The organism is Virgibacillus halotolerans (assembly GCF_016908515.1).
Lineage (GTDB): Bacteria > Bacillota > Bacilli > Bacillales > Amphibacillaceae > Virgibacillus_M > Virgibacillus_M halotolerans.
The window spans coordinates 173,015-230,685 of the sequence record NZ_JAFBEA010000003.1; the positions used below are offsets into that span (position 1 = coordinate 173,015).

Genomic DNA, 57,671 nt, shown 5'->3' on the forward strand with positions numbered 1-57,671 from the left:
TCTTGTATATTTGGATACTGGATCTTCACCGGCAGTCCCATAGGATTCAAAATAGCCATGTGCACCGGCTCCGCGCGCATGAACAATTCGTTCCGGAACTTTTTCGCGGTCAAAATGACTGATTTTCTCAATGAAATCATAGTTCTCGAGTGTTGCCGGTCCTCGATTTCCAACGGTTCGGATGTTCTGATTATTTGTAACGGGGTGACCTTGTCTCGTTGTTAATGTGTCCTCATTTTCGATATTTGTTTGATCTTTGTCCATTATTGATCCTCCAATTAAACATAGTGATTTCTATGTTTAAGTTGCCCGAAAAAGATAAAATAATGCCTGCTTTAATATTTCAGTGAATAAGTATTTAAAACAAAGGTTTTTTACATTTGAGTGTTGAATAAAGGAAGACAAGATACTTTAGGGGGGCGTTAATAGAAGTACAAAGATGATCCGCGAGAAAAAGATAGTTCCTACTATGTCTATGCATCACTGTTGTGAAATAAGAAATGGTTTATAGGAGGAAGGCATTTAGAAACCATCAAACGATTAGCTTAATGGTTCCGTTACTTTTTTTGGACGATTAGAAGCATTTAGTAACGCTACCCCACCAATAATTAATGCTAAACCAGCCAATGTAATAATACTAAATGGATCCTGCCATAAAAGTACACCAATTAATGCTGTTAAAGCGGTACCTATTCCTGCCCAAATACCGTAAGCTAAACTTAGCGGAACTGTTTTAAGGCATAATGATAAGCAATAGTATGCTAAGCCAAAACCGACGATGACACCAATAGAAGGGAACAAATTTGTAAATCCTTCTGACAGTTTAAGCATTGTTGTACCAAACACTTCACTTATAATGGATATTCCTAAAGCGATATAACCTTTCACGCGATTACCTCCAATTCCTTAAGGATTAATGAACAGCACTTCCCGAAAGTTGTAAAACAACAACACCAGCAATGATCAGGATGATACCCGCAAAATTTTTCAGGTTAAACTTTTCTTTATAGATGATAACACCAACTAATGCCGTTAAAGCAGTGCCTAAGCCTGCCCAAATAGCATAGGCCATGCCCAGTGGTATTGTTTTAAGCGATAAAGATAAACCATAAAAAGCGATCCCCATACCAATTACTACACCGATGGAAGGGAATAACCTTTTAAATCCGTTGGATACGTTCAGCATTGAATTACCAAATACTTCACCAACGATGGCTATTGCTAAAATCATGTATGGACTCAAGGTGTATTCCTCCTACTTCGTCATATTGATCAATTGCTGGATTACCTTTTCACGTGACTTTTCATCCAATGGTGCTATATTAAATAGTTCTGCGTAATAAAGGCCATCTATAGCTAAGCGAATAATAGCCACTGTTTCAGAATCTATACTATCTTTTTCCATTTTGCTTTGTATATGCTGATAACCATGGGACATACTTTCTGAGAGTTTTGGGTCTAATGTAGAAGCGGCCATTATCCCCACATTTAACGCAGCGTTATTTTCCAAATCCCATTTGACCGCTTCAATATATGCACGACTCCATTTACCTTTCTCTACAGGATCCTCCTTAGCATGCGCTTCGGTTAGTATAGTAAATTCTTCGAAAGTATACTGCGTTAATCCCATTAATAATGCCTCTTTATTTGGAAAGTGGTACAATAGACCACCTTTACTAATACCTGCTTGTTTTGCAACGGCATCTAGCGTTAGTTTATTAAAATTATTTTCGAGAATGAATACTGTTGCAGATTTTAAGATATGCTGCCGCTTGATTGCAGATTTTGATTTCATATGTTTCACTCCTAACAAAACCGTCTAGATGGTCTTTTAGTATACTATACCGTCCAGACGGTCTTTTTGTCAATCGAAGACGAATCACCTTTGGATTTAAACGGTTTTACGATTTCCTATTAAAAAAAGGTCAGGACAAGCCTTTATAGCTTGTCCTAACCTTTTTTCTAATTATCAGCGGAATCGTCTATTTGATAAGACCCAGCATCTTCTCCATAGTACCGGTTATAACGTTGCTTGAACTTTCCATATAAATATACGACAATGACTTTTATTATCGCATAACCAGGAATACCGAGAATGACACCAAGGATCCCGAATAAATTTCCGCCTATAAGTAGTGTAAACATAATGGTTAACGGATGGATCTTCATCGTGTGGCCCATGATATTTGGTGAAATAAAATGACCTTCAGAAAATTGTACAACTGCCCAGACAATAGCTAATTTTACGAGCATAAATGGTGAGTCTACTAAAGCAATAATAATCGCTGGCGAAATAGCAATGACTGGACCAAGGTAGGGAACAACGTTGGTTATGGCAGCTATTATTGCCAGTGTGATGGCATAATCCAGCCCGATAATCAGGTATCCAAGATATAAAAGAACACCGATACAAGTGGCAACGAAGATCTGGCCACGAATATAAGAACCTACTTGCACGTCCATGTTTTTCAGGATGTGCTCTGTGTCATTTCTAAATTTGGGTGGTACCAAGCCTAAGCAATAATCTTTGAATTTAGCACTATCTTTTAACAAGAAGAAAAGTACAAATGGAAAGGTGAATAGCGCAACAATGACATTGGTCAGCGTACTGGCAACACTCATGACACCTTCGTAAGCACCGCCTATATAATTGTTTATCGAATTTGGCAAATCACTCATGGTTGATGTAACCCATTTATATCCTTCGTCATAATAAGAGCTTAAAAAGGAATTATTCATCAACGCCTCTATCCTATCTCCCAATTGTTGCAAATAGATGGGAATTTCAACAATCAAATCATTGATCTGCTTTTCTATAGAAGGTGCGATCAGAAATACAAGACCAGTTATTAGTCCTCCGATACCCAGGATAATAATGACGATCCCCCATATCCGCTTAATATGCAACTTTTCCAGCAGATTGACAATTGGATTCATGATATAATAGACAATGAATCCAATGATTATTGGTGCTGAGATGGTGGAGAAGATCACAATAATCGGATGAAAAATAAAAGAAACCTTATTGAAAATAAAAATGGTGATACCAATAAAGATTAGTGCGGTTAAGACGAAGATTAGATCGCGACCGCCCAGAAACTTGATAAAACGGGTAGGTTGCTTCATAAGGTGCACTCCTTTACAAGTTATTCTTTAATGATCAAACCCAATAACCGGGAAAAGCCAATTGCCTGATCGGAAGAAACTTCGCATCCCTTCAAATCCATCCATGTAACGTTTAACTGCTCAAAAATACAGTTGCTTAAATCGATTCCTTTTAAAGGTGTATTCGCGAAGTTAGCTTCATTAATCGCGCACTTATCAAATTGTAATTTTTGAAAGGTGCATTCGTAAAAATCGCTATTTTCAAGTGAGCACTCGATGAATTTCACTTGCTTTAGTTTTGCGAATCCAAAAGCACTCAAATTGGCATGACAGCCATTAAATAAAACATTCCCAAGCGTTGCTTCAGAAAGATTAATCCCTAGCATTTTGCATTCTTGGAATTCTACCCTGTGAATGATGCCAGCGCCAAAGTCAGCATTGGATAAATCACAATGGTCAAAGATGACATCGGTTAATTCGATATTTGAAAAAGATACTTCTTCAAATATAACATTTTTAAAAGTAACTTGATCAAACACCAATCGATTTGCTGTTTCTGCAGAAATAAAGCAATCCTTTATCAATGCACCGCTATAATAGGGATCTTCTTCTGTAAGTTGAAACGCTAATTCAGGTAAATGGTGCGGCATTTTGGGTTGTTGGATTTTAAAATTTTTAGCCATTGTCTATTACACTCATTTCTTGTCAGATAAATTGGGAATATGATCCATTATCTCATTGATTGTGAAGAAAATACAAGTGATAATAGAGGAGAATGCCTAGGAGCTGTTTCGATTATCCAGAATGGACAGAAAAATCTATTTATACATAAATTAGTACCAGCTCATAATACATTGTGGTAAAATAATATAAACAGTAAGATGGAATCACTTTTGCTCTGGGCGGAAATATAAATTTTATATCAAAGGATTGGCAAATGCCAAGTGTTCTAATATAGGAGATGAATGTATGTATACTTTTTCAGCCAATGTTGTAAAAATCTTTTTAAACTTATTTGGTAGCATAAATAGATACCGAAAGGAAAATATACCACAATCAGGCGGGTTCGTTATCGCTTGCACGCACACAGGCTGGGTTGATATATTATGGCTCGGTGTTTCCGTGCTGCCGATGAAAATCCATTACATGGCAAAAAAAGAGTTATTTCAATCCCGCCCGCTTAAATGGTTGATGCAGAAGTTGAATGCATTCCCGGTGGATCGGGAGAATCCCGGACCAAGCACGATAAAAGTTCCAAGGAAATTACTGAAAGAGGGTAAAATAGTAGGTATTTTCCCAAGCGGAACGAGAACGAGTGAAGAAGTTCCATTGAAAAGGGGTGCCGTTACGATCGCCAGCAGTTCCAAAGCGCCAATTTTACCAGTTGCTTATGTGGGGCCAAATAATTTCAAAGATCTCCTCAAACGGGTGAAACCACGTATTATTTATGGTACACCACTTTATTTGCCGGAAGATCTTCCGAAAAAGGAAGCAATGGACGTCATGATGGAAGAGCTGAACAAGGCATTAAATGATTTACAGGCGGAATTGAAAAGTAAATAAAAAAACACCGTGTAGCATATGCTGCACGGTGTTTTTTTAAATTAAGACTGTTTTATAAAAGTTTGGTCTGCACCAAAGGTTCATCCTATTGAGAAGATTTAATTATTTAAATATATCAAACATTAGCTATCTACTTTTATGATGGTTGATTGGAGCGGAGGGCAGTCGACTCCAGCGGGAAAAGCAACAGCTGAAAATCCCGCAGGAAGCGGTTTTGCTTCCGAGGAAGTTGAAGCGTTGCCCGCGGAAAGCGACTGCCCACAGCGGAAATCAACATACCCTTACGTCGCAGGTTATAGACTTTGTGATGAAGTTACAAAACACAATATCAGCGTAGTGTGTTTCCAGAGCGATGATATGTTACGTCACAGTTTCTATCAACTGCAAGAATTAAAAAGCAACAAAACTCACTAAAAAAGTGAAAATTACGAGGTTACTTATTAGCAAGCAAATGGATAGGAACCGTTTGTAATGGAGCTGACTGATAAGCCTTAATTAGGCCTTCGTCGAAGATCCTTTCTTTCCGTACACTTTTCTGTTTGAGTTTAATGGTTAAATCATTTAATAAAGGGGATTCATTCATTTTGATTGTTTCCTCATTCAGCCAGCTGAGTTGCATTTTACTTTGACTAAAAACATGCAGTGCAGGAGAAAGAGAGATGCCATCACGAAAGAATGGATGCACATTACCCTTTGCAACGTTAGGTTCATTCAAACAAAGATACAATGACAAGTTGTCACAAAGCTGCAGTAGACCATAGTGAAAATCAAATGCCTGTTGGTCAAAATCTGGAAAAGCTGCAATGATCCGTTGCTGACGCTCTTTTTCCTGTTTAACAAATGCTTGTGATTCGTTCGCATTATCATGCAGTAGGAATCTTGTGTAATGCTCGCTGCATAACAATGCCGCATAAGCATCCTGTTGTTCCACCACATCAATGCCATGCTGGTAGAGTACGACCTTTGCTGGTGTCGGGAAATCAATAAAAGTATAGGGCGCTTGCTTTTCGTCGTTCCAAAAAGGTTGTGTGTCAAATGCCTTCCAGCCAAAATCATGCATGTAAATGGCGTACATGACGGACTTCCGAAACGCCTTTCCATTGAGAAAATCTTCACGAAAATTATTGATGATCTCTGCTGAAATATGTGCGTGATTATCCTGTTCGATCACGATAAATGTGTTGGAATGTTCTCTAACGATCATGATAGGTCACCCTTTCTTTTCTTTCAGCATATCATTGTTATCTGATAAATAAAAAAAGATGCCCATAAAATGGAGCATCTTCTAGTTAAACAAGCTTATTAAATTTTAGTCGCTTATTCAAAGCATACATAATCGGAATGCCAATTGCCATGATGGTAAACTCACCCACGGCAGTTGTTAGCCAAGTGAAAAGAAAAGGTAATTTAAAGGCTAAATTCAACTCATATGCAATGATGAACATATTAAATGTAAAGACCAGTGTGCCGGCGGTCATTAGTGCGATCGTATTTTTAATATATCGCGCCAGTAATATAATGATCAATAAAGAAATAACCGACTGTGCCACGCCAAAGATCAGATCAAGCATACCTAACGGCGAAAAAAGATTCGTGATTAGCACGCCAAGTATGATTCCGAAAAAGTACTTTTTGTTAAAGACAACCAGATGGTTAAACATTTCTGGAATCCGAAATTGGATATTTGAAAACATGAGCGGTTCACCAATCAGTGAAACAGTAATATACAATGCTGCTATCAGCGCATTGGTAACCAGTGTTTTTATATGCATTATCATTCTCTCCTTAGTTTTTTTGCGTGGGAGGCTTACGAACCACGTCTATCTGAAAGCCATAGACTAGTATAATACAAAACAGTTGGAATAGGAAGTTGCTTTAAAAAGTATAATAGGTTGGAATTTCAATATCGGTGACTACAGCGATATGATGAAAGGATGTGTATTGATAAATGTAGGTGTTACTGACCTTGTATATACGATTTTACAAAGTTAACAAGAGACCGTGTCGTGTGTTCCCTATGCAACAGGGTCCCTTTATTTAACTGGATAGGATCATACTATACTGCAAAAAGTCACAGATTTATCATAACTATTTCATTGAAAGTATAAGGAAAGATGCTATACTTGTGTTGTAATATGTTAAATATTGTTAGTGAATAACATAATGTCATAAAGAATATGTTAAAGGATTATAGTGAAGGAAGGGGGGAGATATAGGTGCTGCGTGCTGAAAGAGAGCGGGAGAGTGGGCTTTGTTCAATAAATGCGGAGACAAATAAGTATGAAATGAAAACGATACATAATAAATTAGCAGTCCAGGCTATGATGTTGCTACTTATTGGTTTATGTCTCTTATTCGTTTGGACGCCAGTTGCTGAAGCGCATTCGAGTTTACTGGAGTCTGTTCCGGGAAATGGGCAAGTGTTAGATTCCTCCCCGTCTTCGTTAATACTTCATTTTAATGAGCCTGTTGAGTACGATTTGGCAACAATTACGGTTTATGACTGGAATGGAAGTCCCATTTTAATCGAAAATCCAAAAGGGGAGCATGAGCGGTCCAAGGATTTGGAAGTGCCGATGCCTGAGTTGGATCAGGGTACATACACCGTCAAATGGGATATTGTTTCCTTAGATGGTCATCCAGTAAATGGATCTTACATATTCGCGGTAGGTGAGGCGACAGAGGGAGCAATTCAACCTGCTGATAAGGGGAAAGACAATCCTTCATTTCTTGTTATTGCTCGTACCATCGTAGAAGGATTATTACTGCTTGGGGCTGGTTTGTATTGGTTCTCTTGGTTTGCTGAGAGACGTGGTTTGCCTGGTATTAAAACTGTTTTTAGCAAAGGACGTAGTATCCTGGCTATTATTTTAATCGTGGGCACATTAGCAGAACTGGCTGCCTATGCGTTTACACTTCCGTCAGGATTAATACAGACGATAACCGGTGGCAGATGGGATTTATTATTTAACTTTCCGTTTGTTATCATGTTATTTGTTCAGTTATTTTTAGTCATTTTACTGTTTATTCCAGGAATGGTTCGTGGATGGTATTTGTTCATGTGGATGATGCTAGCTGCTGTTCCGTCCTTTGGCGGACATGTATGGAGCATGGAACACCCTTATATTGCACTGATTCCGAGGATCTTTCATCAACTGGCTATTGCTTTGTGGCTCGGGGCCTTATGCTATCTGATTCTGGTACTTATACATAATCGGAAACAGAAAAGGGATATGCCGACAACGGGATTTCGAGGCTTTTTTGTAACACATGTAGCGATAGCATCAGGTTTGGTTGTTGTTAGCGGGATTATCATGGTTTATCTCCAGACTGGATGGACTGCAGTCTTTACGGATTGGGGAAACTGGAGTACGATGCTGCTTGTTAAAGTTATTCTAACCGTGCTCATGCTAAGCATTGCTTTGTTCCAGACATTAAAATGGCGGAAGCAGCAGATCTTTTCAACGCCAAGGTTGATTCGAATAGAGTGGATCGCAGGACTGGTTATTATTTTATTTGGTGTTTGGATGAGCCAATCATCTTATCCACTACCGGTTAAGTCATACGTAGATATTCTCTCATCAGGCAATGTCCAAGCTGAGGTAGTAATTAACAATCTGCAGCAAGGTGAGCAACAAATGACAATGAAACTCCCGGACGAAGATGGTGATATGCCGGACCAAGTGACAATTGACTTGTCCATGCCCGAACATGGTATGGGAGCAAAGCCTGCTACAGCAGAACCAACGGATTCCGGCGATTACCAAGCTAAACTGAATTTCTCCATGTCGGGTAGCTGGGAGTTTGTGATTCATGCAGAATATCCTAATGGTGAATCAAAAGAGTGGAAAGATAGTATATTTGTTACTGGTACAGGAAATTGAAACAATAAAAATAAATGATAGAGGGAATTAAAGGAGGAACATACCATGTTCAATATGAGAATTGGAATGTCATTATTATTCGCTATTGGTTTGCTTTTTTCTGTCGCTACGGTTGCGGAGGCACATGTCACAGTGAATCCGTCAGAAAGTACGACAAATGCGTACGAAAAATATACGATTCGTATGCCAGTAGAGAAGGACGTCAACACGACAGGCTTAGAATTAGAAGTTCCAGATGGCGTCGATTTAGTTTCTGTGTTGCCAATGGAATCATGGGATTATGAGTTGGAAGAAGATGATGACGGACGTATTACTTCCGTTGTTTGGACCGCAAAGGATGGGGGCATTAAACCGAATGAATTTATCGAGATTTCCTTCATTGGAGCCAATCCATCTGAACCAACAGAAGTAAGCTGGAAGGCTTTGCAGACTTATGAAGATGACTCTGTTGTGGAATGGGTTGGAGCACCTGATTCTGATGAGCCGGCTTCTGTAACTGAGATTGTAGAGGGAGATACAGTTGCACCTCATGGACATGGGGCAGATCATGAAGATAGTGAGGCAGATGAGCCCACACAGAAAAGTGAAGATGACGCTGCATCTACATCATCGAATTGGATTCCAATCAGTATTGCAAGTTTAGCGTTGTTACTCGCATTAATTAGTCTATTACGTAAAAGGTCTTAAATATAAAAAAGGACTATGCTGCAAAAATTATGCAGCATGGTCCTTTTAAAATTATATTTCTTGATACCATTTTCCAGCCGCTTTTATTTCACCCAAGTTTAATTGATGCCCCATGTTTTCCCAGTGAAGTACCACATCAGCGCCTGCCTTTTCTAATAGGGCATGAAGGTCTTCTGACTCCTGTGCCGGACAAATTGGATCGTTGGTACCTGCAGCAATGAATATATTTTTTCCTATAAGATCAGGTAAGTCAATGCCTTTCCTAGGAACCATTGGGTGGTGTAGGATCGCTCCTTTTAATGCATTCTGATAATGGAACAAGAGGCTTGCAGCAATATTTGCACCGTTGGAATAGCCAATTGCTATCACGTTATCACGGTCAAAACTATATTTTTCAGCCGCCTCATCTAGAAATTCATTTAATTCCTTCGTGCGGAAGATGAGGTCTTCTTCATCAAATACACCTTCAGCTAGTCTTCTGAAGTAACGTGGCATACCGTTTTCTAGCACATTTCCGCGCACACTGAGTACATTTGCATCTGCGTCTATTTGTTCTGCAAGCGGTAAAAGGTCCTGCTCTGTCCCACCTGTGCCGTGTAGTAATAATAATGTTGGTTTGCTTGCGTCATTGCCTTTTTGAAAAATATGTTTCATGAATTTTTTCCCCTTCCTTATTTTGGTCGTTCGATTGAAAATGTGTTACCGATTTTTGCGTAATCGGATCCGGCTAGGCGGCTAACAGCTCCTAAAGTATGATGGTTTATTTTTCCATTCTCATATATTTGTTCATCGATATGGTAGTGAACAACTTTTCCAATTAGGAGGTCTGTTACGGTTTCTCCATCATTGTCTAATGTGATTGCCTGCTCTAATGTACATTCAAAGCGTACTTTGGCTTCTTTCACTCCAGGAACAGAAATACTTTCGCTATCGACAAGCGATAGGTTTGTGCGTTTGATTTCACTTTCCTCAGGTGGAAGGGATGCGGCTGTAGCGTTAACCTCTTCCACATTTTGCTCGTCAACGATGTGGACAACAAACTCCTTATTTTCGATGATGTTTTGTGCCGTATCTTTAGGAACGCCGTTGTTCCGTTGGATCGCGATGGAAACCATTGGTGGATTGGAGGATACCACATTGAAATAACTAAAAGGTGCAGCGTTAATTGTCCCATCTTTAGTAACACTCGTTACAAATGCAATTGGCCTTGGTACAATACTACCAATTAACAGTTTATAGTTTTCTCGTTCCGTATTGATTGTTGGATCAAAGGATAGCATTTTTGTTTCACCTCATTTATTCATCTAATTCTCTTACTTCGATAGGATTCAGTACATTTTCCAGCTGTTCGCGGTGTTTTTCATATTGCTCAGGCAATTTCAGGCTTTTGCCCATTGTTTCCTTTGATTCATCATGCGCAAATCCTGGTGGGTCTGTGGCAATTTCAAATAGAATTTCTCCATGCTCTCTAAAATAAATGGCATTAAAATAATTTCTATCCTTAACTGGCGTTACGCCATAACCCTTACTACCAACATATTGCTGCCAGTCCAATTGGTCCTCATCATCTGTTGCGCGAAACGCGATGTGATGGACAGTGCCAACGCCCATTTGTCCGCGTCCACTAGGTGTTGCTTTCACATCAACAATATTTCCGACATCTCCATAGGATTTAAAGCGGATCAAACCATTCTCCTCACTGATCTTTTCAAATCCCATTACTTCTTTAAGCAAATGGGCTGTTTTAGCGGGCTGGGATGATAATAAAATAGCGCCGCCAAATCCTTTAATAGCAACATCTGGTGTCACATTGCCGAACTCCCATGTGTTTTGTTCGCCTGTTTCTCTTTCAACTATTTCCAATTGTAAGCCATGTGGATCGTTGAAAGATAAATAGGTTTCGCCAAAGCGGTCCGTTTTATTAAAATCAATATGGAATTGCTTTAGTCTTTTTTCCCAAAATGATATGGCACCAACTGGAACAACATAAGTTGTCACGCCCACTTGGCCATCTCCAATTTTCCCTTGATATGCATCTGCCCAAGGAAAGAAAGTAATAATTGTTCCGGGTTTACCTCCCTCATTTCCAAAATAAAGATGGTAGGTACCTGGATCATCAAAGTTTACTGTTTGTTTAACCATTCTTAAGCCTAAAACACCTGCGTAAAAATCAACGTTTTCCTGTGGATGACCAACGATTGCTGTAATATGGTGAATACCGGCTGTTTGTTTCATTTTGTTTTTCTCCTTTTAAATTGATTTTGTTGTACCAACTTTTTTCAGGATGTCAATAAGGAATTCCTTTTCTTGGGTATTTATATTTGCGAATATATTTTCAATTACCTTTTGATGCTTGGGGAAGATCTCATCCATCAGCTGTGTTCCCTGATCTGTGATTTGAATATAGATAACCCTGCGGTCATCTTTACAATTACTTCGTTCCAACAAGCCTTTTGCTTCTAGTTTATCTATGACATAAGTGATGGATCCAATATTAATCAGTACGGCATTGGAAATTTCCCTTACAGTTTGCTTCCCTTTGTGGTATAAGGCTTCTAAAACCGTGAATTCGGAAGTCTTCATATCATAGCTACTGATATCCTTTTTCACTTGGTCTTCTACTGTTTTGGATGCTTTCATTAAAACGACAAAAGCTTTCAGAGAAAAATTTTCATTCATTGGATCGCCTCCTTTATATTCTGAATTAAGTTATTCTGAATTAAGACTATTATATAACGCGCTAAGGAAGAAGTCAAATTTGGGGACAGTCCCCCACTACGCTAAAGTGCTAAAGCGGTGGGGGACAGTCCCCGTTTATTCTAGTTCTCTTTTCTTGGCTATGAGCCGTTGAAATTCTAGGTCCAGTTCTGGGGAGGGTTCGATACTAAGCTGGCTTAGAACTGCTGTTATTTTTGTTTCCAGTAAGCGCAAATCATCCTCTAATGGATCCTGGCTTTGGGGTTCGTATTGTTTGTACGCTTCATACGTCCCATTAAATACTTGTATTTTATTTTTTTCGACCGTGAAGATCCGATTCGCTATCCTTTCTATAAAACGGCGATCGTGGGAGACAAGCAGAATTGTTCCTTCATAGTCTCTGAGCAGTTCCTCTAAAGCCTCCAGTGCATCGATGTCGAGAAAGTTTGTTGGTTCATCCAAAAGCAATGTATTAATATCGCTGACAAATAGCTTGGCAAAGGCTACTTTCACACGTTCGCCACCACTTAACACAGCCACTTTTTTGTGCACATCATCCTGAAAGAAGCGCAATCGTGCTAGAACTGTTCGGATGAGCGTTTCATCCTGGTTGGACGAGCTGCTTACATTTTCCAAAATGGTTTGATTAACATCAAGCACATCTAGATTTTGGCTAAAATAACCGATTTTGACCGCAGGGGAGACAGTTACGCCGGTTGATTCATCCATGATCATCCTTAATAGTGTTGTCTTTCCGCTGCCGTTGTTTCCAGTGATTGCTATTTTATCTCCGCTTTTGACCTCGATATTCATTGTATGCCAAAGGAGGCGGTCACCCGCTAATCCTGTAACATCATTTAATCGAAGTATGATGCGTCCTCTTAATGTCTCTTCGTTTGGTAAGGTCATCCTGACTGGTGACGGTTCTTTTATTTTCTCCACGTTATCTAATTTTTCCAGGCGCGTTTCAATCGCCTTTGCTGCTTGACGAAGTTTCTTTTGCTTATTCGCATAATAAGGCTTTGCACCTTTTGCATTTGCTTCCGATGCACCAACATTTTTCGGCTCCTTCGTGGCGCGTTGCGCTTTTTTCTCTTTTAATTCCAATGCATGTTTCAGCTGACTTTTCTTTTTTTCATACTGTTCATACGCATTTTCCTGTTGTCTGTGTTCCAGTTCTTTTTGTGCAGCATAATCAGAATAGTTACCTTTATATTCCAGTAATTCACCTTCATCCAATTCCCATATTTTTGTACATAGTGAATCAAGAAAAGCACGGTCATGGGAAACAATCACAAAGGCGCCTTGCCATCTTTGTAGTTGCTTTTCCAGTTTTTCTATATTGGCTGTATCCAGGTTTGTCGTCGGTTCATCGGCAAGTAATATATCCGACTTTTTTGCAAGAGACTGATTGATATAGTCTTGGGTTACCTCGCCACCGCTTTTTGTTGTGTTTGTATTTTTTAACTGTGGCAGTAATTCACAAGTAGCATCAGAAACGATACTGCCTTCGTCTGCGGTACGCTTTCCCACTAGTAACTCCAATAATGTAGTTTTCCCGCTTCCATTTCGACCAACTAACCCGATTCGATCACCATCTTGTATATCCAAGTGCTTGATATCCATTAATAAGCGATCTTTGACATACACCTGTAACTGACTTGCTTCTAATAAAGTCATACACTCATCCCCATTTCATGTCATGTTGGAAAGAGACACAAAAATGCCTCCTATTCCTTTTCAGAATAGGAGGCTCAAAGGGTATAGCAAAAAGAGAGACTTCTCCCCCTTTAGCCAAGCCTGTAAAACCAATCCTATTCTGAAAAATATCCGATAAAAAGGCACGCGAAAAACAGCTTTAATCTGTTTTAAAATGCACTTTCTTCGATTGTTTTCAAAAAATAGGATTAGTACTTCATTCGCTTGGCTCACCCTTCCGCTTTTTAGTTAGTGCTATTATAAGGCTGATCAATTAGTCTGTCAATGAATCGTGGGTGCAGTGAACATTTTTAAATTAGGCATTACTCGTTTTCATCGTGTCCTTGATCCATACGATGACACTCGTCGCTGTTAAAAATAGGATTGAAAATATTAATAAAGTTACGCTAGGTGATAACAATGATGAACCACCAAATATGATGCTGTAGATTCCTTCACTATAATAGGAGCCTGGCAAATAATCACTTATCCATTTATAAAAACCTGGGAGTACGGTAATTGGAATAATGACACCACTGGATACTGCTTGTGTGAGCGTCAGGATTGCGTTGATTCCTTGTCCAGCTAGTCCAAAGAGATAAATAAACGTTTGTGCTAATAAAGTAAATGTCCAAAAAGTAAGACTTAAAAATAACCAAAATGAAGATAAAGACAACGTGATTTCAATATCAAATGCGCGAATGATGATCCAGGCGGCTATTGGAAAAATGATCGTAGCTACCACATTCAAGCATTGATGTTGCATAAAAGAGAACCAGCTATTATTTCTCCGTTGAAAAACGGGAGCGTGGATCATAACCATCAGCATCGCACTAATAAATGTTGATATAAACAGCGCTAAAGGAAGTACGGAACTAATCATCCCATCGACATCGTGAACTTTTTTAATCTTTCCATCCAATACATGCACATCCAGCTCCTCGAAAATAGTGCTAATCATCTCATTCAATTGTTCGTCGGAGTGCTTAGTGAGTTTGTTTGTAATCGTATCCTGTACATTTTGTTTTTTTACTTCATAAAGTTGATTGTTCATCGTTGTTGTAATTTGGTCTGCAACTTGATTCATGGAAGATTTTACAGTTGGTGGCACCGCTTGATTAATAACGAAGTCGATTTCAGGTGTAGATGATTGCATATCGCTAGTGAATGAAGCAGGTATGCTAATTAACATCTGATAAGTACCTGCATCCATTTCCTCTATTGCTTGATGTTTGTTCGATGCATCTACCGTCTTAAAAGGTAGATTTTCCTTTAGCTGTTTGGCAATTTGTGGGCCCATCTGATCATCTTCATTCACAACAGCAATCGAAAGTTCCTCAACATTGCTTTCCATACCTTTGATTGCTGGAATAAAAATAAAAAGAATCACAAGTTGCACAAAGATTGGTGCGATTATACCGATCCAGATTTTTTTGTTGTTAAATATGTGAGACATGATGTTTCCTCCCTTACCATATATATTTGCTTAAACAACACAATGTTGCTTATACTATTGAGTATAGAAGGCACCACGATCCGGCACAACCGATGATGAATGCTTATTTGTTGCATAGAAAACACCTTTAACGAAATTGTATGGTTAAGTAGAGGAAAAACAACAATAGAGGGGGAATTGTTTTTATGGAGAAACGATTAGATCCACGTATAAAAAGAACGCGTAGTCTTTTAAAAACGGCTTTGTTGAATTTAATTGATGAAAAGGGATTCGACGCGATTACCGTAAGAGATTTAACCGACCGTGCAGAAATCAATCGTGCTACATTTTATCAACATTATTTGGATAAATTTGATTTGCTGGATAAAAGTATAGAGAATGAACTTCAGGATCTTGTGACAACGGTGGCACCGCGGAATCGGGAGGAGTTTACTATCGCTGGGGGAGAGCCAAGTCCAATTCATATTCGACTGTTTGAATATATTTCAGAACATGCGTATTTTTTCCAAGTGATGATGGGGAAAAATGGTGTCCCCTCGTTTCAGCATCAAGTTGCAAGTCAGATTCAAGATTTTATGAGTGAAGTGCTAGATCATATGCATCCGGATTTTAAAGATGCACACGTGCCGAAAGATTTTTTTACTCATTATGTAGCTGCTGCAATGATTGGTCTGGGCATGTATTGGCTAGAAAGCGGTATGAAATATTCACCCAGATACATGGCAGAAAAGGCATCTTATTTAACCATTTGGGGTCCAGTGAATGCAATTGGACTTCGTTGAATTTATCGCAGGTTAGTGGGTTGGGTAGTAAAACCCTCATCTCAAAATATAGGGACATCGAAAAAATTAGGTGGGGGAATAACTGTATCGAAAAGACATGGCTTTTTAAGGCGCAAAAGTCGCACACAGGCTGTTGTTTTTGCTATGTGCAAAGGTATGGTAAAATAAAAAGACAAGCTTCTGAATACAATAAATGTAGACGACATGGAATAAACTAAATGAAATGAAGAGAGGATGAAAACGATGATTACAATGATAGTTGTGATTGTTATTATTGCCGTACTTATCATCGCGGTTATTGGCGGATATAATGGATTGGTCAAGTTCCGCAACTGGGTAGAAGAATCATGGAGTCAAATTAATGTTCAATTAGAACGGCGTCACGATTTAATCCCAAATCTGGTGAACACGGTGAAAGGCTATGCGAAGCACGAGAGTGAAACACTTGAGAAAGTCGTGGAGATGCGTAGTCAGTTGGTTAACGGTTCGCCACAAGAACGGATAGAAGCCGATAATCAAATTCAAGGTGCTTTAAAGTCAATTTTTGCACTAAAAGAATCATATCCGGATTTAAAGGCAAATCAGAACTTTTTAAAGCTGCAAGAGGAACTGACCACAACTGAAAACAAGTTGGCCTATGCACGGCAGTTATATAATAAAACGGTTGCGGAATACAATATTAAACGGGAGTCCTTTCCAACCAATATCATAGCTGGTATGTTTAATTTTCATAAAGAAGATCAGCTCACCATTCCCGAAGAGGTTCGTGAAGTTCCAAATGTAGAGTTTTAATGGGGGACGCTTATGCTTTATCAACAAATCTTACAAAATAAACGTAAAACGGTTTTATTAGTCACTATATTTAGTGTGATTGTTTTGGTTATAGGGTGGGCAATTGGTTATTTATTCAATGGTGCACCCATATCGGGAATTATTATTACGCTTATTATACTAGCATTTTATGTTCCAATTACCTATATGACTGCGAATTCTCAGGTCCTTCGTATGGCTGGTGCCAAACAGATAAAGCCGGAAGATTACCCTGAGCTCTATAATGTGGTCGAAGAGCTATCCATAGCTGCGCGAATCCCCATGCCGGATGTTTATGTCGTGAATGATCCTGCACCGAATGCTTTTGCGACAGGAATAAAGCCAGAAAAAGGTTCAGTAGCATTTACAACCGGACTCTTGGAAAAATTAAATCGTGAGGAATTATCAGGTGTGGCAGCGCATGAAATCTCTCATATACGTAATTATGATATTCGATTGATGACGATTTGTATTGCGCTGGTTGGCGTTATTGTCCTTATCGCCCAGTTTGGCTCACGCATGTTGTTTTTTGGCGGAGGCAGGAGAGGTGGTGGGGACCGAAAATCAAATCCGATTCTCATGATCGTTGCATTGATTTTTATTATTTTAGCCCCGATTGCGGGTCAATTTGTACAATTGGCTGTTTCGAGAAATCGTGAATATTTAGCGGATGCTTCAGCAGTTGATTTGACGCGTAACCCTACTGGCTTGATCAATGCATTAACGAAAATCAGCCAGGATCCAAAGGATGTTAAAAACGCGCAAAGTGCTACCGCGTCCATGTATATCGCAGTCCCATTGGGTAGGAAAAGGCGTAAAAAGAAAAGCAGTCTGTGGGCAACACACCCTTCAATGGAGAGCCGCATTGAACGATTGGAAAATATGTAATGACGGACGTCTCATTTCAATATAAAAAAGCAGCTTTGTCAGGCATTTTGTCTATCCAAACAAAGCTGCTTTTTTATTGATGCTGTTTTTGCTGCTTTGATTGTATTTCTTTGCTTTTCATTTAGCTTCTCTAAGAAGATTAAGTAAACTTGAATTCACCAAATAGCCCACCCAGACATAAACTGTGTAACCATAAGCATTTAATAGGAGGTTACACAAATGTATTATTATCAGCCCTACCCTATGTATTATCCAATACGCCAATCGGTGATGAGGGCATATGCAGAGATAAGGGGTAGTAAATTAGCACCTGATCTAAAAGGCTACATGACGGTAATGGATATACCGAATGGTGCTGAAGTAACCGTGGAAGTATCGGGATTGCCACATTATAAACCAGCACAAGGGGGACAGTCCCCAATTGGACCGCATGGTTTTCATATTCATGAAAAGGGCGATTGTTCTGGAAGTAATTCATCTGATCCTTTCCCGAACACTGGGGAACACTGGAATCCAACCAATCAGCCGCATGGTAATCATGCTGGAGACTTCCCGGTGTTATTTTCGAATGATGGCTATACAAGAATGTCCTTTTTCACAAATAAATTTACTGCGAAGGATGTTGTCGGCAAGTCAATTATCATTCATGAAAATCCGGATGATTATCGTACACAACCGTCCGGGAATTCGGGCAAGAAAATTGGCTGTGGGGTGATAAAGGCGTATTAACCGGTTTTAAAGGTAGAAGTATTGTCTTCCGAGCTAGTACTATGTTATAGTTAATTAACTAATAATGAAATGGAGGTTTTCCTTGTGGCATCGATCAGACTACGTTTCCAAGCTTTGAACCAGTAACTGAATACGGTCAAAGGCTCTGCTTGTGTGCAGAGTTAACGGGATGAGTCTGCCCTTTTCAGGAAACCTTTTTATATACGTGATTGAAAACAGAGGGGGAGGAGTATATCCACCTCTGTTTTTTATGGGAAAAATAATAAAAGACCAAAAGAGAGTGCTCATGAGGGGTTATTTGACGACCCTTTATAACTTTAATTTCGCACCATCTTCCGTTTACTCGAAAACACAGGCAGAGAACCTGTGTTTTTAAATTTGGAGGGAAAATAAAATGAAAAGAAAAAGCAATGTTGTTATTGTTGGTGTTAACGTAAATAAGGAACATGAGGATTTTAAATACGCGATGCAGGAATTAGGTAATTTAGCGGCTGCTTGTCATTTGGATGTTGTCGGTGAATTGACACAAAATCTAAATCAAGTGAATCGGGCACATTATATTGGTACAGGAAAAATGCAGGAACTAAGAGATATGATCCAAGCCAACCAAGCGATTGCAGTGATCTTTGATGACGAGCTATCCCCTTCACAAATCAGAAATTTGGAAAAAACGCTTGATTGTGAAGTGCTCGATCGTACGATGCTCATCTTAGAGATTTTTGCTAGACGGGCTAAAACAAGAGAATCCAAGCTACAGGTCGACATAGCAAGGTTGAAGTACATGTTGCCACGGCTGGTCGGAATGCGTGAATCACTAGGGCGTCAAGGTGGCGGATCCGGGCTGAAGAACAGGGGAGCAGGTGAAACAAAGCTCGAACTGGACCGGAGAAAGATTGAAGAGAAGATTGCACAATTGAATAAGGAACTGGAAAACCTGGTCGCTCAACGACAAACACAGCGGAAAAGGCGCAACCAGAATGGTCTGCCGATTGTGTCTCTGGTTGGTTACACCAATGCCGGGAAGTCAACGATTATGAATACAATGTTAGACTTGGTGGATCAGGGAAATGAGAAGGCCGTATTTGAAAAAGATATGTTGTTTGCCACATTAGAGACTTCCGTAAGAAAGGTCACGACAAATACGAATAGAACCTTTTTGCTAACGGACACGGTTGGATTTATTAATAAGCTTCCACATCATCTTGTTAAAGCTTTTCGTTCCACACTGGAAGAGGTGGTGGAAGCAGACCTGCTGATTCATGTGGTGGATTATTCCAATCCACATTATGAGGAACAAATAACGCTGACAAATAAAGTATTGGCGGAAATTGGTGTAGTGGATATTCCTGTTATTTATGCTTATAACAAAACAGATTTAGTGGAAGCGATAGAAGAAGATGACAATCAGCAGCATATCTATATATCTGCTAGAAATAGAATGGGGATGGACGCACTAACAGAGGCTATCCATGAGCAAGTCTTTAATGATTATGTGCGTTGTGAATTACTCATTCCTTATACGGAGGGACAAATTGTCTCCTATTTTAGTGAAAATGCACATGTTTTAGATGAGGTACACGAGGAAAATGGTACGAAATTAGAAGTGGAATGTCGTAGAGCAGATGCGGAGAAATATGCACAATATAGGATTGGCAGGACAACCTATGACATTTAGCAATGAGTAAGTCGTAGATGTGACAAACAAACATGGTTTGAAAATCGATGCTGAATCATTGGTGTATAATCAATCTGATCTTGGTTTCCAGATGGCAAAATAAATAGAGAAACACCCATAAAACAGATGACCCGTTTTATGGGTGTTTTTCATTTGCTTGATTCGTTATTACGTTTTCTTAAACCATACACCAATTCCGCATGCCATATCACAAACTTCCCCATTAAATCGCCGCTAATTGTCTCTCGGTCGGATATTCCGAATAAGATCAACAGGTCACTATTTCGATAGGATTATCTATTTCAGTATTTTTCCAAATCGATGCTTGTTTATGGTACTGCCTAAACTTTCCTTGATAGACTAATTGAAAGCCCCCTGCTGTTTGTAGGTCATGTGGGGTAATGAGCGATAGCGGCTTTTGAACATCAAGCCTATCACATTCCTTTAAAACAGATGCAACAAACTGCGAACAAAAGAAAGCATTTTTTCTATTCAGAGGTTTATTAAACAGGATGGCAAATAGCCCTAAAAAATTGTATCTGTAAAGATGCTTTTGTTCTTCGATATGTCGGATATAATCACGCATTGCTTGTAACTCAACATCTGATACGGTACAGGAATAGATGGCACAGGCTGCTTGTTTGAACAGCTCTGATTCTAGATCCTCATGCACAAATCCTCCGGAAAATGGGTTCTTGGCTGTCTTCCTGCCAAAGCTGTACGCCTTAAATAAACCCTCATCAAATGAAATAGATGCATGGTTGTATGACTTATTCGTATACAATTTTATCATTCTTGTAAACAAGGTACCGGTATCCGTCAGAAGTATATATACTTTTTTTTCACTCATTACTAATCGCTCCTGTAACTAATCGTTATACTTATACTATAATCCGGATTTGGATGGGGGGTAAGCGACTAGAGCAATATTTATCGATAGGACTTGAGACGTATAAGCTATGCGAAGGTCATCAATTTGGGGGTTAGTAAGTAAACTTATGAAGGATCATCTTAAAACATGGTATACTATAATTAGTTACATATAGGAGTAAAAAGCCTTTTGGGCATATTTTTAGCATCTCTTTTAGGAGGTGTTTTTTGAATTTAGGAGGATATGACAATGAAGAAAGTAGCAATTCAGGATACAAAGACAGTGCAAACAAGGTTGGTGCTACCGCCAGATACGAATCACTTAAACACCATTTTCGGGGGTAAGGTGCTTACATACATTGATGAAATTGGCGCATTAACAGCAATGAAGCATGCAAAAAGTGCTGTCGTTACCGCATCAATTGATTCGGTTGATTTTCTAAATTCCGCAAAAGCGGGCGATTCTTTAACACTCGAAGCATTTGTGACATATACAGGAACAAGTTCAATGGAAATATTTGTAAAAGTTATCGCCCACGATCTCATAAAAGATGAGGAAAAACTGACAACAGAGTCCTTTTTGACAATGGTAGCAGTTAATGAGCAGGGGAAACCAATTCCTGTTCCTCAAGTATATCCAGTTAGTGAAGAAGAAACAATTTTACATACAACAGCACCATCCCGAAGAGAGAACAGGGAGCGGCGTTCGCTGATTCGAAAATGATTGTGTAAATTAGAATTCCCCAACTTAATTTAAGTTGGGGATTTAAATTATTGTTGTGTCAGCGTGTAATAATTCTGTGATTGGTAAGAACGGAAACCGCAACCCTAATATAGCTTTAATGCATGTGCGTTATGGGTTTCTACTTTGCTATTGCTGTTATAATATATTACAATTTTTTTATTTTTTAACTATTAAACTTCCAACTTACGAAAGTCATGCGGTTAAAAATCATGTGACAATTGTTGGCATAGGCTTCTTAGTTTTTTATAGTACTTCTTACCTTAATGGCTATTTTTAAAATTCTGATGCTTTCTTTTAGCATGTGATATACTGTTAGACAATATCCGATATAAATTATGAGCTGTGAAGTTTCTTTTGAGCAAGCTATTGAATTTACAATGTTATTATGGTGAAATCATAGAGTCTGAATAAGTACCAAGTGACCCTCAGATTTCATAAAGGGGACTCAAACTATGTATCGTATTCTAGTTGTGGATGATGAGAAAGATGAGAGAAAAGTCATCCGTTTTCTATTAAAAAAATTTGGATTTGAATTAGAAATAGTGGAAGCGGCTAATGGTAAAGAGGCTTTTGAAGCCTTAGTGAGAAACCCTTTCGATATTTTGCTTACCGATGTGAAAATGCCTTTTGTAGATGGTATGGAATTAGCAATGCAAGTAAGAAAACGCTATGCTGATATGGAAATTATTTTTTTTAGTGGTTATGATGATTTTAGTTTTGTCAAGAAGGCGCTGACATTAAGGGCGGATAATTATATATTAAAACCTGTTAAACCAGAAGAATTTAAACAAACGATGACAGAAGTAATGGAGAATATTAGAAAACATAAGGAGGAACAAGAAAAAAGAGAGGTAAATCAACTATTTATAAAAAAACATATTCTATATCGGTTATTAAATCAAACACCAATAGATGTATTACAAAATGAATACCCTTACTTAAGCTTTGATTTTTTGAACGATTATAACCGAATGATTCTTGTTCATTCTGATACTACTTTTTTGGATAGACTATTTGAAGAAGAAAATGAATGTTTTTATGAGCTAATAAGGAAAGCCACGTTAGATAGTAAATATGACGTAATAAATCTAAACCCTTTTCAAATTGCCCTGCTATTTAAAGATAACTCAAGGAGATTAATTACATATCAGCAAGCTGCTATGCAAATACAGCAAAAAATTCAAGAAACATATGGAATCAATTGTGTTCTCTCTGTAAGTGACCATATGAATAGTCCAGTTCAATTGGCTCAAACGTATAGTGAACTAGAAAGCTACTTAAACGATCGCTTTTTCTATTCAGATGTCTTTATCTATCCAATTGATACCCCGTTAAAAGACAGTAAAGAATATAAAGAAGACGAATGCTTATTAGAAAAAATAGAAAAATCACTTCAACAAGCTGATACGGTTGAATTAGAGAAAAAAATAACTATTATTATTCAAAAGTATGATAAAAGAACAAAAACTTCACAAGGTTATCTTCGCTTCTTGTTCGCTCGGTTGCTGCAGCTATTTTTTCAGGCAATGCCGGAATATAGTAAAGACAGCATGAATAGATACATTGAATTAATGTACTCTTATAAACATTTCTCTGATATCAAGCAAACTTTACTAGAAGTTCAAAGGAAAGTAATAAAGAGATTAGAAGAAGAAAAGAATTCACCGAAACATGTCATTGGCGTAGTGAAACAATATATTATAGAGAATATAGAAAAGGACTTAGGTTTGGACATGTTAGCGGAAGAAGTATATTTAACGCCGGGTTATTTAAGTGATAAATTCAAACAAGAGACTGGGTCGGGAATTAATAAATATATTAAACAGGTGAGGATGAATAAGGCGGAAGAATTACTTAGTAATACCAATATGAAAGTGAATAATATTAGTAAAACAATCGGTTATAAAAACGATTCCTACTTTATTAGGATTTTTAGAGAGCATTTCGGTGTTAGTCCTAAAAAGTATCGGGATATGAAAAGCGCATAGAGGTGAAGTGAATGAAATGAATTTTTTTAAACGATGGTTTATTAATTTGAAATTCCGAAAAAAGGTATTATTGATTTGTATTGTTGCAAGCTGTCTACCTATCATTACATTAGGAAGTATGTGGTATTATCAAATACAAGATTCATTAGTTGCTCGTGAAAATGAAAATCTATCTGAAGCATTAAACCAGTCTATTTTAAATATAGATTATAAACTCAACAATTATATTAATATTATTAATCAAATTGTATGGAATGATGAAATTAAAAGTGGATTAACAGCAGAGTATAACAATAATTTTGAAATGTATAAATTTTATAATGATACATTAACCCCTTTGCTGGTCACCCCTCCGACTTTACAGACAGACATTGATTCCATCACCGTCTATACTGACAATCAAATGAACCCATATGGTCAATTACTTAGACCGTTGACAGACATTAATCAAAATAGCTGGTTTGACAGCATCATGGACTCGAATCGGCCAACCCTGATAGTCTCATCGAGTGATGAAACATTTAAGCTTATTTATAAAATATTTGATGAAAGTAGAACGTTTAATAATATTGTTCAAATGGAAATAAATTATCAACAGTTTTTTGCTTCGATGCCTAGTTTATTCGAAGAGGATTATGGTGTAGTTATTTTTGATAGCGATAAGAAACCTGTTTATTCATATGAAACGTTTTCCGATATAAGTTTAGCAGGTCAATTTCCATCATCAGAGCTAGTTGAGGATAGAATTTCACTTGAAGCTGATTTTGTCCTTCAACAAGCTGAATTACCTTCTTATGGATGGACTGTTTATTTATATCGACCAACTGATATTATTTCTGCTGCTACGCTTCCGATGAGAATAACGGTTGTATTGGTTATCTTTTTAAGCATTTTAATTATGGCGTTATCTATTTACTTATTGGCAAAAGTAGTGGTTAAACCACTGGAAAAGCTATCAAAAAATATGGGAAAGATAGAAAAAGGAGATTTAACAGTCTCTGTCTTTAATAGTGGTACGGATGAAATTGGGAGCTTAATCAAACAATTTGGAAATATGGTCAATAAATTAAAAGATATGATAAACCAGGTATATAAGAGCAAAATTGCTCAACAAGAATATGAAATGAAAGCTTTACAAGCGCAAATTAATCCACATTTTTTATACAATAGCCTTTCGTTAATTAATAGTAAAGCTATTATGGAGGAACAAGAGGATATCAGCCAGATGGCTCAACATTTGTCCACTTTTTATCGGACCACTTTAAATAAAGGAAGAAGTATTGTAGCAGTGGAAAAAGAACTTGAAAATGTGATTTCTTATATAAACATTCAACAATTAATGCATTCAAATTCATTTGATGTATATTACGAGCTAGATAAATCAGCCTATCATTATACAATGCTAAATTTGCTCTTACAACCATTAGTAGAAAATGCAATTAATCATGGTATAGATCATAAAGAAAGTTCTGATCGTGGGAAATTGATTATCAGATTAAAAAGAGTAAAAAGCATATTGGAATTTTCTATAATTGATAATGGAGTTGGAATTGATCCAACAAAGTTACAGTCCATTCTAACTATCGAAACAGAAGGATATGGTGTTAGAAATGTTCATAATCGGGTGCAGCTGTATTATGGTCCTTCATACGGCTTGACATATGAAAGTGAGATGGATCACTATACGAAGGTAACTTTGATTATACCAATTGTTCATGGAGAGGCATAATAGGCTCGCCATGTAAGTGAATAGGAGAAAAACTCCACAAAATAATTGTGGGGTTTTTTAATTCAAGAATTAAAATAATATGATATTCCGGAAAATGTTATATGAAAAGGGATTATTTGATATTTCCCATGAATCGGACATCAATTATAATGAAATTATACGAAATCAATGGCCATGATTTTGCTCTGAAAAGACAGAATAATAAGGAGGATTATATAAAATGAAAACGGATTCAATCAAAAGGATTAAATTGCTATTGGTCTTATTACTGCTTACTAGTGCACTAGCTGCATGTGTACAGAAATCTTCCAATGGAGGTGAAACAACTACAGAAGATGGTAAGATCATTGTAAATATTGGGCGTTCGGTTGGTTCAAATCCTAAATTACCTGAAGGGGATACCTTTGAAGATAACGCCTATACCCGCGCAGCGGAGGAAGAATTAGATATAGAGATTCGAAATGCTTTTGAGGCAGATGGGGAAGACTACAGCAGGCAAGTAGCTTTGGCTATTTCTTCGGGCGATTTACCAGATATGATGATAGTCGATCGAGAAGAGTTAAAAGATTTAGTCGATAATGACTTAATTGAAGATTTAAGCGATGTATTTGAAGAAAATGCGAGCGATTACATTAAGGAAACCTATGCCAGCTATGATAATCGTCCCTTAGAAGATGCTACCTTTGAGGACAATCTTATGGCTCTTCCCGGAACTGAGTCCCTGGCAGCACCGCAGATGGTCTGGATACGTGAGGACTGGTTAGAAGAATTAGATTTAACAATAGATGAGGAAGGAGATCGTCTCATTACTTTGGATGAATTAGAAGAGGTCGCCGAAGCCTTTATGGAAAATGATCCAGGTGATTCAGGTAATCCAGTTGGAATTCCATTTGATTCTTACCTGAATGGAGCAGATTATGGCGGAGTATTTACAATGAATTCGATTGCCGCTGTTTTTGATGGACAGCCAAAGAAATATTTAATAGAAGAAGATGGCAGTGTAACATATGGTTCGACATCAGAAGGTACAAAACAAGGACTTGAAGTAATGAATGAATGGTTTGATAAGGGGATTATTGACCCACAATTTGGAACAAGGTCATTTGATGATATTATGTCGTTGCTGACAAATGGTCAAACAGGTATTGCAACAGGACCTTGGCATATACCGGATTGGGGATTCTCAACGGTTAGAGAGATGGACAATGATGCAAGATTTGCTGCTTATGTATTAGCTGACGATGACGGTAACGTAAATGTATTTGAGCAGAATACAACTGGTCGTTTTATGGTTGTCAGAGAAGGATATGAGCATCCCGAAAAAGCAGTTCAAATGTTGAACTTATTCTACGATGTTATGCTAAACAAAGAGGAAGCGGATATGGAAAATAAGTTTCCTGAGGTGGCGGAATATTTAGAACAGGGGGTAGATGATTCGACTAAACCATTTAACATCGTACTTCTTCCTAATCAGAAATATTTGGATGACTATCAAGATATCCAAGCTGTTTTGAATGAAGAGATGACTGTTGGAGAAATTACTGACTCTCAAGTTAGGCAGAATATAAACGGAATTATAGAATATATGGAAACCCCTGAAGACGCTCTAACTAATGGCTGGTCCAATTATCATTCTCGTATTGTAGGGTGGAGCTTAATGAATAAGCTGACAGAGGAAGCTCGATTTAATTGGGTTGAAACAGCCTATGTTAATAACACACCAACTATGGAACAGAAAGGAGCTAACCTAATAAAGTTAGAAGAAGAAGATTTTATTAAGATAGTAACAGGGGTAGAACCGATTGATTATTTTGATACATTTGTTGACAAATGGAAAAATCAAGGCGGTAAGGAAATGTTGGATGAAATAGAAGAAGAACTGGCTGAACAAGAATAGATAGTGAAGAGGGGCTGGTCAGCAGTCCCTTTGTTAAAGGGGGGAATGGAGCTTGGCGGTAAATAATCAAATTGCACCTACACGTGATCGTAAGAAAGATGTAAAAAAGGCGAAATTAACCTATCACGCTATGCTAGCGCCAGGAATGATATTTTTACTTGTTTTTAGTTTTGCGCCAATGTTTGGGATCATCATGGCTTTTCAGGATTTTGTGCCGGCAAAAGGTTTCTTTGGCTCGGAATTTGTAGGCCTGGAACATTTTAAATATATGTTCAATCTTCCTGATATTGGAAAAGTGTTTCGAAATACAATTGTGATTGCATTAGGAAAAATTATTTTTGGCTCTTTGCTTGCAATTGCATTTGCGATTTTATTAAATGAAATTCGTTTGAAATTGGTTAAAAAATCAGTACAGACAATTGTTTACTTACCTCACTTCTTATCATGGGTAGTTTTGGCAACGGTTGTTGTCAATTTATTTAGTCTGGATGGAACGGTTAATCAAATTTTGAATTCATTCGGTCTGGATAGAATAAATTTTCTTGGAAGTAATACATGGTTTCAGCCTTTATTAATTGGGTCGGATGTTTGGAAAGAGTTTGGCTTTAACTCAGTGATTTATTTAGCGGCTATTGCTTCTGTGGACCCGGGTCTGCATGAAGCTGCCAGTATGGATGGAGCCAATTGGTCGAAGCGTGTTTGGCATATCACCTTACCGGGGATGTTACCGATTATCCTGCTCTTGGCAATTTTAAGTCTGCCAAATGTATTAGAAGGCGGCTTTGATCAGGTATATAATCTCTATTCTCCGATTGTTTATGAAACTGGAGATACGATTGATACTTATGTATACAGAGAAGGTTTGGTTGGACGTGATTACAGTTTTGGAGCAGCTGTAGGTTTGTTTAGATCAGTAATCGGTTTGATTCTAATACTGTCAGCTAATAACGCAGCCAAAAAATTCACAGAAAGAAAATTATTCTAAGGGGGAGTATAGATGATACAAGGAAATAGCCTCTCCACAAAAATTGGTAAATTTATCATTTATTTTATTGTTATTTCTTTGGGGTTAATATGTCTATTACCCCTGTGGAATATCGTTGCCATATCCTTCAGTAGTGGGTCAGCAGTGGCGGCTAACATAGTCGGGCTTACGCCAATCAATTTCTCGACAAAGGCTTATGAAATGATTATGGAGGATGCACAGTTCTGGAGATCATTCTTTATATCTGTACAACGTGTAGTGCTTGCTTTAGCGCTTAATCTGATACTGATTGTGTTAATGGCTTATCCATTATCCAAAACAAAGCGTGAATTTAAGAGTAGAAATATTTATATGAATATCATTATTTTCGCCATGTTATTTAGTGGCGGACTAATTCCAACATATATTGTAATCAAGAATCTGAATTTATTAGATACAATTTGGGTTTTAGTCTTACCAGGAGCGGTACCAATTTTTAGTGTGATTTTAATCATGAATTTTTTCGTTGGTGTGCCGAAATCTCTGGAAGAAGCAGCTATTATTGATGGTGCCAGTCCGCTGCAAATATTATTTAAAGTCTATATTCCGGTTTCCTTACCGGCTCTGGCAACAGTGGCATTGTTTAGTATTGTAGGTAACTGGAATGACTTTATGACGGGGCTGATTTATATGAGCCAAATAAGTAATTATCCTATTATGACCTATATTCAGTCTCTTACAATTGATATCGCTGAGTTAGTGAAATCTGGTACAAGTAGCGAGGCACTGCAGAATATTGCAGAAGTACAGAATCGTAATCTTAATGCTGCAAAAATAGTAGTTTCGACTATTCCTTTATTATTGATTTATCCTTTTCTTCAAAAATACTTTGTAACGGGTATTGTTGTAGGATCTGTTAAAGAATAGTGTCAACTGGGGAGGAATAAAACATGGGTAGTATCTTAAGGATAGATGGTCCTATATATCATTTTTTGTCTAGAGTAGTAGAGTTAATTTTACTAAATATATTGTTTATCCTTTGCAGTTTGCCAATTATAACAATTGGGGCTTCTGTTACTGCCATGTTTTCAATCACGTTGAAAATGGTTAGGGGTGAAGAAGGTGGACTAATTAGCGGATTTTGGCAGGCGTTCAAAAATAATTTCAAACAAAGTACGCTTGTCTGGGTATTTTTATCTTTATCCGGTATGATTTTAGCATTAAATTATTTCTTTTTACAATTTTATACGGGAAACTTTACGACGATAATTTTAATTAGTTTAGTAATGTTCACGGTGATTTTTTGCATGTACCTTGTATTGATTTTTCCATATATTGCACGTTATAAGTGTACTATAAAGCAAGCTTGCGTAAATGTATTGAAAATAAGTATAGCTAATCCTTATCTAATGTTACTAATTATAGTTATTACACTAGGCTCAACTATTTTAATGTTTTTTTCACCGCACGTGTTCGTAATAAAATTATACCTGGATATTTTTATCGGTTTTTCGTTAATTACTTATATTAGCTCATTTATGATTAGAAGTATGTTCGAAAAGTATGAGGAATAAAATGAAAGAGCACTTTATAGCCTAATGTTACCAGCAAACAAGTAAATAAAATGAAGAAAGTATGCAGTGGAGAGTTAAATTTTTAATTATACTATGAATTAGATTATTTATGAATAAAAAGGATAGCATTTTTTTAATCTCTTTTTCCTGTTAAAAATTTCACTCCAGACATTGCGTAAATAGGATAACTAAGGAGGGACAGATATGAATATAGTTGTATGGAATGAAAATCGACACGAAAAAACAAGTGAAGTCGTTGCTTCCATTTATCCGGAAGGAATTCATGGAGCAATCGCAAGCTTTTTAAAAGGAGGAGGCCATGATGTAACAACAGCTACTTTGGATGAACCGGAACATGGTCTAACCGAAGAATTATTAGAGAAAACAGATGTCTTAATTTGGTGGGGACATATGGCGCATGGGGAAGTACAGGATGATATTGTTGAGAGAGTCAAGCAACGTGTTTTAGGTGGCATGGGATTAATCGTACTTCACTCCGGGCATTTCTCAAAAATTTTTAAATCTCTCATGGGAACTGGCTGTGATTTGAAATGGCGCGAATCGGATGATACAGAACGTGTATGGAATGTAGATCCATCTCATCCAATTGCCAGCGGAATCGGCGAGTATTTTGAAATTGAAAAAGAAGAAATGTATGGAGAACATTTTGATATTCCAGCACCAGATGAATTAATTTTTGTGAGCTGGTTTACTGGCGGGGAAGTCTTCCGAAGCGGAGCGACTTTTAAACGCGGGAGAGGAAAGATATTCTATTTCCGTCCTGGTCATGAAACGTATCCGACGTATCATCAAGCGGAGGTTCAGCAAGTAATTAAAAATGCTGTGGAATGGGCTGGAAATCAAGATACGCCAAAGCATACGTATGGTAATGTCCAGCCAATTGAAAATAATACATGATAGAGAGGAAGATAGATAATGACATTAAAAATAGCAGTTATCGGATGCGGGAGTATTGCCAAACATCGTCACCTGCTGGAATATGATATAAATGAGCATGTAGAAATCACGGCAGTTTGTGACGTTGTTCAAGAACGGGCAGAAGAAGCGGCGGCAAAGTATCAAGCAAAAGCGTATACAGATTATAAGGAACTGTTAAAAAAAGAAGATATTGATGCTGTCAGTGTTTGTCTCCCAAACTATTTACATGCGTCTGTCAGCATTGATGCACTTGATGCTGGTGCACATGTACTTTGTGAAAAACCTATGGCAACCTCTACAGAAGAAGCAGATCAGATGATTGAAGCGGCAAAGCGGAATGGAAAGAAATTAATGATCGGGCATAATCAGCGTTTTGTTACTTCTCATCAAAAAGCCAGAGAGCTGATTGCATCTGGAGCGATTGGGAAGGTCTACAGCTTCCGTACAGCATTCGGGCATGGCGGTCCGGAAGCATGGAGTGCAGATGGAAAGGATAGCTGGTTCTTTAAAAAAGATGAAGCATTCATTGGCGCAATGGGAGATTTAGGCGTACATAAAGCTGATTTAATCCGTTATCTATTACAGGATGAGTTTGTAGAAGTAGGAGCATTTGTGGAAACAAGTGCGAAAGAAAATACCGACATCGATGATAATGCAACACTTATTTTAAAGTCGGAAAAAGGCATTATCGGTACTTTGGTAGCAAGCTGGGCTTATACAGCAAAAGAAGATAATTCCACTATTATTTATGGAGAGAAAGCAACATTGCGTTTGGAAGATGATCCAACGTATTCGTTGGTAACTCAATATGCGAATGGGGAAATAGTAAAATACGAACTTGGAGCGATTCAGTCCAATGATGAAGGTGGACAAACAACGACGCATGTAATTGACCACTTTATTGATTCCATTCAAAATGACGCTGCTCCATTAATTGACGGTGTAGAAGGAAAGAAATCACTTGCAATTATTTTAGGTGCCTTAGAATCCGTCAAGACAAAAAGAATTTATTCGCTGGAGAAGTGATTGCTGGTCGAAAGGTTGAAAATGGGACTGATTGGTACAGGGTGTTAGCTTTGCTCGTGCCAAGAAAGTAGCAGAAAAATATGCGATTCCTCATGTGTATGAAATTTATTAGGGAATGTTAAAACATATAGATACTGTAACAATTTGTACACCAAATAAATATCATGAATCGGTAGCGGTTGGCGCTTGAATCAAGGTGTTCACGTTTTATGTGAGAAACCGATGGCTATGAATGCAGATGAAGGCCGGTAACACCGTGGCCGACAGAGTGTTTCGATATACTGAAATGGCAATGGGAAGAAAAATTGATCCCGTATTGGAAAAGAGCAGGGACAATTTGCAGAAGATCATGGTGTCAAAGTAGGCTTAGAGCTGCATGCCGATTTTATTGTTCATACACCACATACCATGCTAAAGATATCGTATATTGATCAGGATAATATTAATATGTACGGCTTAACGAATATGCAGCCTTATGGAGAAGTGCAGACACGAGCTTGAAGCTTTCGTTCAGTGGGAAATGGGCATAGTATCCAAGAATGGTCCAATATTGTGAATGCACGCAGGACTTATGGCTATGACTATGTAATCAGTATCGAGCATGAAGACCCAATTATGTCAATTGAGGAAGGCTTTCATACAGCAGTTAAAAATTTAAAGCAGGTGAATATAATAGAACAAACAGCTACAATGTGATGGGTATAAAATAAATGGAACTGGATGATATACTTTGGTAACAAGAGCATATTTCCAGTTCCATTTTTAAGTATAATCTTGTCAGTTTGTTTTTCGTTGCTTGCTGTTATAATTTCATCTTTATTTCTATTATTTCATTATCATTTTTCAACCATAGAGAAGAAATTATTGCTATATTAGCTGCAACAAGCCGAGATCATTCACGTACGCCAATGCAATGGTCTAACAAGAAAAACACCGGATTTCCAAATGGAAAACCATAAATTAAAGTAAATCCAAATTACATATCTATTAATGTGGAAGAACAGCAAAATAATGATGATTCATTTTTAAATTTTTCTAAACAGCTGCATGCTTTTTAGGAAAAGACAAATCAAAGTTAAGACAAGCAATTTAATAAGTGGAGGGTTAGGCTTTGCAGCATTTCCCAGTTTAATTTCAGCTGGCCTTGAGACAGCATCGTTCCATTCCCTTTTTAAGTTATAAAACAGTATACTTTATATGAGGGTACGGTGAGCGTTTTTTCATATATAGATCATGATTTTTGATAAAATAGGTATTGTATTCATAAAGTGAAACTTCATTAAGTGGGGGGGTTACTGTCCGCCAAATTGCGATAAAAGTTCGCCTATGAAAAATGGAAGGGGACGAGGACATGGGAGATCAATTATTAAAAATGCTTGAATCACGGAAAGATGAAATGATTGAAATTCGCCGTTATTTACATGAAAACCCTGAGCTTTCGTTTAAGGAAGAAAAGACAGCACAGTATATTGCTGACTTTTACCAAGGTAAAGATGTAGACATTCAAACAAATGTAGGAAATGGTTATGGAATCATTGTGACCATTAAAGGTGGGCAGCCTGGAAAAACAATAGGGCTACGTGCTGATTTTGACGCATTGCCAATTCATGAAGAAACAGAAGTACCATTTCAATCGAAAAACGCAGGCGTGATGCATGCCTGTGGACATGATGGGCATACAGCATATTTACTGATTTTAGCAGATTGCCTTATTCAATTAAAAGAATCGATCCCGGGTACCATCAAAATCATTCATCAACATGCTGAAGAAACACCACCAGGTGGAGCAAAAAGTATTGTGGAATCAGGTGTACTTGATGATGTAGATAATATCTTTGGTATCCACTTATTCCCAACTGATCCCGCCGGTGTTGTCGGTTATCGCAGTGGGGACACGATGGCAGGTAGAACGTATTTCAAACTGGGTATTCAAGGTGTTGGTGGGCACGGATCATCACCACATAAGGCGAACGATGCCATTGTCGCTGGGGCCCATTTTATTACAGCTGTACAGACTGTTATTAGCCGTCGAATCAATCCTTTTGATATGGGTGTGGTTACGATTGGCTCGTTCGATGGAAAGGGATCATTTAATGTTATTAAAGATCGGATCGAGCTAGAGGGTGACGTAAGATACATGAATGACGAAACCCAGCAAGTGATCGACAAAGAGATTCATCGTCTCGCGTCAGGCATCGAAGCAGAATTTGGCGTGAAGTGTGAATTAACCTATACTGCAGATTATCCGACATTATATAATGATCCAGATATGACAGCACTTGTAAAAGATAGCCTGAATGAAATGAATGACCCGGCCATTCAGCAAGTGGTTGAATTCCCGAAATTCTCTGGTTCAGAGGACTTTGCGTACTATGCGGAAAAAGTACCAAGTACATTTTTCTTTATTGGCTGTAAACCAAAAGGGGTAGAAGAAGCATATTTCAATCATCATCCGAAATTCGATATTGATGAAGAAGCATTACTTGTAGCGGCGAAAGCAGTTGGACAAGTTGTGTGTAGTTACTACGATATCTAATCGTTAAAAAAGTAGTGTCAGCCTTAATGTGGCTGACACTACTTTTTAAATTTTTTCAATATAGGATTCATCAAGAATTTCCTTCTGTTCGTAATGATCGGATGACAGCCCTTTTTGAATAAAATCTTTCACTTCCTTTGGCTGAATATCATAAAGTTCTTCAATTTCACGGGAGAATAGCAGATCCTCTTTTTCGAAAAGCGCTGCAAGGGCAGGTAGTTCATGTGCCTGAAGGTCTTCTTTTAAGTCAAGGACTTGTTTCAATCCATTTTCATAGTCCTGTAATGAGCGAGCACCAACAATTTTGACGCCCTTATTTTCTTCATTAACCATGATGATAGTTGGAAATCCTCTTGCCCCGAGCTGACCTGCAAGTGTAAAGTCTTCATTAAGCAGCTCCTGAGCACTAGACTGACTAGCTTCCTCCACAATGTTTGCCCCGTCAAGTCCTATTTGATTTACAATCGCAGTTAACACGTTTTCGTCACCGATATTTTGATTGAATGCAAATACAGCCTCTCTTGCTTTACGTAAGAAATGGTTTGCCAATTGTTCATCCTGTTTTTGAATAACTTTAAAAACACGTGAAGGGATAAATGAAGATTCGACTGGATTATCATACCATAATGAACCATCAATCGGCATACGCGAATGTACGCCTACTTCTCTCCAATGCTCAGCGACATCAGATGGACCGGAAATGCCATTTTTAACGTCGGCAAAGCCATCCCAATTCTCCAATAATCCACCCAACACAGTATGGGCGGTGAAATAGTGTCCGTATTGTTTTTGGAAACGGCGAAAGACGGGTTCAAGTGCCCAACAGTGAGAACAGATCGGATCGGTTACATAATAAAGATCGATTGTTTTCTTCGGCTTACTTAGGTCAATGGTTTCCATTGTGCTTTCCCCAGCTTCTCCGCATATTCCTGTCTCCATGTCACAAATCATTTTATTGTTGTTCATTATCCATGCTCCTCTTCATTTAGTTTATTTTCTATTTCTATATTGATATAATGCTGTGCCCACTCTTGAATAGGGTGTAATGCATCGGCAAGCGCCCGCCCTTTTTCAGTTAATACATAGGTAATCATTACGGGAGTTCCGCTAACTACCTTTTTCTCAACTAATTCATAATCAGCGAGTTCCGAGAGCTTGAGCGAAAGTGCTCTTGATGTGATTTTAGAAAAATCGTGTTTTATTTCGGAAAAGTGAGCGGTGCAATCTTTACAATGTGATAAGTAATGGATAATTTGACCATTCCACTTTTTAGCTAAGATATTAAATGACGCTTCAATATAGGGGCAAATATTCATATGAAACTCCTCCATCTAATTGTTAGTATATCAGGTATATAAAATATATCAAGTATATTAATTATACTTTATTTAAAAAAATGAATCGAACAACAAAATCAGTTATTCGATCTTAAAGCTGTTCAATTGTTTGGATGAAAAGTGTGTGGAAATTTTCCTTGTCCTCTGCTGTTAATGCTTTTGGACCTTTGGTTTTTTTACCTGCTTTCCTTGCCATGGCACTGACATAGCGGGTTTGCAACAATTGATCGATATTTTCATTCGTATAGGTAAACCCTTTGTGATGGAGAACGATACATCCTTTTGCTAACCCAAGCGACGCCAAGCCATAGTCCTGTGTAACGATGATGTCACCTTTTTTAGCCAGCTTCATAATCCGGTAGTCCGCCGCCTCAGCGCCCGTATCTACATAAACGGTTTCCACACCTGGTTCCTCATTATCATTGGAAAAATGGGAAAAACTTTTTACAAGTATGACCGATATTCCAGCATCTTGTGCGATAGAAATAATGGATTCCTTTACTGGGCATGCATCCGCATCAACATAAATTTTCATGATATTAAACCTCCTGTAATTACGAAAGAAGGGACCTTCTTATATATTATTGATTATAGCATGATTATATACCATTCACTAAAGCCTACCTATTTGGGGTCAGTCCCCCATCTCGATGCAGTGCTAAAGCAATAGTGTGATGGGGGACTGATCCCAAATTACTGTTGACTTTTCAACATACATTTTATATACTACATTACGTGACTAATGCACTGAATTAGTTGAAGGAGGTTGCAAGCTTGATGCTTCATACAGATAGGACTAAACCTATTTATATACAGATCGCGGAATGGATTGAAACAGAGGTATTGAATGGAAATTTTGCACAGGATGAAAAAGTGTATTCGCAATATAAGCTTGCAGAGATGTTTACCATCAATCCGGCAACTGCAGCTAAAGGATTAAACCTATTAGCAGATGAAGGGATTTTATATAATAAACGGGGGCTTGGAAAGTTTGTAACAAAACAAGCGAAAGCAATTATCACGGATAAGCGAAAAAATCAAACATTAAAAGGTTTAATCGAAGAAATTGTGGTAGAAGCAGGGCAGTTAGATGTTAGTGAAGAAGAATTAATTGATATGCTACAAACGATGTATAAAAACCGCAAGGGGGATGCGAAATGAAGGTAGTTGCGTGTGAAAATCTAATCAAAACACAAGGACAATTAAAAACACTAAATGATGTATCATTTAGCATTGAGGAAAACACGATTACCGGTTTAATTGGAAGAAATGGTGCAGGGAAAACAACATTATTAAAAATCCTTGCTGGATTTTGGAGGGGAACTTCTGGTGATGTAAAAGTATTCGCAGAAAGTCCGTTTAATAATCTGCTTGTGTCAGCTAATGCAATCTATATTGATGATCAAATGGACTTCTCAACTGCATTAACTATCAAAGAGATTCTGGATGAGGCAGGTCGATTTTATGAAAAATGGGATCGCGATCTTGCACAGCGTCTGTTTGATTACTTTTCCTTTCATCCAAAACAAATACATCAGAATCTATCAAAGGGAAAAAAGAGTACCTTTAATATGATTATCGGTCTGGCTTCCCGATGTGCATTAACGATGTTTGACGAGCCGACGACGGGGATGGATACTGCTGTTCGAAAGGACTTTTATCGGGCGTTATTGAAGGATTATATTGCACATCCACGCACCATCATTATATCCAGTCATCATTTGGAGGAAGTAGAGGATTTATTGGAAGATGTATTACTGTTAGAAAGTGGGAAAAAGCATCTGCATTTGCCAATGGATGTGCTAAAGGAATATGCAGTTGGTCTAACCGGAAGAACGGAGATTATTTTGCAGTGGACATATCACAAAGAAATTATCTATCAGAAAAATATGGATCATGGTACAACCTATGTTGTGGTGAAAAATGATTATTTTCCGCTGGAGCAGGCAAAGCGCCTTGGGATAAAAATATCTCCAGTTCCTGCAAGTGATTTATGTGTGTACTTAACGAACAAAACGAAAGGAGGAATAGATGATGTCTTTAAGTGAAATTAGTTTGGGGAATCTAGTGAAGAAGCAATTTTTCTATAAATTAAACGCTTATACTGGTGTATTCAGCTCGATGGTTCTCATACAGGTCATCGCAATTTTCTTTTCGTTTGGCGCAGTATCTAGTGGCTCTGGTCGCTTTGGTGTTCAAATAAATGTTGATTATCATTCTGCAGATACACTTATCATTTTTACGATGTTATGGGCTTTTATTAATGCAGTAACAATTATTACGAAAAAATACCGCGACGATGATTTTGCGTTCGTAACAAATCGTGTAAGCAATAATGTATCCAATATGCTCTTCCTTGTGGCTGCTAGTTTCATAGGTGGAGTGACTGCAATATTATCTACTTTTCTTATACGGGTCATTTCCTATTTTGTTTTAAGAGATCATTCAGTCATAGGTTATGATGTCATGTACAGTGTACAGGAGATATTTTCCGGTTTACTCGTTGTTTTCTTGTATTTACTGCTTTTCTGTGCACTTGGATATCTTGCGGGAACGATCAGTCAGCTACATAAAAGCTTCGTTGTGCTATTGCCGGTTGTTGTGATGGGCTGTTTGATTATGATTGTAATATACGGATCAGAAGTGTTGTTGCATGTAATTGAATTTTATTCTAAAGAAACAAATACGCTATTGTTTGTGGGCAAGACAGTTATCACCTCCTTCCTGTTATTTGCAGGGGCAATCATTCTATCTAATCGATTGGAGGTTAGAAAATGATGGGAATTAATGTATTTGGGATAATAATCATTCAACTCGTTTTTCTTTTGCTTCTTATTGGGGCAGTTGTATTTATAATTAAGAAAGGAATTGGAAAAACGAACAAATCAAAAACAACGTATTGGATTCTAGGTGGCTATTTATGTTTACTGTTGCTGTCAGTTGGGGTGTATTTTGTGACTCCGGCATTGCATGGACAAGTAAAAACGGAAGAGATAGAAAACACGAGTATGCCTAATTTTGATAGATTTATTTATGAAGGGGAGCCAGTCGATATTAGCAACGATTATAAAGTAAAGCAATGGGATTTTGATTATAACGACGAGGAAATTTATCTTCGCTATAGTGGCGATGATCAAAATAGTCTGCCAGTTCGACTGGATAAAAAAGAAAATGACAGCAAAATAGAGGCGGTATATTATCAAACGCCGAGTTATTATAACGGTATTAATATCTCATCTTATACGGACCCTGTAAGCGTAAATAAAAATGGCGATGAACTATTTATTGAATTGCCCGAGACGGCTTATTTGGAGTTTACTTCCTACAAGAAAGAATTTCCTTTCAAGCAACTAACAGATGAAAGATTTTTGGAAAATGATGATTTGTTGTTTGAAGATGCCGATGAAATATTTGGCAACCAATTTTTGTACTTACGCATCCCGAAAAATATTAAAGTAAATGCAGATAGCGGTATTGATATATATGAAGATGGAATAATAGAATAGTCTAATTAAGGGCCAGTCCCCCGATAGATTAATGCTGTAGCACTTTAGAGTAATAGAGGATTGGCCCTTAGGATTGAAAATAAAAAAAGAATTCTGTTTAGATCGATTAGGGAGTTTACAAGTTGGAGGAGGGATTTAATTTGAATCAGGGGCTATTACATCATGTTGAAATAAATGTTTCCAATTTACAAAGGACAATCCATTTTTGGGGATGGCTTTTAGAAGAGTTGGGTTATATTGCTTTTCAAAAATGGGAGTACGGGCAGAGCTGGAAATTAGGAGAGACGTATATTGTGTTTGTTCAGGCAGAACAAAGGTTTCTCGATGTTTCTTATCATAGGGGATGTATAGGCCTGAATCATTTGGCTTTTCATGCAAAATCAGCAAAACACGTCGATGAAATCACGAAGAAATTAGAAGAAAAAGGGGCCCCGATTTTATATAGCGATAGACATCCATTTGCAGGAGGGCCAGAACATTATGCGGTGTATTTTGAAGATCCAGATCGAATAAAAGTGGAAGTGGTAGCTCCTTCAGTGCTGGGAGCTAATAAAAAAAGCGGGGGATCGTAATAAGCTATTGAAAGGCAGTTGGCTCATTATGCTTATCATATTGGGCAAATTGTTTATATTGGTAAACAAATAAAAGGTGAACAATGGGAAAACCTGAGTATCCCTAAGGAAAAGTCTGAAGAATACTTACAACAAATGCTCAAAAAACATCGGCCAAAGTCATAAAAAAATATCAACGCTATGCTGTTATTACAAACAAAAAATAACCGCCCTATAATTAGCCATGACAAGCATTTAGGGTAGGTTATTTTTCCGAATTCTATACTTTTATTCAATCTGTAATCCATTTTGGTCTATTTCCAACATTGCTACCTCGTAATCAGGAAGCAGTGTTTCCATATGTGCAGCAATTTCAGTTGTTTTTCCCTTTGGTACAAATGATATCATCGTCGGACCCGCGCCACTGATGACTGTTCCATATGCCCCTGCTATTTTGGCTTCTTGTTTAATAATCTCATAGTTTGGAATAAGCTCCGCCCTGAATGGTTCATGGAATCCATCATTCTCCATCATCTTTCCTGCAAGCTCATAATCACCTGATAAAAGGGAGGCAATCATGACGTTGCTAATGCTACTTGCGGTCGTGGCATCCCTTCTGGAAAAATTATCCGGCAGGACATCGCGTGCCGCTTTGGTTTTGAGTTCCACAATCGGTATGTAGACGATAACGTCCAAATCAAGTGCGGGCAAGGACACATATTCAACATCCCCGCCTGGGGTTGTCGTTGAAATAATCACTCCTCCGAATAATGCTGGCGCTATATTGTCTGGATGACCTTCGATTTCCGTTCCGTATTGCAGTTTTTGTTCCGTTGATAAGGATAGATCACAAACCTGATTCGCGAGTTCAATTCCTGCTAATACTGCTGAGGAACTACTTCCGAGCCCACGTGCTAAGGGTATTTCACTCTCTATTGTTACTTGACATGCCGGTAATGTCTTCTCGTAACGTTCAGCAGTTTGTTTTGCAATTTGATAAATCAAATGATCCCGATAATCAGTAATAACAGGAAGAAAATGGCCGTGATGCTTAAATGACCATGCTTCCTGTTTTTTTACATATAAGGTTAAAAAGCGGTTGACTGCTAGTCCTGCTGAGTCGAATCCTGGACCCATATTTGCAGAACTGGCAGGGACAGTGATCTTAAACTGGTTCATGTGCCGTCACCATATCTTTTATATAGGCAGTCACTTTTTCTTCATCATTTGGAAGTGAAACAGGTTCCACGGTTACCTGATCGATTGCAGTTTGTGGATCCTTTAAACCATTTCCGGTTAGAACAGCTACAACTTTGCTTCCCGGTACAATATATCCTGCTTTACATTGTTGGATTACACCGGCAATCGATGCACAAGATCCTGGTTCAGCAAAGATACCTTCTTTACGTGCTAAAAGCTGGAACGCTTCCGTGATTTCTTCATCTGTTACGGCATTGATTGCTCCGCCGGATTCATCTCTTGCAGCAAGCGCAAGTTCCCAGCTTGCTGGGTTTCCAATCCGAATTGCGGTAGCAACTGTTTCCGGTTTTTCAATGACAGTATTTTTCACAATGGCTGCTGCACCTTCCGCTTCAAAGCCGAACATTTTAGGCAGACCAGTTTGTTTTAATTCCTGATACTCCTTGAAACCTTTCCAGTAGGCACTAATATTCCCAGCATTACCAACTGGTATAGCAAGAATATCAGGGGCTACCCCGAGCTGATCGCATACTTCAAATGCAGCGGTTTTCTGTCCTTCTAATCGGTAAGGATTTACAGAGTTTACAAGTGTAACTGGTGCATTTTCACTTAATTTACGAACCATTTTTAAGGCTTCATCAAAGTTACCATCAATCTCAACAATCTCAGCACCATACATTTTGGCCTGTGCAAGTTTACCTAGCGCCACTTTCCCCTTTGGAATCACGATGATAGCGCGTAGCCCGGCCTTGGCTGCGTATGCTGCTGCAGAAGCAGACGTGTTACCGGTAGAAGCGCAAATAACGGATTTACTGCCCGATTCAGCCGCCTTTGCAACAGCCATTACCATTCCACGGTCTTTAAAAGAGCCGGTCGGATTTGCTCCTTCGACTTTACCATATAGTTCAACACCCAGTTGCTCAGAAAGGTGCGGGAAATGAATAAGTGGTGTATTCCCTTCGTGAAGCGTCAGGGCTGGTGTATCTTCTGTTACAGGTAAGTAAGCTTCATATTGTTTGATTAGTCCTTGCCAATTCATTGTTCAACAGCTCCCTCAATACGGTAATAACTTTTTAGTTCTTTCACTACTTCTACGTTTTTTAGCTTCTCTAATACTTGGTGGCAACGATCTAGTGTCGTTTCATGTGTAACCACGATAACTTCAGCAAGCCCATTCTGTTTACCTTGCTTGATAGGCGCCTGTAAGATTCGTTCGAAGCTTATATTTAAATTATTAAATAAAGATGAGATCATCGTAAATGCGCCGACCTGATCTTGTACATGTAACCGGAAGTAGTATTGTCCAAACCGTTGATCTGGTGTTTTTAAGACCTTTTCAAAACGTGGTGTGACAAATCGTTTGCCGTTTACCCCTAATAATTTATTCTTTATCACGGCGACGACATCCGACATAACAGCAGTAGCTGTTGGTAGGCTACCTGCTCCAGGCCCGTAGAACATTGTTTCTCCAACCGCTTCCCCATTCACATAGACTGCGTTATATTCATTCTTAACGGCCGATAAAGGATGTTCCTGTGATAAGAATGTTGGCTGGACACTAACTTCCACCTGGTTGTCCTGAAAATCAGCAAAGCCAATCAGTTTCATTGTAAGTCCAAGCTTTCTTCCATATTGTAAATCTTCTAATGCTAGATTTGAGATCCCACTTACTTCAACATCATCAAGATCTACAGATGTTGAAAAAGCAAGTCGGGCAAGGATTGCCATTTTTCTGGCGGCATCCAATCCTTCCACATCTGCTGTTGGATCTGCCTCAGCAAAGCCGAGTTCCTGTGCTTCCTTTAGAGCATCCTCATAGGAAACACCCTCATCATCCATTTTAGTTAAAATATAGTTGGTTGTTCCATTAACAATGCCCATGACCTTTTGAATACGATCAGAGACAAGTCCATCAGCGAGTCCGCGTAATATCGGAATTCCACCAGCGACACTGGCTTCATAAAACAGGTCACAACCATGCTTGCTTGCCGCATTTTGAAGTTCAGGTCCATGGACTGCCATTAAATCTTTATTTGCAGTGACAACATGTTTTTTTTCTTCAAATGCGTTTAAAATATGTTTTCGTGTATCTTCAATCCCACCCATCACCTCGATAATTACGTCGATTTCCGGGTCATTTAAAACGTCCTCCGGGTTAGTAGTTAGATAGGTGGGATCCACTTGGACCTGACGTGCCTTTTCCAAATTACGGACCAATACACTTTTTACATTCACACCACAACCGAGCTGATGAACAAGTTCTTCCTGATGGTTTTCTATCAATTGTATCACACCAGATCCAACTGTTCCGAGACCTAAAAGGCCAACAGATATATTTTTCTCCATATTCCCACCTCAATTTGTTTTTTTACTTATTAGATATTATAGCCGTGAATGGTCTCTGATTTCAATGTATTTAATTGAATTGACATTAAAATCAGTAATTTGGAGGGTGAAATCGTGATATATTTAGAGAGAATTACACTGTTATTCATTTCTTTTTCCGAATTCACGTGCGATAATGGGGAAAAACAGGATAGGATGAAAACATGAATTCAGTTACTGAGTTAAAAGTAAAACCAAATTATATCAAACAATATAAAAATAAATATCCATTAATTACGATGGATGCCGTTACGAATCCAGACGAACCCATGGAGGAAGGCGGTATTGTTCATTTAGTGGATAAAACACATCAGTTTATTGCCAAAGGCTATTATGGGAAACAAAATAAAGGAATTGGCTGGATATTAACGTTGAAAAAAGACGAACAGATTGATGGCGCATTTTTCAAAAGCAAAATCCTAACCGCAGTGAATAAACGACAATTTTTTTATAAGGATGAAGATACGAACGCATTTCGTATTTTTAATGGAGAAGGCGATGGTATTGGCGGGTTAACGATTGACTATTTCGATGGATTTTATTTAATCAATTGGTACAGTGAAGGTATTTATTCCTTTAAAGATCAAGTTATTGACGTTTTGGATGAGCTTGGTGGTTATCAAGCAATTTATGAAAAGAAAAGATTTGATACAAAAGGAAAGTACATGGATGATGATGATTTTGTAAAAGGAGTTCGTGGCGAATTTCCCATCATTGTAAAGGAAAATAGCATAAGCTATGCAGTTTACTTAAATGACGGGGCGATGGTTGGCGTTTTTCTGGATCAGAGAGATGTGCGAAAAGCGATTCGTGATAACTATGCCCAAGGTAAAAACGTATTGAACACATTCTCGTATACGGGTGCCTTTTCCGTGGCGGCTGCGCTTGGTGGTGCGGATAAAACTACAAGTGTTGACCTTGCGAAACGAAGCAAAAGCAAAACGATCGAACAATTTAGTGTAAACGGTATTGATTATGAAGCACAGAATATTACCGTGATTGACGTGTTTGATTACTTTAGATATGCGAAACGAAAAAACTTGAAATTTGATCTGGTTGTGCTTGATCCACCTAGTTTTGCGCGTTCCAAGAAACGTACGTTCAGTAGTGCAAAGGATTATCCTGATCTAATCAAAGATACAATTGCCATAACAGAGAAACATGGTGTCATTATTGCTTCTACGAATAACGCAACCTTTGGCATGAAGAAATTTAGAACCTTTATCGATAAGGCCTTTAAAGAAATGAACACAACTTATAAAATAGTAGAAACCTTTTCGTTGCCAGCTGATTTCCAGGTGAATCGTAACTTTCCTCAAGGTGACTATTTGAAAGTTGTTGTTATTGAGAAGTTAAAGTAATATCGATATTCAATTTAAATGGTTGTTTGGTTCATGGATGAACGCATTTTGTATGACTTTAATAAACTAATAGTAATCATACAGAGTGCGGGGGGCCTCAAATTGAATGTAGAGAAAAGTGGACTTGTCTTTCTTGGTCTTTTGCTTTTGGGTGCTGGTATAGGTGCCTTTGCTGGAGATGTGAAAATTGGCAGTGCAATTGGACTAGGTGCAGGGATCATAACCATTGCTTTATTTCGGAAGTGACGTCAATCGTAAAACCCGCAGTACATGTACTGTGGGTTTTTTACTGAATGAAAAAGCTATAAAAATCCTTGGGCACGCTAAATTTATCGCAGTTTGGCGGGCAGTAAAATCCCCACCTCAAAAATAGAGGGACACCGAAAATTTTATGTGGGGGATAACTGCCCGCACAAGCCCGATTGGTTCAACTAACATTCAGTGGGAGAAAAGAATACTCCCGCTGAATGAAGTTTCACTTTACTGGGTAGCATTACTCCTTGGGTCCGCTTTTTTCATCATTTGGGTATACTGGAACATGATTAAGGATCTCTCCGCTTTCAAAGAAATCCACTAGCCTGCGTATCCAGTCATAATAGATAATCCATTCATCTAATTCCTGTTTTAGCTCCTGCGTTTTCTCCACTATTTTTTTAGAGGGGCGCTCATTTTGGGATTGTTCAATTTGGGCAATGTTTTCCTGGAGACGCCTTGCCAGCTGGGAATTCTTACTAACGACTTCATTCCAGTTTGTCGTAAAGAGTGAAATAAATGTTTGGACATAATTGTTTTCGACACTGTAATACTCTTTACGACTTCCTTTAACAAACGTTTTATCAGCAATATTAAGCGCCATCATCTGCCGCATTACTTGGCTCATTCTTGTTTTACTCATCCCTGTTTTCTCCGCAAGTTCATCAAGTGTCATTGGTGCACGGTTTAGATAGATGATACCGAGTAGTCTCCCAACCGTTGAAGAAACACCAAACGTATCCATATTATCAGCAATTCGGTCAGAGATTTGATCTTCAGCTTGTTGCAGTTTTTCAAGAACGATCTGTTCTGATTTTTTATTCATAAATTCCCCACCATCTATACGTTATACGTCAATACTATCATTTTAAAATAGAAAATGAAAAAGCGACAGTTATGTCATATAGAGAGGAAATGGGAGGAAGACTAAGAATAAGGATTATATACACTCTATACAATAAAAACTGTATGGATTTTAAAGACTATATGGATTATATGCTGTTTTTCCTTTTGGTTCATTATGGTTATACTAGTAAAAGTTCGAAATTTGATACGGAGGTGCTCTCAAATTGTTAGAGTTTAAACAAGTTACAAAACGTTATAATGATGAAAAAGCCGCTGTTAAAGGCTTGAATCTTAAAATAGATAAAGGAGAGTTTGTCTGTTTTATTGGTCCAAGTGGTTGTGGGAAAACAACTACAATGAAAATGGTCAACCGATTGATTGACTCGAGCGAAGGCTCCATTTTAGTAAATGGTAAGGACATTAAGAAGCAAGACCCTGTTGAATTGCGTCGGTCGATTGGCTATGTGATTCAACAGATTGGTCTAATGCCCCACATGACGATTAAAGAAAATATTGTGCTTGTTGGGACACTTTTAAAATGGTCGGAAGATCGTAAAGATAAGCGGGCTAAAGAATTAATCAAATTAGTAAATATGTCGGAGGACTATTTAGAAAAATACCCACATGAACTAAGTGGTGGTCAGCAGCAACGGATAGGTGTTTTGCGTGCGCTTGCAGCAGACCCTCCCCTTATTTTAATGGATGAGCCATTTGGAGCACTTGATCCAATCACAAGGGATTCCCTGCAAGAGGAATTTAAAAAGCTTCAGAAAGAACTCCATAAAACGATTGTGTTTGTTACACATGATATGGATGAGGCACTAAAGCTGGCAGATAAAGTAGTGATTATGCGTGATGGTGAGATTGTACAAGCTGACAGTCCTGAAGAAATCTTGCGCAATCCTGCTAATGAGTTTGTAGAGCAATTTCTGGGGAAAGATCGCTTAATTCAAGGGCGACCAGACGTTACAACCGTTGGCCAAATCATGTTGCGTTCTCCGGCGAAAATAGACGTTGGCGATACCATGAGGGCAGCGATAGCTAAAATGCGTGAAAGACGTGTCGATTCACTGCTTGTAGTTGATTCAGAAAATGTACTAAAAGGTTATATTGATGTTGAGATAATTAACTTAAATTCCAAAAGTAATGCAAGTGTATATGAAGTGATGGAAAGTAATATTTCCCCAGTTTTCGAAGATAGTTTGCTGCGTGATACGGTACACAAAATTTTACGTCGTAGTGCTATGTATGTACCAGTAGTAGATAAGTCGCATCGTGTTGTAGGAATTGTGACTAGGGCGTCCTTAGCTGACATCGTATATGACACCATTTGGGGCGATGGTCTGGAACTAGAAAAACCAGTTCAACAATAGAATAGGAGGTGCATGACATGATTGAATTTTTCTCAACACACGGATCGGACTTACTATATAAAACAGGAGAACATATTTATATTTCTGCAATTGCTATATTGCTAGGTATTTTAGTGGCTGTTCCATTAGGGGTACTTTTAACTCGTATACCAAAAGTGGCAGATAGTTTTATTTCCTTCATTGGTATTCTACAGACAATTCCAAGTTTGGCTATTCTCGCGTTTTTCATCCCCTTGCTGGGTATTGGGAAATTCCCGGCCATCATAGCTTTATTCTTTTATTCCGTATTACCGATTTTAAGAAATACGTACACAGGAGTTAAAGGTGTAGATGGTAATATTCTTGAGGCTGGAAAAGGAATGGGTATGACTAATGTGGAATCCATTATAAAAATTGAGTTACCGCTGGCACTTCCCGTTATTATGGCCGGTATCCGTTTGGCAACCGTTTATTTAATTGGTTGGGCAACACTTGCTGCCTTTGTTGGTGGCGGCGGGTTAGGTGACTTTATCTTCGATGGTTTAAATTTATACGAACCATCTCTTATCGTAGCTGGAACGGTGCCAGCAACAATATTAGCATTACTAGCTGGTCAAATACTGTCTATTGTAGAAAATAAGTTTAAACCCAAAGGCTGGAAAGAGATTCAAACAAACTAAACATGGAGGTGGCAAATCGGATGAAAAAAATAATCGCAAGCTTGATAATCGCTTCTTCCCTTCTTGTTATCTCTGGGTGTGCTTTACCAGGTTTATCGGGGGCTTCAAAGAATACGATTCGAATCGGCACATTGGGGACTTCAGAATCGGAAATCATTGGGGAAATATTATCGCTTATGATTGAGCGCGATACGGACTTGAATACCCAATTGGTGACAGATCTTGGTTCTTCTATTGTGCAGCATCAAGGCATGGTAAGGGGCGATCTTGATATTACATCGACACGATATACCGGAACAGACCTGTCTGGTGCGCTTGGGATGGACCCTGTTACAGATCCCGAAGAAGCAATGGAGATCGTTCAGCGGGAATTTCCAAAGCAATTTGACCAAACATGGGCAAATTCGTATGGCTTTGAAAACAGCTATTCAGTTGCTGTAACAGAAGCATTCGCTGAGGAGAATGGGATTGAAACAATTTCTGATCTGGAACCGTACGCCAAAGACCTGAAATTCGGTGTAGATAATGCATGGGTTAACCGAAAAGGCGATGGTTATGATGGATTTACAGAAATGTATTTTCCCTTTGGAAATATTTATCCAATGAATATTGGACTTGTGTATCAGGCGAACGCGAGTGGGCACATGGATGTTGTGCTAGCCTACTCATCAGATGGTCGTATTAAGGAGTTTGATTTGAAAGTTCTCGAAGATGATAAAAAGTTCTTCCCACCATATGATGCGTCACCTGTTATTAATAATGAGGTTCTGAAGGAACATCCGGAAATAGAAAATATTCTCGAAAAGCTTGCTGGAACGATTTCAACAGAGAAAATGCAGGAAATGAACTATTTGGCAGACGCTAAACTTCAGAGTGCTGAAAAAGTTGCAAAAGCATTTCTGGAAGAAAATAATTACTTTGAAGCAAGCGAGGAGGGGAAATAATGGAAACGTGGGAACAACTGGTGACATATGTTTCGCAAAATGGTAGCTACATCTGGGTACAGTTTTACCGCCATTTTCTAATGGCAGCTTATGGTGTGTTTTTCGCCGCGATTATCTCCATACCACTTGGCGTACTTATTTCGAAATATGCTAAATTAAGTAACTGGGTACTTTCGCTTGGGAGTATTATTCAAACAATTCCTGCGCTCGGAGCAATGGCTGTTTTAATGATTGTGATGGGGCTTGGAACGAACACAGTCGTGGTTACATTAATGCTCTACTCCATTCTGCCAATTACACAAAATACGTATGTCGGTATGAAGGCGGTAGATAAAACAATCATTGAGGCGGGTCACGCTTCAGGTATGACTCGTTTTCAACTTTTACGTATGGTGGAACTACCGCTCGCGATTAGTGTAATCATGGCGGGCCTAAGAACTGCGCTTGTTGTTGGTATAGGAATTGCGGCTATTGGTGCATTTGTAGGTGCTGGTGGTCTTGGTTCGATTATTATTACGGGTACAAACGCGACGGACGGAACTGCCATTATTCTTGCTGGTGCTATACCGACAGCGCTTATGGCTATTATTGCTGATTTACTCATGGGATGGGTTGAGCGTAAACTGCACCCGATCAAGGCTTCCTAAACTGATATCCTGTAAAAATAAGGGGAGATATAATGGATAACAAAATGGCGTTAATTGTTGAAAAGGATATAGAGTGTACACTATCCGATGGTACGATACTTCGGGCGGACGTGTATCGTCCTGATCGTGATCAGTGCTATCCAGTGCTTATGATCCGCTTGCCGTATGATAAAAAGACACCGCGCTATTATGACGAATATTTAGATGTGCCACGTATGGTACAGGCTGGTTACGTCGTTATTTTGCAGGACGTTCGCGGTCGTTATGCATCGGAAGGTGAGTTCTATCCATTCATCCATGAAGGTCGGGATGGTTATGAGTCCGTAGAGTGGGCTGCAGGGCTTCCTTATGCGAATGGCAAGGTTGGTCTATTCGGTATGTCTTATCATGGCTACACCCAGCTGGCAGCTGCGGCTGAGGCGCCACCATCCCTGAAAGCTATTGCCCCAGTTATGACGATGGCTGAGCCTTGGAAAGACATGTTAAGTGATGGCAGTGGTGTAAACGATATTGGCAATTTCATGACATGGACACTTGCGTCAGTAATTCCCGACCAGTTGGAACGTCAGGGAAGTGCAAACATAGAAAAGGCGAAAGACTATATTGCTGCGTTACCACAGTGGCTGCATGATAAACCAGCAAATACTTGGCTACCGATGAAGGAACTTGACCCTGAATCGTTCTTTTTTGATGTGATGAACGAGCAGGTTGAATCGGGATATCTCGAACGTATGAGTTTAAGCAAAAAACTTAAGTCTACTGAAATTCCTGCACTCTTTATGGGGGGCTGGTTCGATGGTCTATTGCAACCAACACTTAAAGCGTACCATACCTACAAGGGTCCAAGTATGCTCTGGATAGGCCCATGGACACATGAAGAAATGAGTGGACGAGCAGGGGATAAATTTTTTGAGAATGGAGCTTTCAATATTGGTGTGGATCGTGTTGAAGATCCAACTGCGCTTCATATTAAATGGTTTGATAAGTGGCTTAAAGACAGGCCTTTGAATATAGACAAGCCTGTCCACCTTTATTTAGCCGGACAAAGTAAATGGGAGAGTTTTGAGGAATGGCCTCCTGCTGTAACAAAGGAAAAATGGTTTCTTGGAAGTAAAGGAGCATCACAAACACGGCACGGTGATGGGCAGCTTGTTCGGGAGCCAGATTCTTCATCTACGGTTAGTCAATTGAAACTTGATCCGGAAAATCCGGTGCCGACACACGGTGGAAACGTACTTGTTGCAGGACAGGAATCAGGTATGTTTGAACAAGGAGATATTCAGGACCGCGAAGATGTGCTTGTATACACGAGCGCGCCACTTGAAGCGGATCTGGATATACTCGGAACCATTAGTGCGAACATTTGGGTTGCTTCAAAGACACCGTTAGCGGATATCTTTATACGCGTATCTGATGTTGAGCCAAATAATCGAGTCTACAATGTTGTTGATACATTTCACCGTGAATCGGTTGAAGACGACAAACCGTTTTGTGTGAAGGTTGATGTAAATCATACTGCTTATCGCTTTAAGGCTGGCCATGCTTTGCGTGTGGAGATCACAGCAAGTAACGCGCCACGCTACGATATAAACTTAAATAATGGCAAGACAACCAAGACAGCGTCAAAAGGGAAAGTTGCCTTTGAAATGATTTATCACGGTGGGGAATTTGCATCTAATCTTGTACTGCCTGTAACCGTAAGTAAATAGCAACCTTCAATTCACTGTTTCTTGATCATTACGGGAAACAATTCTATATTAAAACAAAGAGACACGGGCAATGTTGTTCGTGTCTTTTCGTTTGGCTGTTTTTTGTTGCTATTTTGTCTTAATCATGTCGCAGAGGAAATAAGATCACTTTCCTAAGAGGTATAGTGCCAAGCCCTCTCAGCTTGTTTCTCGCTTGCGGGGTTCTTGCCTAGCTTGTTTATCCGCAGGAGTCTCACGGATCATCCTAAGGTGCGCGAAGTGTATTCGTGCCGCGGTCTAAATACAATAAGCTATATGAAAAGAGCGTTTTGATTGACTTAATATGAGATAAAAGGTTTAAACCATCATAAAAATGGATATAAGTCCGTAGTACTATAGTATAGATTTAAAATAGGTAATAGGAGGCTATATTTGTTTTGCGAAAACTAAAAGACAATGAAGCCAAATTGATCAAGGATATCATGCATGAAAAAGATGATGTGATTGAGATGGATGGCAAACGATATTATTTATCCCTAATTGAGGAAGCGGAAACATTAAAAAATGTAGCGGGTGAATGTGATCCGGAAATCAGACAAAAAATCGAACAAACAAAAAAGGATATACTGAATGGAAAAGATTTTGCTATTGATGATGTGGTGGAGATGATAGATCTTGGCAAATTATAATATGGAATGAACGAAAAAGCGAACCGGCTTATATTGCAGGTTCGCTTTTGGTCTCTGGTGGTTCTAAGAATCTATTATTTTGCAGGTGCATATTCGTGCACCCATACTTTCATATTCGGTACCCATTTCATGCCGGGATGCATGGATAAAATCGATTGTTTGTATGCTTCCAGGCTCTGATAACCTTCCTGACGGGCATCTGATTCTGTAACTTCACCGAGTTTTTGCTGATATATACGTTCAACGATAAACTGTTTATCTTTTAGCTTCATCACTTCTCCAATATCTGCATAGATCCCATTGCGGCGAGTTGCTGTTTTTTGTCCGTCAACTACTTTATCAATATCTGCAGGGATGGTAACCAGCTTCTCAATCGTACATGTTTTCGGTGGAAGTGAAGTATTATTTTCTATTGTCACTGAAAAACAACTCCTTTAGTCTGATCTATAATTACTATTGTAAATGAAATCGTGCATTTAGGACAATTATATCATATTACGTTTAATTTGAGCATTATCCGGCATTTTTAACCACAATTGGGTGTGCATTTATGCCATGACCTTTTCCCGGGACTTCGCCATGGAAACTGCAGCGGCAACTAGTGCTAAGATAAGGAACATTCCTCCGATTGTGGCATTGTGCTCCACTGATATATGTTCGATCGCAATTCCGCCAAGGAACGAACCGAATGCAATGCCAAAATGAAGTGCTGAGTTATTCAGGCTTTGCTGAATATCGGATGTCTCAGGGGACGCCTCAATTAGATAGCTCTGCATTGCAGGTGTAATCGACCAGCTTAACATACCCCAAATAGTTAGTATAACTAAGAATACAGGCACAGAAAAAGTGGAATATGGAATGGCGAAAAGTATTAATCCGAAGACAATAATGACAGATATAATTGTCTTTCTCGGTCCGATACGATCAGAGAGTACACCGCCAATCCCTCCGCCAGCTACGGCAGCTACCCCAAATATTAAGTAGGCCATACTTATCCATGTGCCTGTCATACCCATCGTTGTTTTTAAAAACGGTGTTAAGTAAGCATATATCGTTAAGTGACCAGCAAGGAATAAAAAGGTTGTCAATTGAGCAAAAAAGATTTTGCGGCTTTTTAATGTTGCCAACTGTTTTCCTATTGGAATTGCAGGTTTCGGCGCCACTTTTCCCATGAAGAAATAGACACCGGTCATAGAAATTAATGTTAAAATTGTAATCATGACAAAGGGTGCTCTCCAGCCGAAAGCGTTCCCTAAGATTAATCCGATCGGAAGCCCGAGTACAATGGATCCACTAACCCCCATAACGACAATTCCGATGGCGCGGGCACGATATCTCTTTGCCACAATATTGGTAGCCATCGTTAAACATAAAACGATAAGTAAGGATCCGCTTGCGGCAGAGATGATTCGACCAATAAATAGGATGCTATAGGAAGGACTGATCACTGCTATAAGATTTCCCAGAGAAAATATGAGTAAGAAGAACAGTGTTAATCTTTTTCGTTCAATTTTAGCTGTCATTACAAGTAAAATAGGTCCAGCAATAGCAAAAACAAGTGAAAAAATTGTAATTAAAAATCCGGCTTTACCAAGACTAACCCCTAAATCTGTTGCGACGAGATCTAGTATCCCGCCTATAATTAATTCGACCATTCCCACAACGAAAGAAACGATCGTTAGTAAATAAACGCGCTTGTCCATGAATCATTACTTCCTCTCGTGTAGATGTACCACTATATCATAGTAGTTATTATTACTTATAAACACAAGTAGAAAACACCATTTCATAAAACTCGCTATATGGTAAAAGATAAATGTTAATGAAATCAAGGGAAAAGAAATAGGTTTAAGGTTGAAAATTCGTTCAAGTTACATATTCAGAGAAATATCTTTCTATTTTTGGTATAATAAACATACCTCACGTTTAAAGGAGGAAAATCGTTGAGTAACCAAGCAAAATTACAAAAAGAAGCCATGCAAATGCTTAAAGATACAAGCAGAACTTTCTATATTCCGATTAAACTATTAAAGCCTGAATTGAAAAGAACGGTAGGTTCAGCTTATTTATGCATGCGAGCAATCGATGAAATCGAGGATCATGAAACATTGGATCCAAAATTAAAACAGCAGCTGCTTCGTTCCACCAGCGAGCTTTTGAAAGTCCCATTTGATGGTGTGGCATACCAGGAATTAGTGAAACCATATAAATCGCAACTGCCGGAAGTGAGTTTACGTTTAGCGGACTGGATTGCATTTTGCCCTAAGGAGATAGTAGGGAAAGTGCAGGAATCAACTAGCATTATGGCAGCAGGGATGGCTGAATGGGTTGAAAAGGATTTCCAGATAAAAACCGAAGCAGACTTGGATGATTATACCTATTACGTGGCTGGTTTAGTTGGTGTCATGTTATCCGATATATGGAAGTGGTATGATAACACAGAAACAAATCGTGACCTCGCCATTGCATATGGTAGAGGACTGCAAGCCGTCAATATGCTTAGAAATCAAGATGAAGATGCCGATCGTGGCGTGCAATTCCTCCCTGATAATTGGAATAAAGACGACTTGTTTGCCTATGCAGAAAAGAATTTAGAAAAAGCAGATGAATACATAAAAGACATCCATACGAAAAATATCCTTTTATTTTGTCGTATCCCTTTGGCGTTATCTAAAAGGACCTTGAAAGCATTAAAAGAAGGCAGAGAAAAAATGTCACGTTCTGAAGTAGAAGAAACGGTGGACAAAATAATTAATGATTAAAGAGAAAAGTGTGGCAGATAGCTTTGCCATGCTTTTTTTCGTCGCTTAAAAACGGATGCATAATTTTAGTGAAAACAGTAAAATACTATCATAAATCTTCCAGAAAAATTTGACGAATAACGAGTTTATGCCTATAATTAAAAAATGTGTAAAAATTGGGCAAGCCGGTGGTTCTTCATCATGGTTGTGAACAAGCGACTTTAGTATGATGTGATAATTCCTTCCATCCAACGGTCTTTAATGAAAAAGCGTTATATTATGGACACTTGCTTCTATAACTTAGGGGGAGAAGCGTGAAGTCAAAAAAAGATAACAGATTAGATTGGACAGTGTTTTCGATAAGTGCAGGATTCTTAATATTATTTATTATCCTATCCTTTATCGATAGTACAATGGTGGGAAATGGAATAACAAAACTATTTAACCTGTCCGCGGATGTTTTTGGTGCATATTGGCAGTTACTATTACTTGGTAACTTTGTCATCGGAATATACTTGGCATGTTCAAAATATGGAAAAGTTCGCTTGGGAAATCAGGATAAACCCAAGTATAGTTATTACAAATGGGTTGCGATGATCTTAACGACATTGCTTGCAAGTGGTGGTGTGTTCTGGGCTGCTGCTGAACCAATGTATCATTTTATGAATACCCCGCCTGTATTTGGTGGCGGTGAGTTTAATAATATACCAGGCGCATTTGCGTATGCATTTATGCACTGGGGCTTTACGGCCTGGGCAATACTGGGGACTTTAGCTACGATCGTGATGATGTATGTACATTATACGAAAGGCTACCCAATGCGGCCAAGGGCATTACTATTTCCAATCTTTGGCGAAAAAATATATAAGGGAAGCGTGCTGGGTACAGCTGCTGATAGCTTTTCTATCATTGCAACGGTGGCTGGAACATTAGGTCCACTCGGTTTCCTAGGATTACAAGTTTCTTATGGATTAAATGATTTGTTTGGTTTGCCTAATACAGTAACATCGGCTATTTTTATCGTGGTTATCCTTGTGATCATTGCCGGTATTTCAGCGGCAACGGGTGTAGACAGAGGAATTCTCCATTTAAGCCGTTTTAATGTGGGACTAACAATTGTGTTGGCCATTGTTATGCTCGTCATCGGGCCGACTATGTTTATCCTCGATGCGTTTATTGGAGGAACAGGGCATTACCTGCAAAACTTTTTCCAAATGAGTTTATTTCGTGGTGATAGTGAATGGCTTGGAGGGTGGACCATTTTCTTCTGGGGCTGGTTCATTGGTTACGGTCCAATGCTGATTATATTTATTAGTCGGATATCCCGTGGAAGAACCATTAGAGAATTAGTTTTAGCTGTATCGATTGTTGCGCCGCTTGTGAGTAACTTCTGGTTCTCTATTGTTGGCGGAACGGGTGTGTTTTTCGAAATTGAAAATCCGGGTTCTATCTCTAACGCTTTAAATGAAGCCGGAATGCCTGCAGCAGTAATGGCCATCATGAATCAGCTACCATTCAGTGTAGTTATGGCACTTGCATTCTTGCTTGTTTCGATTATTTTCGTCGCAACAACAACAGATACGATGGCATACACTTTAGCAGTTACGTTAACAGGTAATGACCATCCAAAACGTTGGTTGCGTGTCTTCTGGGCTGTTATATTTGGTACAACAACAGCAATGATACTTACAATCGGTGAAGATAGTATTACGGCCATTCAAAACTCGATCGTAATTACTGCTGTTCCCGTTTCATTGCTATTGCTGCCACCATTATGGATCGCTCCGAAAATAGCGAAAAAGATGGCACTTGATCAAAGGCTGATTTGGGTAAGGTCAGGAAGAAACCCAAGAAAATCGAAATATAATGATGAGCAATAAAAAAGTTACGGGGACAGTCCCTCACCACGCTAACGCGTTAAAGTGGTGAGGGACTGTCCCCGTTATTCGTCTGTTATTCTTCTTCTTCCAAATAGGTTAAGGAAACTTTCAAATTAGCATTTCTTTCACGTATACGATCGAGTAGAACTTTATCTTTTGTATCCTTTTTACAGGAAATAGCGTACGTATATAATATCATGGTACCTAAATTCGTTGTTTCTACTTTACGCAGTTTATTGGATATGGTAAATTCCGCTAGTATATCATCTAATAAATTTTCATGGTTTAGATTTTCAGGGATGGTTACTTTCAAAATCTGACCTTCTTTTCGTTTTCCATATTCAAATTTATATAATAAGTAAAAGATAAGACTGGAAAACAGAGTAAGCACAATTGCTAAATCAAACTGGTACAATCCTGCAGTCATTCCGACACAAAGTCCAAAGAAGATATAAGCGATATCCTTGGCATTCGTTACAGCACTACGAAAACGAATTAAAGAAAATACAGCAAACAAACCAAAAGCAACACCAGCATTGCCACTAACCACATTCATAACCACAGATATGATCACACTCATCATCACGATCGTATGGACGAAAGCTTGTGAATACCGTTCACCAGTAAAGGTGATCTGATATACCTTGGTTATAACCAAACTGAGAATGGTTGCAATCACCATTGCCAATAAACTCATATAAATAGATGATCCAGTTTCTACATTTGTATTAAATAATTGATCTAAAAAATCCATGTTACATTCCTCCCATAACTATTTTTTCCGTTTCAATGCCATTTGGCAATGCTTCCTGTTTTAATAATTCCATACTGGTGCAAAATTTGGATGCACTTTTTTGTTCACAGTTTAAGTCTTGTAATATGCGTACCAACCAAAGTGGTACACTATCACTTACCTTCACTTCTAGAACAATTAAATTCGGATCAATAAAGTTTTCTCCGTAGGCGCCATTTTCAAGATAAAGGTCTTCATTACGACATCGAAGATTGGAATCAAATGTGATGCGTAAATCCGGATCATAGACCCCGTGTAATGCATGCCTATCATAGCTGACAATCATTTCCGGCTTTAATGCATACAGCGTCCGGAAATAATGAATTTCACGTAGTACTTGCGTATTCGATGTTTCATATTCTTCTAATGGAATTTCATCTGAATAGGCCAGATACCTGTATGCCTCTTTAAGTGGTAGCAGCATCCTTCGTTTATTCACCACTTTTTCGTGCTTTTGTTTCACTTCGAAAAAGGCGGTACCGTCCATGTTTGTATCGTTATAAACACGTAAGCGTAATTTTTGCCGATACTTTAATTTGTTTTTCGTTTCAAAGTAAATTTCGTGATCATCATTGTC

Annotated in this window: 60 protein-coding genes, 2 pseudogenes and 1 riboswitch (2 of these 63 running past the window's edge); of the genes and pseudogenes, 36 read left to right on the forward strand and 26 right to left on the reverse strand. The window is 38.5% G+C overall.

The annotated features are described in order from the left end of the window. The 6 genes from JOC34_RS09550 to JOC34_RS09575 form a co-directional block, all read right to left on the reverse strand. A protein-coding gene (locus tag JOC34_RS09550) for a catalase (protein ID WP_205136531.1) crosses the window boundary here: on the reverse strand, nt 1–264 show its beginning. It extends 1,320 nt beyond the left edge of the window; the window shows 264 of its 1,584 coding nt (coding positions 1–264); the start codon lies at nt 262–264; its stop codon lies off the left edge, out of view. A gap of 276 nt (nt 265–540) precedes the next feature. Continuing rightward, entirely contained in the window at nt 541–888 is a 348-nt protein-coding gene (locus JOC34_RS09555; RefSeq protein ID WP_205136532.1) for an SMR family transporter, read from the reverse strand. A gap of 25 nt (nt 889–913) precedes the next feature. Beyond that, on the reverse strand, nt 914–1,243 hold the full coding sequence (locus JOC34_RS09560; RefSeq protein ID WP_275577691.1) for a DMT family transporter: 330 nt from the start codon (nt 1,241–1,243) through the stop codon (nt 914–916). Between the two features lie 12 nt (nt 1,244–1,255). Then, complete coding sequence (locus JOC34_RS09565) at nt 1,256–1,795, reverse strand: TetR/AcrR family transcriptional regulator (protein ID WP_205136533.1); 540 nt, start codon at nt 1,793–1,795, stop codon at nt 1,256–1,258. A 167-nt stretch (nt 1,796–1,962) separates the two neighbouring features. Further along, nucleotides 1,963–3,126, reverse strand: coding sequence for an AI-2E family transporter (locus JOC34_RS09570; RefSeq protein ID WP_205136534.1), 1,164 nt, complete (start codon nt 3,124–3,126; stop codon nt 1,963–1,965). Between the two features lie 20 nt (nt 3,127–3,146). Then, nucleotides 3,147–3,788: a pentapeptide repeat-containing protein gene (locus JOC34_RS09575; protein WP_205136535.1), complete on the reverse strand. Its 642-nt coding sequence runs from the start codon at nt 3,786–3,788 to the stop codon at nt 3,147–3,149. A 286-nt stretch (nt 3,789–4,074) separates the two neighbouring features. Here JOC34_RS09575 and JOC34_RS09580 point away from each other — a divergent pair, with 286 nt between their 5' ends. Continuing rightward, complete coding sequence (locus JOC34_RS09580; RefSeq protein ID WP_205136536.1) at nt 4,075–4,668, forward strand: lysophospholipid acyltransferase family protein; 594 nt, start codon at nt 4,075–4,077, stop codon at nt 4,666–4,668. 433 nt (nt 4,669–5,101) lie between these two features. Here JOC34_RS09580 and JOC34_RS09585 read toward each other — a convergent pair whose 3' ends face one another. After that, a complete protein-coding gene (locus tag JOC34_RS09585) occupies nt 5,102–5,872 on the reverse strand; it encodes a DUF3891 family protein (protein ID WP_205136537.1) in 771 nt (256 codons plus the stop codon). Nucleotides 5,873–5,957: 85 nt separating this feature from the next. Continuing rightward, nucleotides 5,958–6,440 carry a QueT transporter family protein gene (locus JOC34_RS09590; RefSeq protein WP_205136538.1) on the reverse strand — a complete coding sequence of 161 codons (483 nt, stop codon included), beginning with the start codon at nt 6,438–6,440 and terminating at the stop codon, nt 5,958–5,960. A gap of 7 nt (nt 6,441–6,447) precedes the next feature. Further along, nucleotides 6,448–6,492, reverse strand: a riboswitch (PreQ1 riboswitch). A 392-nt stretch (nt 6,493–6,884) separates the two neighbouring features. Here JOC34_RS09590 and JOC34_RS09595 point away from each other — a divergent pair. Both JOC34_RS09595 and JOC34_RS09600 read left to right on the forward strand, forming a co-directional pair. Continuing rightward, nucleotides 6,885–8,552 (forward strand): copper resistance protein CopC, encoded by a 1,668-nt coding sequence (locus tag JOC34_RS09595; protein ID WP_205136539.1) that lies wholly within the window; start codon nt 6,885–6,887, stop codon nt 8,550–8,552. A gap of 45 nt (nt 8,553–8,597) precedes the next feature. Then, nucleotides 8,598–9,239: a YcnI family copper-binding membrane protein gene (locus JOC34_RS09600; RefSeq protein WP_239544239.1), complete on the forward strand. Its 642-nt coding sequence runs from the start codon at nt 8,598–8,600 to the stop codon at nt 9,237–9,239. Between the two features lie 51 nt (nt 9,240–9,290). Here JOC34_RS09600 and JOC34_RS09605 read toward each other — a convergent pair whose 3' ends face one another. The 6 genes from JOC34_RS09605 to JOC34_RS09630 form a co-directional block, all read right to left on the reverse strand. Beyond that, nucleotides 9,291–9,893 carry an alpha/beta hydrolase gene (locus tag JOC34_RS09605; RefSeq protein ID WP_205136540.1) on the reverse strand — a complete coding sequence of 201 codons (603 nt, stop codon included), beginning with the start codon at nt 9,891–9,893 and terminating at the stop codon, nt 9,291–9,293. A 17-nt stretch (nt 9,894–9,910) separates the two neighbouring features. Beyond that, entirely contained in the window at nt 9,911–10,519 is a 609-nt protein-coding gene (locus JOC34_RS09610) for a flavin reductase family protein (protein ID WP_205136541.1), read from the reverse strand. Between the two features lie 16 nt (nt 10,520–10,535). Continuing rightward, the gene (locus JOC34_RS09615; RefSeq protein WP_205136542.1) at nt 10,536–11,474 is read right to left on the reverse strand and encodes a ring-cleaving dioxygenase; all 939 of its coding nucleotides are present in this window, start codon (nt 11,472–11,474) and stop codon (nt 10,536–10,538) included. 15 nt (nt 11,475–11,489) lie between these two features. Beyond that, nucleotides 11,490–11,918 (reverse strand): MarR family winged helix-turn-helix transcriptional regulator, encoded by a 429-nt coding sequence (locus JOC34_RS09620; protein WP_205136543.1) that lies wholly within the window; start codon nt 11,916–11,918, stop codon nt 11,490–11,492. Between the two features lie 135 nt (nt 11,919–12,053). Next, entirely contained in the window at nt 12,054–13,616 is a 1,563-nt protein-coding gene (locus JOC34_RS09625; RefSeq protein WP_205136544.1) for a Vga family ABC-F type ribosomal protection protein, read from the reverse strand. Nucleotides 13,617–13,950: 334 nt separating this feature from the next. After that, entirely contained in the window at nt 13,951–15,090 is a 1,140-nt protein-coding gene (locus tag JOC34_RS09630; protein WP_205136545.1) for a YhgE/Pip domain-containing protein, read from the reverse strand. 185 nt (nt 15,091–15,275) lie between these two features. On the opposite strand from JOC34_RS09630, the gene JOC34_RS09635 reads away from it, so the two are divergent. The 5 genes from JOC34_RS09635 (at nt 15,276) to hflX (ending at nt 19,974) form a co-directional block, all read left to right on the forward strand. Further along, nucleotides 15,276–15,872 carry a TetR/AcrR family transcriptional regulator gene (locus JOC34_RS09635; RefSeq protein WP_205136546.1) on the forward strand — a complete coding sequence of 199 codons (597 nt, stop codon included), beginning with the start codon at nt 15,276–15,278 and terminating at the stop codon, nt 15,870–15,872. A gap of 243 nt (nt 15,873–16,115) precedes the next feature. After that, nucleotides 16,116–16,664: a LemA family protein gene (locus tag JOC34_RS09640; protein WP_205136547.1), complete on the forward strand. Its 549-nt coding sequence runs from the start codon at nt 16,116–16,118 to the stop codon at nt 16,662–16,664. Nucleotides 16,665–16,676: 12 nt separating this feature from the next. Continuing rightward, the gene (gene htpX, locus JOC34_RS09645; RefSeq protein WP_205136548.1) at nt 16,677–17,570 is read left to right on the forward strand and encodes a zinc metalloprotease HtpX; all 894 of its coding nucleotides are present in this window, start codon (nt 16,677–16,679) and stop codon (nt 17,568–17,570) included. A 219-nt stretch (nt 17,571–17,789) separates the two neighbouring features. Then, nucleotides 17,790–18,299, forward strand: a complete 510-nt coding sequence (locus tag JOC34_RS09650) for a superoxide dismutase family protein (RefSeq protein WP_205136549.1) — start codon at nt 17,790–17,792, stop codon at nt 18,297–18,299. Nucleotides 18,300–18,693: 394 nt separating this feature from the next. Then, on the forward strand, nt 18,694–19,974 hold the full coding sequence (gene hflX / locus JOC34_RS09655; RefSeq protein ID WP_205136550.1) for a GTPase HflX: 1,281 nt from the start codon (nt 18,694–18,696) through the stop codon (nt 19,972–19,974). A 268-nt stretch (nt 19,975–20,242) separates the two neighbouring features. Here hflX and JOC34_RS09660 read toward each other — a convergent pair whose 3' ends face one another. After that, entirely contained in the window at nt 20,243–20,824 is a 582-nt protein-coding gene (locus JOC34_RS09660; RefSeq protein WP_205136551.1) for a hypothetical protein, read from the reverse strand. Nucleotides 20,825–21,088: 264 nt separating this feature from the next. Here JOC34_RS09660 and JOC34_RS09665 point away from each other — a divergent pair, with 264 nt between their 5' ends. From JOC34_RS09665 to JOC34_RS09715, 12 genes and pseudogenes are all read left to right on the forward strand, one after another. After that, nucleotides 21,089–21,568, forward strand: coding sequence for an acyl-CoA thioesterase (locus JOC34_RS09665; protein ID WP_420856125.1), 480 nt, complete (start codon nt 21,089–21,091; stop codon nt 21,566–21,568). 473 nt (nt 21,569–22,041) lie between these two features. Then, a complete protein-coding gene (locus JOC34_RS09670; RefSeq protein WP_205136553.1) occupies nt 22,042–23,577 on the forward strand; it encodes a response regulator in 1,536 nt (511 codons plus the stop codon). A 16-nt stretch (nt 23,578–23,593) separates the two neighbouring features. Beyond that, entirely contained in the window at nt 23,594–25,306 is a 1,713-nt protein-coding gene (locus JOC34_RS09675; RefSeq protein ID WP_205136554.1) for a sensor histidine kinase, read from the forward strand. Nucleotides 25,307–25,526: 220 nt separating this feature from the next. Beyond that, complete coding sequence (locus JOC34_RS09680) at nt 25,527–27,203, forward strand: extracellular solute-binding protein (protein ID WP_205136555.1); 1,677 nt, start codon at nt 25,527–25,529, stop codon at nt 27,201–27,203. A gap of 130 nt (nt 27,204–27,333) precedes the next feature. Then, nucleotides 27,334–28,188: an ABC transporter permease gene (locus tag JOC34_RS09685; RefSeq protein ID WP_205136829.1), complete on the forward strand. Its 855-nt coding sequence runs from the start codon at nt 27,334–27,336 to the stop codon at nt 28,186–28,188. A gap of 12 nt (nt 28,189–28,200) precedes the next feature. Continuing rightward, the gene (locus JOC34_RS09690; RefSeq protein WP_205136556.1) at nt 28,201–29,094 is read left to right on the forward strand and encodes a carbohydrate ABC transporter permease; all 894 of its coding nucleotides are present in this window, start codon (nt 28,201–28,203) and stop codon (nt 29,092–29,094) included. A gap of 23 nt (nt 29,095–29,117) precedes the next feature. Beyond that, complete coding sequence (locus JOC34_RS09695; RefSeq protein ID WP_205136557.1) at nt 29,118–29,741, forward strand: YesL family protein; 624 nt, start codon at nt 29,118–29,120, stop codon at nt 29,739–29,741. 204 nt (nt 29,742–29,945) lie between these two features. Further along, nucleotides 29,946–30,659, forward strand: a complete 714-nt coding sequence (locus JOC34_RS09700) for a ThuA domain-containing protein (protein WP_205136558.1) — start codon at nt 29,946–29,948, stop codon at nt 30,657–30,659. Nucleotides 30,660–30,677: 18 nt separating this feature from the next. After that, nucleotides 30,678–31,706, forward strand: coding sequence for a Gfo/Idh/MocA family protein (locus JOC34_RS09705; RefSeq protein WP_239544240.1), 1,029 nt, complete (start codon nt 30,678–30,680; stop codon nt 31,704–31,706). Nucleotides 31,707–31,951: 245 nt separating this feature from the next. After that, nucleotides 31,952–32,402, forward strand: a pseudogene (locus tag JOC34_RS09710) (sugar phosphate isomerase/epimerase family protein); the annotation flags it as partial. A gap of 86 nt (nt 32,403–32,488) precedes the next feature. Continuing rightward, nucleotides 32,489–32,665 carry an alpha-amylase family glycosyl hydrolase gene (locus JOC34_RS22305; protein WP_476756230.1) on the forward strand — a complete coding sequence of 59 codons (177 nt, stop codon included), beginning with the start codon at nt 32,489–32,491 and terminating at the stop codon, nt 32,663–32,665. Nucleotides 32,666–33,057: 392 nt separating this feature from the next. Beyond that, a complete protein-coding gene (locus JOC34_RS09715) occupies nt 33,058–34,242 on the forward strand; it encodes a M20 family metallopeptidase (protein ID WP_205136559.1) in 1,185 nt (394 codons plus the stop codon). A gap of 45 nt (nt 34,243–34,287) precedes the next feature. On the opposite strand, the gene JOC34_RS09720 is transcribed toward JOC34_RS09715, so the two are convergent. The 3 genes from JOC34_RS09720 to JOC34_RS09730 form a co-directional block, all read right to left on the reverse strand. After that, on the reverse strand, nt 34,288–35,208 hold the full coding sequence (locus JOC34_RS09720; RefSeq protein WP_205136560.1) for a DsbA family protein: 921 nt from the start codon (nt 35,206–35,208) through the stop codon (nt 34,288–34,290). Then, on the reverse strand, nt 35,208–35,558 hold the full coding sequence (locus JOC34_RS09725; RefSeq protein ID WP_205136561.1) for a winged helix-turn-helix transcriptional regulator: 351 nt from the start codon (nt 35,556–35,558) through the stop codon (nt 35,208–35,210). Before JOC34_RS09725 ends, JOC34_RS09720 begins: the two co-directional genes overlap by 1 nt. 112 nt (nt 35,559–35,670) lie before the next feature. Then, nucleotides 35,671–36,114 carry a YaiI/YqxD family protein gene (locus JOC34_RS09730; RefSeq protein WP_205136562.1) on the reverse strand — a complete coding sequence of 148 codons (444 nt, stop codon included), beginning with the start codon at nt 36,112–36,114 and terminating at the stop codon, nt 35,671–35,673. A 239-nt stretch (nt 36,115–36,353) separates the two neighbouring features. Here JOC34_RS09730 and JOC34_RS09735 point away from each other — a divergent pair, with 239 nt between their 5' ends. From JOC34_RS09735 to JOC34_RS09760, 6 genes and pseudogenes are all read left to right on the forward strand, one after another. Next, nucleotides 36,354–36,740, forward strand: a complete 387-nt coding sequence (locus JOC34_RS09735) for a GntR family transcriptional regulator (protein ID WP_205136563.1) — start codon at nt 36,354–36,356, stop codon at nt 36,738–36,740. Next, the gene (locus JOC34_RS09740) at nt 36,737–37,627 is read left to right on the forward strand and encodes an ATP-binding cassette domain-containing protein (protein WP_205136564.1); all 891 of its coding nucleotides are present in this window, start codon (nt 36,737–36,739) and stop codon (nt 37,625–37,627) included. Before JOC34_RS09735 ends, JOC34_RS09740 begins: the two co-directional genes overlap by 4 nt. Further along, nucleotides 37,614–38,357 (forward strand): hypothetical protein, encoded by a 744-nt coding sequence (locus tag JOC34_RS09745; RefSeq protein WP_205136565.1) that lies wholly within the window; start codon nt 37,614–37,616, stop codon nt 38,355–38,357. Before JOC34_RS09740 ends, JOC34_RS09745 begins: the two co-directional genes overlap by 14 nt. Then, a complete protein-coding gene (locus JOC34_RS09750; RefSeq protein WP_205136566.1) occupies nt 38,354–39,085 on the forward strand; it encodes a hypothetical protein in 732 nt (243 codons plus the stop codon). Before JOC34_RS09745 ends, JOC34_RS09750 begins: the two co-directional genes overlap by 4 nt. 140 nt (nt 39,086–39,225) lie before the next feature. Then, nucleotides 39,226–39,657 carry a VOC family protein gene (locus JOC34_RS09755; RefSeq protein ID WP_205136567.1) on the forward strand — a complete coding sequence of 144 codons (432 nt, stop codon included), beginning with the start codon at nt 39,226–39,228 and terminating at the stop codon, nt 39,655–39,657. Between the two features lie 3 nt (nt 39,658–39,660). Continuing rightward, nucleotides 39,661–39,822, forward strand: a pseudogene (locus JOC34_RS09760) (DUF1572 family protein); the annotation flags it as partial. Nucleotides 39,823–39,924: 102 nt separating this feature from the next. Here the strand turns inward: JOC34_RS09760 and thrB are convergent. From thrB to JOC34_RS09775, 3 genes are read right to left on the reverse strand one after another with little or no spacing between them, the layout of a single operon-like run. After that, the gene (gene thrB, locus JOC34_RS09765; RefSeq protein WP_205136568.1) at nt 39,925–40,815 is read right to left on the reverse strand and encodes a homoserine kinase; all 891 of its coding nucleotides are present in this window, start codon (nt 40,813–40,815) and stop codon (nt 39,925–39,927) included. Continuing rightward, nucleotides 40,802–41,875 (reverse strand): threonine synthase, encoded by a 1,074-nt coding sequence (gene thrC, locus JOC34_RS09770; protein ID WP_205136569.1) that lies wholly within the window; start codon nt 41,873–41,875, stop codon nt 40,802–40,804. The genes thrB and thrC overlap by 14 nt, the downstream gene beginning before the upstream one ends. Then, complete coding sequence (locus JOC34_RS09775; RefSeq protein ID WP_205136570.1) at nt 41,872–43,182, reverse strand: homoserine dehydrogenase; 1,311 nt, start codon at nt 43,180–43,182, stop codon at nt 41,872–41,874. The genes thrC and JOC34_RS09775 overlap by 4 nt, the downstream gene beginning before the upstream one ends. Before the next feature lie 203 nt (nt 43,183–43,385). Between JOC34_RS09775 and JOC34_RS09780 the strand changes: the two genes are divergently transcribed. Both JOC34_RS09780 and JOC34_RS09785 read left to right on the forward strand, forming a co-directional pair. Further along, nucleotides 43,386–44,582 carry a class I SAM-dependent rRNA methyltransferase gene (locus tag JOC34_RS09780; protein WP_205136571.1) on the forward strand — a complete coding sequence of 399 codons (1,197 nt, stop codon included), beginning with the start codon at nt 43,386–43,388 and terminating at the stop codon, nt 44,580–44,582. Between the two features lie 102 nt (nt 44,583–44,684). Continuing rightward, the gene (locus JOC34_RS09785; protein ID WP_205136572.1) at nt 44,685–44,828 is read left to right on the forward strand and encodes a hypothetical protein; all 144 of its coding nucleotides are present in this window, start codon (nt 44,685–44,687) and stop codon (nt 44,826–44,828) included. 247 nt (nt 44,829–45,075) lie between these two features. Here the strand turns inward: JOC34_RS09785 and JOC34_RS09790 are convergent, their stop codons facing one another. Next, nucleotides 45,076–45,660 carry a GbsR/MarR family transcriptional regulator gene (locus JOC34_RS09790; protein WP_205136573.1) on the reverse strand — a complete coding sequence of 195 codons (585 nt, stop codon included), beginning with the start codon at nt 45,658–45,660 and terminating at the stop codon, nt 45,076–45,078. A 244-nt stretch (nt 45,661–45,904) separates the two neighbouring features. Here JOC34_RS09790 and JOC34_RS09795 point away from each other — a divergent pair, with 244 nt between their 5' ends. The 6 genes from JOC34_RS09795 to JOC34_RS09820 all read left to right on the forward strand — a co-directional run bounded on the left by JOC34_RS09795 (nt 45,905) and on the right by JOC34_RS09820 (nt 51,680). Continuing rightward, on the forward strand, nt 45,905–47,053 hold the full coding sequence (locus JOC34_RS09795; protein ID WP_205136574.1) for a betaine/proline/choline family ABC transporter ATP-binding protein: 1,149 nt from the start codon (nt 45,905–45,907) through the stop codon (nt 47,051–47,053). An 8-nt stretch (nt 47,054–47,061) separates the two neighbouring features. After that, a complete protein-coding gene (locus tag JOC34_RS09800) occupies nt 47,062–47,712 on the forward strand; it encodes an ABC transporter permease subunit (RefSeq protein ID WP_205136575.1) in 651 nt (216 codons plus the stop codon). A 20-nt stretch (nt 47,713–47,732) separates the two neighbouring features. Continuing rightward, entirely contained in the window at nt 47,733–48,656 is a 924-nt protein-coding gene (locus JOC34_RS09805; protein WP_205136576.1) for an osmoprotectant ABC transporter substrate-binding protein, read from the forward strand. After that, nucleotides 48,656–49,303, forward strand: coding sequence for an ABC transporter permease (locus JOC34_RS09810; RefSeq protein WP_205136577.1), 648 nt, complete (start codon nt 48,656–48,658; stop codon nt 49,301–49,303). The genes JOC34_RS09805 and JOC34_RS09810 overlap by 1 nt, the downstream gene beginning before the upstream one ends. Before the next feature lie 32 nt (nt 49,304–49,335). Continuing rightward, a complete protein-coding gene (locus tag JOC34_RS09815) occupies nt 49,336–51,012 on the forward strand; it encodes a CocE/NonD family hydrolase (RefSeq protein ID WP_205136578.1) in 1,677 nt (558 codons plus the stop codon). A gap of 416 nt (nt 51,013–51,428) precedes the next feature. After that, nucleotides 51,429–51,680: a hypothetical protein gene (locus tag JOC34_RS09820; RefSeq protein WP_205136579.1), complete on the forward strand. Its 252-nt coding sequence runs from the start codon at nt 51,429–51,431 to the stop codon at nt 51,678–51,680. 74 nt (nt 51,681–51,754) lie between these two features. Here the strand turns inward: JOC34_RS09820 and JOC34_RS09825 are convergent, their stop codons facing one another. Both JOC34_RS09825 and JOC34_RS09830 read right to left on the reverse strand, forming a co-directional pair. Next, the gene (locus JOC34_RS09825; RefSeq protein WP_205136580.1) at nt 51,755–52,099 is read right to left on the reverse strand and encodes an ASCH domain-containing protein; all 345 of its coding nucleotides are present in this window, start codon (nt 52,097–52,099) and stop codon (nt 51,755–51,757) included. Nucleotides 52,100–52,228: 129 nt separating this feature from the next. After that, on the reverse strand, nt 52,229–53,383 hold the full coding sequence (locus JOC34_RS09830) for an MFS transporter (RefSeq protein WP_205136581.1): 1,155 nt from the start codon (nt 53,381–53,383) through the stop codon (nt 52,229–52,231). 240 nt (nt 53,384–53,623) lie between these two features. Between JOC34_RS09830 and JOC34_RS09835 the strand changes: the two genes are divergently transcribed. Next, a complete protein-coding gene (locus JOC34_RS09835; RefSeq protein ID WP_205136582.1) occupies nt 53,624–54,442 on the forward strand; it encodes a squalene/phytoene synthase family protein in 819 nt (272 codons plus the stop codon). Between the two features lie 293 nt (nt 54,443–54,735). Next, entirely contained in the window at nt 54,736–56,301 is a 1,566-nt protein-coding gene (locus JOC34_RS09840; protein ID WP_205136583.1) for a BCCT family transporter, read from the forward strand. 73 nt (nt 56,302–56,374) lie between these two features. On the opposite strand, the gene JOC34_RS09845 is transcribed toward JOC34_RS09840, so the two are convergent. Next, nucleotides 56,375–57,055: a DUF4956 domain-containing protein gene (locus JOC34_RS09845; RefSeq protein WP_205136584.1), complete on the reverse strand. Its 681-nt coding sequence runs from the start codon at nt 57,053–57,055 to the stop codon at nt 56,375–56,377. A 1-nt stretch (nt 57,056) separates the two neighbouring features. Beyond that, nucleotides 57,057–57,671, reverse strand: the 3' portion of a protein-coding gene (locus JOC34_RS09850) for a polyphosphate polymerase domain-containing protein (RefSeq protein ID WP_205136585.1). 147 nt of this gene lie beyond the right edge of the window; only the last 615 of its 762 coding nucleotides appear in the window; its start codon lies beyond the right edge, outside the window — the gene reads right to left on this strand; it ends in the stop codon at nt 57,057–57,059.

What these genes read in the sequence shown, in the direction of transcription:
- JOC34_RS09640 (WP_205136547.1), top strand. Translation starts at nt 16,116, where the DNA reads ATGATTACAATGATAGTTGTGATTGTTATTATTGCCGTACTTATCATC.
- thrB (WP_205136568.1), bottom strand. Translation starts at nt 40,815, where the DNA reads ATGAACCAGTTTAAGATCACTGTCCCTGCCAGTTCTGCAAATATGGGT.
- JOC34_RS09815 (WP_205136578.1), top strand. Translation starts at nt 49,336, where the DNA reads ATGGATAACAAAATGGCGTTAATTGTTGAAAAGGATATAGAGTGTACA.
- JOC34_RS09845 (WP_205136584.1), bottom strand. Translation starts at nt 57,055, where the DNA reads ATGGATTTTTTAGATCAATTATTTAATACAAATGTAGAAACTGGATCA.
- JOC34_RS09740 (WP_205136564.1), top strand. Translation starts at nt 36,737, where the DNA reads ATGAAGGTAGTTGCGTGTGAAAATCTAATCAAAACACAAGGACAATTA.
- JOC34_RS09565 (WP_205136533.1), bottom strand. Translation starts at nt 1,795, where the DNA reads ATGAAATCAAAATCTGCAATCAAGCGGCAGCATATCTTAAAATCTGCA.
- hflX (WP_205136550.1), top strand. Translation starts at nt 18,694, where the DNA reads ATGAAAAGAAAAAGCAATGTTGTTATTGTTGGTGTTAACGTAAATAAG.
- JOC34_RS09650 (WP_205136549.1), top strand. Translation starts at nt 17,790, where the DNA reads ATGTATTATTATCAGCCCTACCCTATGTATTATCCAATACGCCAATCG.
- JOC34_RS09600 (WP_239544239.1), top strand. Translation starts at nt 8,598, where the DNA reads ATGTTCAATATGAGAATTGGAATGTCATTATTATTCGCTATTGGTTTG.
- JOC34_RS09685 (WP_205136829.1), top strand. Translation starts at nt 27,334, where the DNA reads ATGCTAGCGCCAGGAATGATATTTTTACTTGTTTTTAGTTTTGCGCCA.
- JOC34_RS09625 (WP_205136544.1), bottom strand. Translation starts at nt 13,616, where the DNA reads ATGACTTTATTAGAAGCAAGTCAGTTACAGGTGTATGTCAAAGATCGC.
- JOC34_RS09660 (WP_205136551.1), bottom strand. Translation starts at nt 20,824, where the DNA reads ATGAGTGAAAAAAAAGTATATATACTTCTGACGGATACCGGTACCTTG.
- JOC34_RS09665 (WP_420856125.1), top strand. Translation starts at nt 21,089, where the DNA reads ATGACAATGAAGAAAGTAGCAATTCAGGATACAAAGACAGTGCAAACA.
- JOC34_RS09700 (WP_205136558.1), top strand. Translation starts at nt 29,946, where the DNA reads ATGAATATAGTTGTATGGAATGAAAATCGACACGAAAAAACAAGTGAA.
- htpX (WP_205136548.1), top strand. Translation starts at nt 16,677, where the DNA reads ATGCTTTATCAACAAATCTTACAAAATAAACGTAAAACGGTTTTATTA.
- JOC34_RS09810 (WP_205136577.1), top strand. Translation starts at nt 48,656, where the DNA reads ATGGAAACGTGGGAACAACTGGTGACATATGTTTCGCAAAATGGTAGC.
- JOC34_RS09790 (WP_205136573.1), bottom strand. Translation starts at nt 45,660, where the DNA reads ATGAATAAAAAATCAGAACAGATCGTTCTTGAAAAACTGCAACAAGCT.
- JOC34_RS09585 (WP_205136537.1), bottom strand. Translation starts at nt 5,872, where the DNA reads ATGATCGTTAGAGAACATTCCAACACATTTATCGTGATCGAACAGGAT.
- JOC34_RS09580 (WP_205136536.1), top strand. Translation starts at nt 4,075, where the DNA reads ATGTATACTTTTTCAGCCAATGTTGTAAAAATCTTTTTAAACTTATTT.
- JOC34_RS09610 (WP_205136541.1), bottom strand. Translation starts at nt 10,519, where the DNA reads ATGCTATCCTTTGATCCAACAATCAATACGGAACGAGAAAACTATAAA.
- JOC34_RS09635 (WP_205136546.1), top strand. Translation starts at nt 15,276, where the DNA reads ATGGAGAAACGATTAGATCCACGTATAAAAAGAACGCGTAGTCTTTTA.
- JOC34_RS09725 (WP_205136561.1), bottom strand. Translation starts at nt 35,558, where the DNA reads ATGAATATTTGCCCCTATATTGAAGCGTCATTTAATATCTTAGCTAAA.
- JOC34_RS09805 (WP_205136576.1), top strand. Translation starts at nt 47,733, where the DNA reads ATGAAAAAAATAATCGCAAGCTTGATAATCGCTTCTTCCCTTCTTGTT.
- JOC34_RS09675 (WP_205136554.1), top strand. Translation starts at nt 23,594, where the DNA reads ATGAATTTTTTTAAACGATGGTTTATTAATTTGAAATTCCGAAAAAAG.
- JOC34_RS09750 (WP_205136566.1), top strand. Translation starts at nt 38,354, where the DNA reads ATGATGGGAATTAATGTATTTGGGATAATAATCATTCAACTCGTTTTT.
- JOC34_RS09695 (WP_205136557.1), top strand. Translation starts at nt 29,118, where the DNA reads ATGGGTAGTATCTTAAGGATAGATGGTCCTATATATCATTTTTTGTCT.
- JOC34_RS09630 (WP_205136545.1), bottom strand. Translation starts at nt 15,090, where the DNA reads ATGTCTCACATATTTAACAACAAAAAAATCTGGATCGGTATAATCGCA.
- JOC34_RS09570 (WP_205136534.1), bottom strand. Translation starts at nt 3,126, where the DNA reads ATGAAGCAACCTACCCGTTTTATCAAGTTTCTGGGCGGTCGCGATCTA.
- JOC34_RS09605 (WP_205136540.1), bottom strand. Translation starts at nt 9,893, where the DNA reads ATGAAACATATTTTTCAAAAAGGCAATGACGCAAGCAAACCAACATTA.
- JOC34_RS09690 (WP_205136556.1), top strand. Translation starts at nt 28,201, where the DNA reads ATGATACAAGGAAATAGCCTCTCCACAAAAATTGGTAAATTTATCATT.
- JOC34_RS09575 (WP_205136535.1), bottom strand. Translation starts at nt 3,788, where the DNA reads ATGGCTAAAAATTTTAAAATCCAACAACCCAAAATGCCGCACCATTTA.
- JOC34_RS09590 (WP_205136538.1), bottom strand. Translation starts at nt 6,440, where the DNA reads ATGCATATAAAAACACTGGTTACCAATGCGCTGATAGCAGCATTGTAT.
- thrC (WP_205136569.1), bottom strand. Translation starts at nt 41,875, where the DNA reads ATGAATTGGCAAGGACTAATCAAACAATATGAAGCTTACTTACCTGTA.
- JOC34_RS09780 (WP_205136571.1), top strand. Translation starts at nt 43,386, where the DNA reads ATGAATTCAGTTACTGAGTTAAAAGTAAAACCAAATTATATCAAACAA.
- JOC34_RS09715 (WP_205136559.1), top strand. Translation starts at nt 33,058, where the DNA reads ATGGGAGATCAATTATTAAAAATGCTTGAATCACGGAAAGATGAAATG.
- JOC34_RS09680 (WP_205136555.1), top strand. Translation starts at nt 25,527, where the DNA reads ATGAAAACGGATTCAATCAAAAGGATTAAATTGCTATTGGTCTTATTA.
- JOC34_RS09730 (WP_205136562.1), bottom strand. Translation starts at nt 36,114, where the DNA reads ATGAAAATTTATGTTGATGCGGATGCATGCCCAGTAAAGGAATCCATT.
- JOC34_RS09620 (WP_205136543.1), bottom strand. Translation starts at nt 11,918, where the DNA reads ATGAATGAAAATTTTTCTCTGAAAGCTTTTGTCGTTTTAATGAAAGCA.
- JOC34_RS09745 (WP_205136565.1), top strand. Translation starts at nt 37,614, where the DNA reads ATGTCTTTAAGTGAAATTAGTTTGGGGAATCTAGTGAAGAAGCAATTT.
- JOC34_RS09775 (WP_205136570.1), bottom strand. Translation starts at nt 43,182, where the DNA reads ATGGAGAAAAATATATCTGTTGGCCTTTTAGGTCTCGGAACAGTTGGA.
- JOC34_RS09705 (WP_239544240.1), top strand. Translation starts at nt 30,678, where the DNA reads ATGACATTAAAAATAGCAGTTATCGGATGCGGGAGTATTGCCAAACAT.
- JOC34_RS09670 (WP_205136553.1), top strand. Translation starts at nt 22,042, where the DNA reads ATGTATCGTATTCTAGTTGTGGATGATGAGAAAGATGAGAGAAAAGTC.
- JOC34_RS09830 (WP_205136581.1), bottom strand. Translation starts at nt 53,383, where the DNA reads ATGGACAAGCGCGTTTATTTACTAACGATCGTTTCTTTCGTTGTGGGA.
- JOC34_RS09720 (WP_205136560.1), bottom strand. Translation starts at nt 35,208, where the DNA reads ATGAACAACAATAAAATGATTTGTGACATGGAGACAGGAATATGCGGA.
- JOC34_RS09615 (WP_205136542.1), bottom strand. Translation starts at nt 11,474, where the DNA reads ATGAAACAAACAGCCGGTATTCACCATATTACAGCAATCGTTGGTCAT.